The following is a 41494-nucleotide window of genomic DNA, read 5'->3' as shown; positions in this document are numbered from 1 at the left end:
AATTCTCATCGCTTTAAACATTAAAAAGGAGAGAACCAAATTGATTCTCTCCAGATGTTAGCTTTTCACCAACCCACTACAGTTGACAAAGAGCCTATTTCTTAAACTTTTCCAGCCTCTAAGTGCACATAGAGAGCCCCTAGGAGGTTGGCATCGTTGTGGAATTGACAGGAAATAACCTCTGGTTTAGCAACTGGAAAGGGATAGCTGGCTATGAGCTTATCAATTTCTTCTTGAATAAGTCGGATAAAAAGACTCTGTTCACTAACGCCTCCACCAATGGCAAAACGATCTGGATTGACAATAAAGTGCAAATTGACTAACTGGCTGGCTAGTAAATGGCAATAAGCTCGAAGACACCTTAAAGTCTCTCTATCACCTGACTTAGCCCAGTCGAAGATAAGCTCTCCTGAAACTTGATCAAGAGACAGATTTTTCTGCTCTGCCACTGCTTCTATAAATGCTGGCAGACCTCCGTTAATAGCAAAGTTTTTACGCCAATTGAGACTATCCGAACTATCTGTCAAAATATAGGAAAACTCGCCCGCTAGCAAGTCCTTTCCCTTAAGAACCTTTCGATCCACAATCACCGCACCGCCGACAGCCGTTCCGATAATCATTGCAACTGCATTTTGGCAATCAGCTAGGCTGCCCTGCCATAATTCTGCTAGCGCAGCACATTTAGCATCATTTTCGATAGTGACTGGAATGTGGCAGCGCTCTCCTAAAATATCTGCGATAGCTAGATTTTCAATAAAATCAAGAGAACCTCCTGTATACATCAAGCCCAAATTACTATCAATAATCCCAGCGCTAGACAGAGCTATCCCCTTGACATCTGAAAATGTCGAATGAAGTTGGCAAATACTGTCCAAAAAAGCAGCAGGCGAAGTTTTCACTGTTGGAAATTTAGCCTTTTCAAGAAACTTACCTCTTCTATCCATAAGAGCATATTTGGTGAAGGTGCCTCCTACATCAATAACGAGATAAGTCATGAGGTCGTCTCCTTGGCAAAAATCTTAGCCTTATTGTAAATTAAGTTCCCGTCCTTGCCATCTTTTCGATGAAAATGATCATCACAGACCTTAGCAATATAGGCTTGATGCCCCATAAAATTGAAAGGAAGATCATCCGCACGCCCATCCATAATGTCATCACAAACCTCTAGCATATTAGCCATAATGTCTGTCGCAACATCCATCTCATGATGGCTGATAAAGATACGTTTAAATTTATCTTGGAAAATAGCTTGCGCTACTTGAACAGACATACGGTAGGTCTCCACATCTGTCGCATTTTCATCAAATAGAAAAGTGGAATTATTGCAGGCATCTCCTAGAATGAGAATTCCTTCTTCTTCAATTAGAAAGGCAATCATACCTGGTGTATGCCCAGGAAAGGCGTGAGCTGATACTGTAATCCCACCCAAGTCAAAGCTTTGTCCGTCTGACAAAGTGAGAAAAGGAAAATCTGGTTCAGCTTCTAACAAGGTTTCTTTTAGCTGCTCTGCCCTTTCCAAGCCAACCGTAGCGACCAAATAACCAAACCGCTCCTCTTTACTACACATACTTTGATAGACAGGAATATCTAGGGGATTGAGATAGACCTCTTCAAACTCAGGAGCCCCCATGGCATGATCCACATGGCCATGTGTTAGGGCGACTGTTATTGGTAAATCAGTTGCCTTACTGACAAAGTCCTTAAGATTACCCACGCCAACACAAGTATCAATCAACAGAGCCTTGTTATCACCCAAAATTAGGTAAACAAATTCTCCACCAAGACTCTTAATAGCCTGAACACGCTCATTAACGGGTTCAAGATGATAATAGTTTTCCATAATCACACCTCATAAATGGCTAAAATACCTTCTGCCAAACGATTGACTTCCTCCTGTGTGAAGCCCATATAGTCTTTACTTGGTAAGGTTTCTAGGCTCTCATACAAGAAATCTGTATTTCCTGTCATCAAATAATAGTCCAAAAGTGGTGACTGCTCTTTAACCACCTCCTTGCCCCGGCTGTCTGCAATCCAATCTTTGACAATACTGTTACGGTTAAATTTGCTGCGCAATTCTCTTGTTGGGCGATAGATCCATTCATAGTGACCTGATCCAACTGTACCTATAGCTGCGCCGTCATAATCTGGGAGGTCAACTTCTGCTTCAGCATTGAAAGGCACATCAAGAGTCACTTTAACCTGACCATCCGACATAATTTCCCAACTTGAACCATAAGTTCCATAAGCAGAGGAATAACTAGCTTTGAAGGTTCTCAATTTAGCACTCAAGAGAGGAGCAAAGTGAATGGTTTTAAAGCCTGCTGCTTTTGCTTTAAAACCAGCTACATTGCGGTAAAGGAACTCGACTACAGAGCCATAAGCATAGTGGTTAAGGGAATTCATCATCTTACCGCTAAGTTTGCCATCATCAAGGACTGAGTTCCAACGTTCCCAAATGGTGGTAGCTCCAAGGTTGACACAGTGCATCCAGCCTGGAAATTCTGGTTGGGTCAAGAAATAAAAGGCTTCATCAACCAAACCATTCTCAGCAAAAACTTTACACATAAGAGGGGCACCAACAAAGCCACCCGTTAATTTGTAGCAATCCTTATAAAGTCGGTTACGCAAGTCGGTAATCAAACGCTCCTTATTGACATATATATCTGTGTGTAGGGCAACGATATAAGCTGTCTGGGTGTCAAAAACCAGACGTCCACTAGCCGCGAAATATTCTCTTAAAATAGATTGCTGAATCTTTTCAAAGAGGTCGTCATAGAAGCTTGCATCAGCTTCATTTCCTAATGTACGGGCAGCGTCGGCCGTCATTTTTACTGACGCCGCATAGTAACAGGAACCTATGAAGTAAGTATCTGTTCCACCCTCCATACTTTGTGGTGTACGACCATCCATGGCCAACCAGTCACCTAATTGATTGCCAAAATCGTAAAGATAGCGTTGACCTCGTTTCATGTCCTCACGGGTCACCTTATCAACCCAATCTTTCATCATAGGATAATATTGGGAAAGTGCACTACTATCTCCGAAATGTTCCATCAAAACACTTGGTAAAATGGTCGCTAAATCACCCCAAACACTTGAGAAAACAACACGCTCCGGTTCAAAAACTGGAATGACGCCTGGTAAGATGCCATCATACTTAACTTGCTCAGTCCTCAAATCATGCAGAAATTTGTTGTAGAAGGCAGCTGTATCCATATTGTAGCTGGCTGTCGCAGCAAATACCTGGGCATCACCTGTCCATCCTAAACGCTCATCTCTTTGCGGACAGTCTGTCGGAAAATCAATGAAGTTAGACTTCTGACCCCAGAGGGCATTTGAGAAGAGTTGATTCACACCTGCATGGCCAGTCTCAATAAAACCTGTCTGCTTCATTTCAGAATAGAGGGCAATTCCTGTAAAGTCTTCAGCTGTCAAATCACCTACCCATCCAGTCACGCGCACATAACGGAAACCAAAGTAGGTAAAACGTGGCTTAACCAAGCGCTCCTTCCCATCAGATGTGAAACTAAACTCCGAACGAGCTGAGCGATAATTGTCACGGTTAAAATTACCATCTTGCAGAATTTCACCAAATTCCAAAAGAAGACGTGTTCCGTAAGGCAGACTTGACTTGACTGCCACGTAACCTGCAAAATTTTGACCAAAATCTAGGACAGTCTCTCCAGCTGGTGTAATAATTACTTCCTTGACTGGTAAGCTTTCCATCTCTTTTACTGGTAAGCTATAGCGTGGCAGGAGTTTCCCTTCCTGACTTGTGATTTTGACTGGCTTCAATTCCCTATCTGACAAAGTGAAGTCGATGTCTTCACCGTCGTAGATGTCACTAATCTGGGTCTGACTAAGCCGGTAGCTCCAGCTCTGGTCAGTTGCAATAATAGACTTGCTACCATCCGAAAAAGTGATATGGAGCTCTGCAATGGCCTTAAATTCTGAACCAAAATTTTCCTTCTGCCCATTTAGACCAAATCGTCCCTTGTACCAACCGTTCCCCAAAGCAATCTCCAGGGTATTTTGGGAAATAGCTAGCGCTTGCGTCAAATCAAAGGTCATAAATTGAACTTCATCTGGATAGCGGCTGTAGTAAGGCGTTAGGACCTCTTCTCCAATTTTTTGACCATTAAGACGAGCCTCGAAAAGTCCCAAACCAGAAATATAAAGACGGGCTTTTGAGACTTCTTTTGTCAGATCAAAATTCTTGTGTAAGACAATATGTGTATCTTTAGATTCTTGACCTGTAATCCATTGACCAAGCCAGTTTTCATCCTTAGCTGTCTCAAAGAAAGCTGGTTTTGAAACTGCTTTTTGGCCAAGGTCATCTATCACTGTAACACGGACATAATAGCGGGTTTCTGCTTGTAAACCATAGTCCAGTCTTGTTCCAGTCTGTGAAAGATTTTCTCCCTCGACACTATAGAGAATATCTTCAAAATCTTCTGTCAATGATAGTTCTACTTTAGCAAAAGCTTGTCTGCTAGCTTGACTGTTTTCCACTGTCCATGCCACACGTAGGTCTGAAAAATCAAAACCTATTGGGTTAACCATACCATTAATTTTTAAATTGCTAATATCCATTTGTTTACTCTTTCGTTTAATCATCATATTTAAACGAGTCAAAGTGACAAGCTAACTTATCACTTTGACTAAATAATTAATCCACAATACCTTTTTCTTCCTTAAGCGCTTTGAGGTCTCTATCCAGATTAAAGAAGACTAGCATCATGATAAAGACGAGTGCTGTCATGCCCATTGGAACATAGTTATACATCAATCGAATGGCTGTGGTAACTGATTCTGGTTGAGCAATTCCTTGAGCATCCAACGCTGGGTTAAAGCCAGCACCAGACATTATCCAACCAAAGATGGCTTGCCCTAATCCTAAACCGATTTTCTGAGCAGCGGATACGCCAGCATTCCCTAGTCCAACAGCATTGATACCAGATTTTAATTGACCATAAAGAATAGCATCTGCCACAAGCCCCATAGCCATACCACCAGACATCCCTAGTCCTAAACCTTTAAGGACATTAAAGACAATCATCAGTGTTTTACTGGATTCTACAAAACCAAATCCCAAGAAACCTAAGGTTAAAAGAAGCATACCCAAGGCAAAGATTGGACGTTTACCAAATTTTTTCATGAAAAACGGTGTTGCAAACATAATGGCAAATTGCGAAATAGAGATGGCATTATTCATCCAGCTTAGTTGTCCCATATCTCCAAAGATATAGATAGCATAGTAGACACCGCCAATAGAGTAGAAAATAATAACGAAGAAGACTACTAGCATAGTAAAGAACATCATGAGCCAGTATTTATTGCTCAAGAGAGACTTGACAGCGTCTTTGACTGGAACCTTGTCTTCCACTTTCTCAGAGACTTCTGATGGATTGTCAAATACACGCTCTTTCGTTGTAAATACAGTGATAAAATTAGCAATAACCATTAAAACCATGATAGAAGCAATGGTCAATGTGAAGGATTGCTGGGTCATATAAGTCTCTGCACTGCTAGAAAATTTAATCAAAAGAATCGTAAAAACAGAATTGATAAAGACATTTCCCAAAGTTTGGAAGATTTGTTGAATATTTCCCAAGAAACCCCGTTCATAAGCATTACGGGTTAAAAGAGAAATAAGAGAATAATAAGGAACTTGGATGGTTGTTAAAAATACGGTATTGACCAAGTTATACATAATGAAGACATAAACGTACTTCAAAGCTGTTGGAAAATTAGCCGGCACATAAAATAGCAAGAGCGTTGCAATGGCAAAAGGAATGGTCATACGAAGTAACCAAGGTCTTGCCTTACCTAGCTTAGAATTGGTATTATCTACCATTCGTCCGACAATGAGGTCAGAGACACCATCAAATAATTTGGAAGCCGCTATCAGTGTAGAAATGATTGCTGCATCTAAGAAAGCCACATTAGTGAAGTAAACTGTCAAAAAGGTACCGATAATCCCATTGACCATATTCCAACCAAATGCTCCCGATGCATAACCAATACGCTCATTCCATCCCAAAGTCTTTTCAGGGTCCTCATGTTTTGTTGCAAAAGATAACATACTTTATTCCTCGCATTTTTTTAGTTTCTTTATGCTTTAATCATAACGCTTTCATTATGTTATTTATAGTCTTTTTTTGTCTTTTTTATACTTATTTTATACACTTCTTAGATTAGTCCCTTATATGGTACAAATCTCGATATTCTTTAGGTGTCATATGGTAATGCTGTTTAAAATAACGACCAAAATAGCTCTGGGAAGGAAAATTGACATATTCTGAAATCGTCGAGATACTTTCATTGGAATAGCGGAGCAGATTAGCTGCATATCCCAGACGAACTTGTGTCACATAATTTTGAAAAGTCATGCCCACTTCTTTTTTGAAAAGCTTAGAAAAATAAGTCGGGCTCAATCCAATAAAATCGGCTACATCCTCCAAGTAGATTTTTTCACGATAATGCCTATCAATATAGGTAGTACTGGCCTTGATATAGCTAGATTGCGTTTGAATTTTTTGATTCTGCCTGACATTTTCAACCAACTCACCTACTGCTCGATTGCGTATTGAAATAAGCTCTGCAATTTTCTGCTTATTGTCACATTGTTGAATATAAGTATCGCTGATTTTATAGGCCAAGGCAGGTGTCAAGCCTCCATCAATGGCAGCACGAGTTGATAAGGTTATAGCAACAATAGCTAAATTACGCCAATGGGTTATCTCTCTATTAGACAGGCGACCAATGGATTTATCCATAACATTTTGAAAGGCAAGAGTCTCTTCAACTGCACCACGCCTGACATATTCTAAAAGCTGCCGCTCTTCTTTATAAGTATGGTGGGTCTCAGCAACTTCCTCCATCAGAATTGAATAATCGTCCCATTTTCCTTCATCCGTACTATCTAAATTAAGCAAATGAGGATTAGCAGTCAACAGCTCCTTGTGGCTCCAGCTTTCTCCACAAATAAGACTTAGCAACAAGCCAACGATTTCTAAAATAGTATCCAGACTAAAAGTTCTCAGGGGCAATGGCTGAGCTTCCAAATTATAATAGTCCTTGTATGTTGGTAGACTAGATTCAGGAAAATTGACTAAGCTCATTGGCCCAAGAAAAAAGGCACTCTTTTCATGCTCAAAATGGGCATAGCAAACCCCAAAATTATCTTCAAAGATCAAGGGAAAAGATTTATTTTCATCCCTCATCTTCTGCATTTTATCTCTAAAATCCTTTATCAAAAGTGGATTGACATGAAATTCAGAATTATAATGATAAAATTCCAAACTATTCTCACTAACCATGTCCGTTCCTAGCAACCCTACCAATCTTTTCAAATCATTTCCATCAATCATCTCACACCTCTCAAGAAAGCCTTTTCCTAATATTTTAGCAAAATATAGTAAGAAATGAACAAAAAACCTAAAATCTAAGCATTTTACTTAAACTTTAGGTTTCTTTTGAACGATTTATAAATTTTAACCAGCTTCTCTAGATTTATTTCCTCAAAATCTTGATTTCTTCAGTCAATCCAAACGGTTCCACTAGCAAATACTGGTTAAGTCCTCCACGGAAAACTGTTCCAAGGGTATTTGTCACCTCAATGCGAAGCTCATTCTCACCATCATGGAAAAGACCTGCAACATCAAAGCGATAAGGTGGGGCAATCTGAATCCCAGCTGACTGTCCATTGACAAAGACTTGAGCAATTTCATAGGCTTGGCCTAAATCCAATCCAATGATATCACTGGCCTTGTCAAGGTTAACTGTCGCAGAATAAGCAACTGTTCCACTCTTGCGATCATAACCATCAAGGAGATTAATTGGTTTGAGAGCTGACATGGTCGTTACAGGCTCAAAGTTTGGATAGCTTTGCGCATCTGCCAAATCAACTTGCCAGTTTGCGCTTAATAGTAGCTCATGACTTGCTTGAACCTCCTCGTCAAGTTCGTTTTCTTCACCAAAGACCCAGACGATGGTTTGGTAGGGTTCCAAAACAAGCTGATTGTCAGTAACTGCTTTAAAATTATCCTTATAGGCATCATAAGCAACAGCTCTGCCTTGCTTATTTGCGAAGTTTACTTTATACTTAACAAAAATCAAAATCTGATAATCGTTATGAAATCCACTAAAGATTTACTTCCTAAACACCATTAGTCTAAACAATACATAAATTTTCTAGCTTATCACAGTCGCACTCAATACATTTTATATCGCAGCCTTCAAATCAATCGTCTGTCTAAAAAAACAAGATTCAGATTCAGATTCAGATTTTGATTTTATCTGAGTATAAGTATCAATAATAGTTTGACTAAAAAATGACCAAAAACAGATCACTCGTTTGAGTGACCTGCTAAACAATTTATAAAATAATTTCTCCCGTCAAACCATCTCCTGTGACAGTGGCTGTAGCTGTGGCTGCGGTTTTCTTGAGGATAGCTAGCGCCCGTCCATTGAAGACAGTGGTTTCAAGACTATGGTAATGGTCTTTTGATTTAGGATTTCCTGTGCCAAATCCTAGGACCTCCGCTCCTTCGACAGTCAGGCTAAGATACAGTTCTTCATCACCGATCACTACACCGTTTTGATCTGTAAGGGCGATTTCAAGATAGGTTAGTTCTTGACCTTGATGAGAAAGTTCAAGCGTCAAGGAAGCATTGGCTTTATCAGCTGTAGCTAGAGTGGACTCAGATACCACTTGACCTTCACGATAGAGGACGGCCTTGAGTTGCCCTGGTTGGTAGACTGTTTCAAAACGAACAAAGCATCCTAATTCTTCGCCGATAACTTTTTTCTCAAGCAAGGTGTCATCCAAGTAAAGCGCTACTTCATCGCCTTTAGCATAGACTTCAACGACGACTGGTTTTCCTTCAAGTCCTGACCAGGTCCATGAATGGGTAGCATCCGACAAGACCCATGGTGTTTTGATCAAGGTTTGGCCAAAGTGATTTGGATTTTGAACTGCAATGTATGGTTCCTCACGCAAGCCAAAGACGATTTCACGGTAATATGACTGAGGACGACGGAAGCCAGTGATATCAATGTCTCCTGCATAAGCTAGCTGACATGGGAACTGAGCTCCAAAGCCGCCTTCACCAAAGGCATAGGCTGGTACACCAACACCTGCTTCACCAATGTAATCCCATCCTGTCCAAGTAAAGTCACCAATAACGCTCGGCAATTCTTCGACAATTTTCCAGTTTTTAGCTATGGCTGGCGGATAGGTTTCGCTTCCGACCATAACACGATTCGGGTAAGTCTCAGCGTCGCCATGATAGCGCGCTGTCATGTAGTTGTAGCCTGCGATGTCTGTGCTGGCTGTCGCAAATTCAAGGGTTTTCGTAATCGCCGGGTGAACCACAATTTTGTCCATATTAGTGTCTAACAGGGTCATAAAGTCATTGACATTTCCTTCGATTTCAATGCCTTCAGCAGCGTTTTGCGCCATGACATCTCCCATGATTTGCCCCATCTTATCACCTGCAGCAAAGACACCATTAATACCAGCCAATGTTGGACGGCTATCATCAATTGCTTTAATGTGGTCGTGAATCTCTTTAGCCAAACGGCTACCATGAGCTGTTCCGATTTCAGGGATTTCATTTCCTATCGAATAAAGAATCACACTTGGATGGTTAAAATCTGTTTCAATCATGGCTGTCACATCCTTGCGCCATTGCTCCTCAAAAACGAGACTGTAATCAAAATCTCCTTTGAATCGCGTCCACATGTCAAATGTTTCATCCATAACATATAGCCCCAGCTCATCACAAGCTTTCAACAGGGCAGGTGCAGCAGGATGATGCGACATACGAATCGCATTAAAACCAGCCTCTTTGAGGCGTTTAACCTGACGGAGATGGGTATCCAGGTAAGTTGCGGCGCCTAAGAGACCACTATCATGATGGATACACGCACCACGCAACTTAATGGTCTCTCCATTAATCCGCAAGCCACGACTGCTATCCACACTGATGGTTCTGACGCCAAAACGGCTTTCTTCAGTATCGACGGCTTTGCCATCAACTAAGAGACGATTTTCAATCGTGTACAAATCAGGCGTTTGATCAGACCACGCCTGTGCATCCTTAAGAAGATAGCGTTGTTTGCAGACCATGTTATCCCCTGTTTTTAGGAAATAGGGGCGACTATCTTTCAAAATTGTTTTTCTTGAAGGGTCTGTAATAACCGTTTCTAACACCACTGACTGGGCTTTTATCGTCTCATTGTTAAGAGGGACAGCAACCTCAATAAGGGCTTCTGAACCCGTCAATTCTACCGTTTTGACCTGAGAGCCCCGGGCAGCAATGTGGAGCTGATCACTAGAGAGCAGATAAACATCCCGGTAAATCCCGCTTCCAGAATACCAACGGCTGTTGCTCATAGCGCCATTGCGGACTTGAACACGAATTTCATTGTCACCAACTTGTAGAAAATCATTGAGGGCAATGGTAAAACCAGTATAGCCAAAATGGTGTTTGCCAGCCAACTGCTCATTGACATAAACGAAGGTATTCATGTAAGATCCTTCAAAGTGTAAGAGCAAACGCTTTTGTAAATCATTCTCAGAGACGGATAATGTTTTCACATAGACATAATTTTGCCCATCACGAAAACCTGTATTCCCTCCATTTTGACTTTGCGCATGGGGTTCTAGAGCAATCATAGCATCGTGAGGGAGTGTGACGTCCTGAGCATGCTCTGGCACATCCCAAACAAGGGCGAAGGAATCACCGTCTTTCCAAAATTTCCAATTATCATTAAACAAAGTCTTTTTCATTCATCTTTTCCTCTCTTGATGTTAGGAGGTATCAAAACTCCCATTTTCTCTAGTATACAGCAAGTTAATCGCTTTGACTAGAGTGATTTTTTGGATAGCTGTGGTCATTTCGTAGAAGTTTTATTAGGCGACGTTATTTTAAACAACCAGGTAACATAGAGGTCTAACCACTGCTCTACCAAGGTCCTATCGTGGTAAAATTGAGGCATTTGCTCTTCTAGACAGCCTCCAAAACCATGGCCTCCTTCTGCAAAGACATGCACCTCAGTAGGAACCCCCTTATCACTAGCAACCTTTGCCAAGTCGAAAATATAATGAGCAGGAACCACTTCATCATCTAAGGCAGCACAAAGGAATAACGGACTATCGCCTTCTTCTACATGAGTCCGCATATCATAACTGGCAGCAAACTCATGACCTTTTTCTTTATCATTATAAGTTTCTTCTCCAGCTAAAACAACTAAAATTTTATCGTCTTCAAGCGCTATTGCTGGATAAACTAAAGCCAGCGCAGAAAGGTCTGCTGAAACATGGTCAATAGCATCTGCCTGATAATTCTCAGCTGAAATATCTTGGTTACGTAAGACCAAGCCGGTAACACCGGCTAAATTTCCGCCCGCCGAAAAACCTATCATACTAATGTTATTTGGATCGAGATTAAAATCATCCGCATGATAACGGACATAACGGATGGCTCGTTGAGCATCCCAAAAGGGAACTGGTGCTTGATAAGGATACGTCCGGTACCAGAGAACAAATGCTGAGATTCCTGCTCTATTAAGGTGTTGAGCAATATGCTCGCCTTCGTTAGTCATGGACTTGGTTAAATAAGCCCCACCAGGGCAAATAATGACTGCGCTTTTTGCGCCATCTACTAAATAAGGAATTAGAAAAGGGTTATCCTCGTAAGTCATCCCAGCAGGTCCATTCTCAATTTCTTGTCGGTAAACAAGGGTAGCATTGCCCGACATGTCTCCAATAGTATCTGTCGATTTATCCCAAATACCAGGATATTTCTCAAATAAATCTTGTTGAGTGTACTCGTTGTGAATATCCATGATATCGGTTTTTGATCCAGAATGATTGCCAGGAATCTTGTCTCCCCAAATGTAAAGCTTTTGTTCTGACATTTTTTCTCCTTTAATCTTCCGAATGGGAATTATGGTAAAGTGCCAATTTAGCGTAAAAGTCTTCTAAGGTTAAGCGAACATCCATATGGCGATAAACGCGCACGAAACGTTCTTGACCTTCGATCACTTGATAAGCCATGGTCTCTTCATCAATACGAGGGGCTGGTACCATCTGATAAAGGTCTGTCCGCTGCTGCTCATGCATTAAAGCCGCTAAAACGCCTTGATCTCCTAATCCCCAAAGCTCACCATGAGGCCAATCAAAATCAGGCATAGCCTTGCCTAAGTCAAGATTGAGCTCAACCATTTGCTTAAAGAGATAAGCACCTAGAGGGCCTTGAGGCGCCACACGATATTGCAGTTCAGCTAACGATACAGCAAAAGATTTGTAAACATCTGACGGAACTTGCCAAAGAGGCATATCAGACTCAAAGACGATATTGGCTGCTTTAATATCTTGCATAAGGTTAAATTCTTGTCCACCTTCAGGATAAGCCCCACCACCAATCCAAATCGCTGTCATTCTTTGGCAGATTCGAGGCTCAATCAAAATAGCAGAAGCAAGATCCGTCAAACATCCCTGCATGCCGATATATAACGGTCGTGGATCATCTTTCATCGCCTCATCAATGATAAATTGTACACCCTCAGAAACAATAGGGTCGCTCTTTACTTCTAAAGCTGTATCTGCTCCCATAAAAACAGGAACATCTGAAAACTCGGGCATGAAAGATAAAACCTTCAATACTTCATCGTAGCTTGCTTTGGCAGACTGTCCCGGCGCAAAGCGACCATAATTCTGATCAAAGTGTCCTGCAATAATGCCCTTAACTTGAAAACTCGGTGTTAACAAGCAATGTGCTAAAGCAAATTGATCATCTGCTTCATTTTTACAATCTGTATGAATAATATAGCGAACCTGACGGCTATCAGGAACTTGGAAATCAAAAATAGTCATATTCTTCTCCTTTATATCCAACGGCTTTTTTCTTTTAAGGGTAAAGCAAAGCGTTTTTGAAGCCATGCTTCAGCAAGATCCACCCACTGTCTTGCATCAGCATTCACTTCCGTCAAGGCTGCCGCTGTCGCCTGGGTTGCAAGTGCTAATCCGTGTTGCCCTTCTTCAAAAATATGCAATTCAAATGGAATCCCAGCTTCAGCAAGGGCTGTCCCAAGGCGTGTGGATTGACTAACTGGAACAAGCATGTCCCCAGCGGTCGCCCAGATAAAGGTCGGTGGCGTTGTATCGTCTACTAAGCGCGCTGCGCTAGCTTGGAGCAATTGCTCCTCTGAAGGGCTCTCTGTACCAAACAAGGAGATATTAGCCACTCGAAAGAGGCCTTGAGCCATCTTATCTTGCGTCTTAACATGTGCCTCATGAACAAAGTAATCTGTAATGGGATAACCTGCGATAATCGCTGCAGGCTTGATTTTGGTCACATCAAAGACATCCGTCACAATTGGTTTATTCCAATGGACACTGTAGTTAGTCACATTATTACCCCCAGCAGAAAAGCCACAAAGAGCAATCTTATCTGTGTCAACCAACCATTCACCTGCATGATCATGGATGAGGGTTAAGGCCTGAGCAATATCATGAATGGCTGCAGGAAATACGGTATCTGCTCTGCCTTTAACCTGTCTTGAAAAAAGCTGTTCGAACGCATCATCTGCTTCTAAGAGGACATGATAGCGCAAGACAAAGGCGTGGTAACCCATGCTCGCAAAGCGCAAGGCTATCGCCTCTCCTTCACGGTCCGAACAGTTAAGATAGGCGCCGCCAGGACAAATCAAGATAGCAGGTCGCTTTTTTCCATCCAGTAACTCTGGAGAGTCACTTATAATATATGTTGTTAAATCAACATTGGTTCTATTCTCGTCTAAATTAAACGTTTTAATAATCATCTCATCACCCTTTCTTTAAGCTACTGTCAGAATATAGCGTTGATAGGCTTTCAATGGCGTTTCTGCTTGATTAGCTACCTCTAGCAAGATATGGAAGGTATTTCCTGGCTGAGCATCGGCAGGAATTGTAAAGGTGACTTTCGAGCTGTCACTCCCAGTCATAGCTAGTTCAGCATTTAGTGGCATTTGTTCAGAATGCTGGGCAATTGGAATGTCCATATCTCCTAGTTTCCCCATAACCATTTGAAGTGGAACTTGACTCAAGTCCCAATAGCTAGAAGCCTCATAGTAGCAGGACCACTTGTAGGTCAAAGACAGACCATTCGGATCAATAGCTGGATCAGATAGGGTGATGGTTTGCCCAGCTTTAACAGAGATATCTCGTGATTGTTCGGTAAACTCAGGGTAGTGCACCGCCTTATCAAAATGATCTGCGACACACCAATTCGCTCTTGCTGCAAAATCTGCCTGAATATCAGGAATCCAACGAGCAATGCTGTACTCTGTTTCAAAGCGACCGGTCTCAGGATTGTAATCAGCCGTCTTATTGCCGTAAGTCTTTCCATGAAGCAAATCAAAGCGACCACCCCAGCCACCGTAGGTCGGGTGTTCAAAGCCTCTTAAACCTTGGGCTAGGAGATAGAAGTATGAAGGAGAATCGCCTTCTGAGATAAAAGAATGAGGCTCAACATCAGGATGCTTATCGAGGTAATCCTGAGTTCCAAATTGGAACTCATCAGGTTCCCCCTCAAGGTAGTGACCATCCCCGATCAAGGCATACTGGTCTAGGAGATCACCCTTGTTTTTGATATGTTTTTTGAACCAATCTGGCTGAAAAACTGTCTGAGTTTTCTCAGGAAGGTAACGCCAAACATAGGCAAAGAAACCAAAGTTGGTGTAGTCATTGATGATAGTCAAATCCCAATGCTTGGCAATGTACTGCTCATAAGTATCGTCTTGGTTGAGAATAATGTAAAGAACAACCTTATCTTCTACCTTTTTCTTGATAGTAGACCATTCGGGGGTCCCTTCATAACGCTCTTGAATCGTCTTAAGGGCACGAGCAGTTGTATTGGTCCCGCCCCAGGTCTGGATATAAACCAGTTGAGGGTTATCATCCAAAAGAACCGAAACCATATGATTAGAACCATCCGTCTCTTCAGCCATGTCGCCGACATCAGAAATATTACCGATATGGTAAAGGTTGTGCAGGGCTTCTGGCGTCGGATAATCTGGATCATGCTGGATTAAATTGGGATAGACTTTCGCATAGTGATCAATCATTTCAGGAATCCAAGTCGTCCCTGTCCAACGATAAGCCGGTTTATCTGCTGTACCACTATAGTGGAATTTTGAGGAGGTCAGGATAATACCAGCAACATCTAAATCATTCGTGTATAGTAAAAAACGAATAAAAGAATTAATGTCATCAATTTCACCATCTGTTGTCACGATGGTCCGTGGTTTTATTTTTGTCATAACAAACTCCTATTTCCCTTTTCCATAAACCTTGAGAACTTCTGCTTTTTCAATCATGATACTTCCTTTGCCAGACCGAATCCGACAAAAATCAGCTGATCTCGGATCCATTTCAATAAAACGATGGTGTAGCTTGTCCTCAATGGTAACTGTACCTTCGAAAATCCCCTCAACCAAGTTGAGATAATCTGCTAAGTATGACTTTGCAATTGGTGCCCCATTATGATTTGGCAAAAGGTAATCATAACGATCTGAATAATCGAGTAACAGTTCTGTATTTGCCTTGAAATTCAGTAGGCGTTCTTTGACATCATAATCTTTTGCAACTTCAGGATTTCGCGAGTTTTCAAACAAAAGGACTTGGGCAGACTCCATCTCATCACCACAGAACATCAGTCGCTCTTTCGCATCAAAGAAAAAGAGTGATGAATTGCAATGTGCTGGCTTGGCTTCTAACAGTTCAATGACACGACCTCCAAGGTCAATAGTGTCTCCTGGAAATAAGGTCACATTTCTGTAGTCTGGGTAGGGAAGAGTCGTGATATCAAATGGTCCTGTATTATTGGTTACAGACTTGTCATCTAAATCATGTCCTCTCGGGATTAACACCTCTTGAAACTCGCCATTACCACCTGAATGGTCTGGATGAAAATGCGTATTCGCACAAATCAAGGGTTTATCCGTCAACTGCTCCACGTAAGCTCTCAAGGTCCCAGAACCATAACCAGTATCGAGAAGTAAAGCACTACTTTCTCCCTCCAAAAGGTAAATGTTTTGACTACCTGACATGAAGTTAATTGCCCAGGTACCTTCTTTGAGTTGATAAGCTGAATACGCTGCAAAAATGTCTAATGGATTCATCTATTGCTCCTTTTTAAGTTTATGATAAAAATCCGATTGTTTTCATAGAACAACTACCTTCTCCGGAAAATTTAAAATAAAGAGAGGATTTTGGATTTGAATAATGAAAAGGAATCGTTATAAGCTCCCATTGCTCAGTATCAATCGTCACTGATTCTCTCGAAATCATTTCCTTTTGATCACAATCCAACGTCACAGATATTTCGCCACTAAATGTTCCTTTCAATTCTAATAAGATCTGTTTAGGATTTTGGAGGTTAAAGTATTTATACCCTATTACAGTATCGTCCTGAATCGTATCTATATATACTGTTCCGTGGACTGGTTCAACGATCTTAGTTTGCTTTTTCATTAACGGAGAATCGTAATCAATGCGATTCATGGTAAAAGGACTTGTTATATGACAGGCAATAGCGGCTGGAAAAGTCCCTTTTGCCACTAACGGGCCACCATTGAGACCACAACTGGTTATCTCAACTTGCTCAATCGAACCATCTTCTAAAAGAGTGACTTCTTCTGCACAGCCTTGTCTTGAAAATTCTGTACCATTTGTTTGACGATGGTAAAAAACATAAAGTTTATCATTGACTTCAATTAGACTACCATGATTATTCCCTAGGGTATTTACTGGCTTTTCTCGTCCTTGAAATCCAATGTCACCGTTAGAGATCAAAGTTCCACCAAATACAAAATCTTTATCAGGAAATTGACTGGTTGCGTAACACAATTCATGGCTTTTATAACTAGAATACACAAAATAATACGTTCCATTAATTTTGCGAATGGAAGAAGCTTCAAAAAATGCATGCCCTTCAAAACTTGTACCCGATTCAAACTTAGCACCAGGAATTAATGGCCGAGGTATTTCCTTAAGCGTTACCATATCAGGTTCTAATCTGGCTACCATACTGTTCTCACCGAATGTGATGCTTTTAATCGTCTCAATCTTTTCTCTCATTTCAGGCGTCATTTGAGAAAGCTCCTCTTCCGTAAAATCAGGAAGAGCCATTTCTTTCTCACCACCTGGACAAAATCCATAATAGAGATAAACTTGCCCATCATCATCCGTATAGATAGCAGGATCAAATGGCATGAATTCTCTTAGAGTCAATCCATTCTTTAATTCTTTCGGGTACTTAACATGCCCTAAAAATTCAAAGGGTCCAACAGGACTCTCTGATACCGCTACACCAATTTCAGGATAAAAAGAAAGGCAATAATATAGATAGTAACGACCATCTGGTCCTTTCGTGACATCAGGTGCCCAAAGTTGCTTATCGTCCATAAGGTTAGAAGGATCTTGATTACGTCGATAAATTTGACCCTCGTAACGCCAATTGGTTAAATCGTCTACAGGAGCTGACCATGTAACATAATGGTCCTGACAATAAGACGTTCCATTGGCTCTATCATGTGATCCATAAATATAAAGCCTACCATCAAACACATGAGGCTCACCATCAGGAACATATTCTGTTAACGGAAGATAGGGATTTACTATTTGGGTCATACTGCTTTTCCTTTCATACGTGTTCATTCAGTTCTTTAATGACAGCATCCAATTCGTTGCTGGTCATTCCTACAAAGGGTGTCACACCCCTAAGTGGCATATTTTTAAAGATGCTGTCGCCCATATCATCGGACACGGCATCATCTTGATCCACACCATCTGGGTGGAAGAAAGCATCTATTTTTCGTTTTAAGTCTTGAGTCCATGCTCTTGTTTTAGGGTTTTCCATTAGATCCCCAAGAGTTGTGTTGCGATGAATAATCAATGGGAGAGTCTGAGTGCTCATTACTGTAATGTTATGGCTCAAAACGATGTTACGAGAATCCTTCCCAATTTCAATAACATAATCTCCAGAAGGCACATACCAATCACGTAATAATGTATTGTATTCTGCAAAACTGCGTTTATTTAATGTAAACCTTACTTCTTTCGATTCACCAGGTTCAAGCGCAATCTTTTCAAACCCTTTTAACTCTCTAACAGGACGAAGGGATGAATCAACTTGACGGTTGACATAGAGTTGGACAACTTCTTTACCAGCACGATTCCCAGTATTGGTTACGCGAACACTCACTTCTACCTGATCTGTATCTAGACACGTTTTATGGCTGACTTTAAAATCCTGGTAACTAAAGGTTGTATAAGATAAACCATAGCCAAATGGATATTGGACAGGCATTTTTTTCTTATCATAATAGCGGTAGCCTACAAATAAACCTTCCTTGTAATGCACCTTGTCGCCATCACCTGGGAAATTAAGGTGTGATGGGTTATCTTCGAGTTGGTATGGAAAGGTTTCTGCCAAACGACCACTCGGATTAACCTTGCCGTAAAGCAGATTGACCGTCGCTTCTCCAACGGCTTGACCTGCCAGGTACATTTCTAAAATCCCAGTTACTTGATTAGCCCAGGGCATGGCTACCACTGAACCATTATGAAGTACGACCACCGTCTTAGGATTAGCTGCAGCGACCGACTCTATTAGTGCGTTCTGATTAGCTGGCAAATCGATATGATGACGATCATAACCCTCAGACTCATAGCTTTCAGGCAAACCAGCAAAGATCACAGCCACATCACTGGCCTTGGCCAAAGCAACTGCCTCAGCAATAAGCTACTCATCAATATCTTCTTCTAACCGATACCCTTGCGCGAAGCTGACATCCGCTAGTCCAGATACTGCATCTAAGGCATTGGATACCTTAAAGGCATTAATGTGGGAGCTGCCACCACCCTGGAAACGAGGGTTCTTGGCAAATTCCCCTATAAAGGCGATTTTTTGTTGAGAATCGAGGGGTAAGACACCTTCATTTTTAAGAAGAACAGCTGATTCTTCTGCAATATGCCTTGCTTCAGCATGATCTTTGTCTTTATCCCAATCAACCAATTTATAGCGAGAGGTATAGTCTAAAATAACCGTTAAAATCCGCTCAACTGCTTGATCAAGGATTGATTCTTCTAAACGGCCATCTTTGATTGCTTGGACAATTTCAGCATCATTTATCCCATTAGAGCTTGGCATCTCAAGATCAAGTCCAGCTTTCAGGGCTTCAACACGTCTGTCAACGGCTCCCCAGTCTGACATGACATATCCTTCAAACCCCCATTCGTCACGCAGGATTTCCGTTAACAACCGATGATGTTCAGAGGCGTAGACACCATTAATCCGATTATAAGAGGCCATGATGGTTTTAGGCTGTGCCTCTTTGACAACTGTTTCAAAAGCTGAAAGATAGATTTCTCGCAAGGTTTGTTCATCAACTTCTGCTGAAATACTCATCCGCCATGCTTCTTGATTATTGACAGCAAAATGCTTGGGACTCGTGCCGACACCACGCTCCTGCGCCCCTTGGACAAACGCCTTAGCTAATTCACCAGTCAAATAAGGATCTTCAGAAAAATATTCAAAATTTCGTCCACATAGTGGAGACCGTTTAATGTTCATACCGGGACCTAAGATCACAGAAACATCCTCGGCCAGGCACTCCTCAGCAATCACCTCACCCATATGGCCTAGCAAATCACGGTCAAAAGAACCAGCTGTATTGCAGGCAGCTGGGAAACAGACGGCTGGTATACTATCATTAATCCCCAGATGATCCGCTGCCATATCTTGTTTACGCAAACCATGGGGTCCGTCACTCACCATAACACTGGGAATCCCAAAACGTTCCAAACCTTTCAAGTGCCAAAAATCAGCACCAGAACAGAGTCCCGATTTTTCTTCCAATGTCATTTTTGAAACAATCTCTTTTGCATTTTTCATGGTCATTTCCTTTCTTTCTTATGTTCATTTCGTATTTTCAAACAATTTAAATAACAAACTTACAAAGAAGACCCCATATCATCGATATAGAGCCTTTTTGAAAGTCGCTACGACTTTTATTGAGATATTATGCGTCGTGGTTATCGTCTGAATGGTCACGAATCATTGACTTCATTGCTGCTATGTCTTCTTGATGTTTTTCAACTGGGTTGAAACGAAGACAGAAGAGCATAATTAAACCAGTAATGATAGGTGCTGCAAAGCGCATGAAATTAAGAACAAAGAGAGTTCCTTCATTTTGTTGACCTACGGCTCCTGCAACGTAACCAACTAATCCAAGTAAGAACAATGGAAGTGAGTTACTGAAGGTATTCCCCATTTTTTGAGCAAATCCCTTGATAGATGAAATCACACCATTAGCAGAAATACCCTCTGTAAACTGGATATAGTCAATCGCGTCATTAACCAAGACGTTTACCAAAGCATTTTGCATCGAAGCAAGTGCAGTTGCGATAAAAGTCATAACACAGAGGAAAATAAAGTTACTGCTTCCAAAGAAGAAGAGAATGATATAACACACTGAGGAACCGATGACAGATGCTGTCAAAGCACGCTGACCAGTTTTAAAGAATTTTAAGAAAATTGGGAGTAAGACGACCATTGAAACTAAAGCACCCATTGAGACAACTAGCATATAGGTTTCAATCAAGTCTGGACGAGCTAGATAGTACAATACATAATAAACTGATGTCGCAAACATAAGACCATAGCCTAATGATGCCATAACCCATACAATGATAAATGGTGTCAATTCTTTGTGTTTCAAAATACGTTTTAAATCTTCAGTCAATGGACGATCTGGAAGTGGTTCAATGTATTTTTCTTTAGATGTTGCAAATAATCCCCAGAAAGAAACGCACGATAGCGCACCAAGAATTAACATCAATGGTACCCAACCATTTTCAACACCAAATAAGTTCCCCAAGAAATTCTTAATCGAGTTAGCATAGGAAGAACCAATCGTAAACATGATAGCAGTGGCACCTGCACCATAAGTAATAACTTTGTTACGAAGGGCATCGCTTTTTACATGGGCTGGAAGAACTGACATTTGTGGCATGGTATACATCGTTACTGTCATTTGGTAACCAATATAAACAATAAGGAAGTACCACCAGTTACCATTACCAGAAAAAGTTGGATGTTGCCATAACAATACAGCAAAGATTGTTAGCAATACTGGCGCTGGCAAGAAATACGGACGATAGCGACCCCATTTAGTCTTTGTACGGTCTGCAATAACACCCATCATCGGATCATTAAAGGCATCCCAGAGAGTTGAGATAAACATCAAGCCCGATACCGCTGCAGGTGACAAGCCAACTGTATCAGTTAAGTGAACAGCAAGATAACTGGCTAAGATCGCTGCAATCATCATTGCGGTTCCGCTGACAGAAGTGGCATGGAAGAAGGCAAACTTTTTGTCTAACTTCTCCTGAGGTTGTTTGATTTCCATAGGATAAGCTCCTTTTTTGTTTTTTCTATAAGTCTATTTTACCCAATTGGTATCGGTTACACTATCGCTAAATAATCCTTATTGTGTGTTCATTTCGTAGATTTTTGAACTATCTATAGAGAATTCCATCAACTGCTGATAAATCGACAGTCACTACCACTTCATTTGGTCCCTCAATCATCCAGTTTTTACCGTTTTTGTGAATCTGGATGATTCCATTAGGGGTCTGATAGGACATTTTAAAACCCTCTACGATTTCAATGCTCGGCTTGATTTCAATTGCTTGATAACCTGGTTCAAGTGGTTTTAAACCGACTGTTTCACGAACAATCCAGTCTAGTACACAGCCAAAGGCATAGTGGTTAAACGAGAACGTACCAACTTTACCATCGGGCTGAATGCCGGCCCATGATTCCCAGATTGTTGTCGCTCCTTGATTGACTTCATAAAACCAAGATGGGCAAGCTTCTTGAAAGAAGAGCGTTTTGGCGAGTTCTCTTTCACCGTTTGCGCATAAGACATCCAAAAGGTAGGGAACTGACAAGAAGCCCGTATCTAATCGATCTCTATTGTCATGGATTAGGCTAACCAGACGAGCCAATAAGCCACTTCGATACTCTTCAGGAACCACATCAAAGGCCAACGCTAAAACATAACATCCTTGATAATCATGAGTTAGCCTGGCATCTTTAGTAACAAATCTCTCTGTGAAAGCCTGTTTAACTTTTTGAGAATAGGCACGGTACTCCTCACCATTTTTTCCTAATACTTCAGAAATATTTGCCAATAATTCTGCTGAATGAGCTAAGAATGTTGTTGCCACAAGATCTTTTGTAACTTCTGCTGTCCTCATAGGATTGGGATCTTCCATCATAAAGCTCGGAAACATCCAATCCCCATAATGAAACTTTGTATCCCAAATATAACGCGCATTGCCAGATTTATCTCCTGCTGCACTATTCTTAGAGAACTCAAACCAATGTACCATAGCATCATAGTTTTCCTCCAAAACCGCTTTATCTTCATAGCGTTCGTAAAGCGTCCAAGGAACCATAATAATCGCATCTCCCCAGCCTGCTGATGAATAGGATCCTGTAAAAGCGACACTTTTTGCTGCGTCTTTAGGTGCAGGCGAGTAATCAATCACTTCTCCGTTGTCCTTCTGGTTGATCCGAACACTCTTAAGCCATCTCTTTATTAATGCGTCTGTTTTTAAAAAGAAGGTTGATGACGGAGCAAAAACTTGCATATCGCCTGTCCAGCCTACCCGCTCTCTCTGAGGGCAATCCGTCGGAATGGAGAGCATGTTTCCTTTTTGACTCCATAAAATATTAGATAATAGCTGATTAACCTTTTCATTACTAGTCTTTAAATAGCCGGTTCTCTCCATAGCAGAGTATATCGATATGGCATTAATCGTTGAAATATTCTTTTTCTCTAAACCAACGATCTTCGTATATCGAAAGCCATGAAAAGTGAAATCAGGTTCTAAGACTTCTTTCTGGCCTCGACCGATAAAAATATCGATTGCATCCTTATTTCGACCAACAATATTTTGAAAGAACTGACCATTCTCATTCAAAGTTTCAGCATGTTCTAGCCTGATCTCTTGACCTTCTGCTAAGAATGTTTCTAACCTCACACGACCAGCAATGACTTGACCAAAATCTACGATAAGTGTGTCATCTTCTTCCCAGATTGATTGAGCAGGAAACTGTTCTTGACGATAGACCATAGGTCCTTCTTGAGGTGCCAAACGGCCATAATCTGCATCTACTTCAAAAACAGTTAAGTTTAGAGGCTCTCGAGACGTTTTCCAATCTGTATCTTCCCTCAAGTCTTGCTTTTCACCAATTTGAATATCTGCATAGCGATGTTTTCCAGATCCTGCACTAAAATGATGATCTGTCCCAATAACAACCTGAGTTCCATCCTCATAAGTTAGTTCCAAATCTGCCAATACTGCTAACTGATTACCAAACTGGGCACTTCCTCCTTGGACACTAATGCGACCTGCGTACCAACCGTCAGCAACTTCAATAGCTAATATATTGGTACCAACTTGCAACAAGGATGTTACATCATAGGTCTGATACATCAAGAAATCGTTATAATCTGTATAATCGGGCATAAAAATGGCTTCTGTGACCTTCTTACCATTCAAGAATGCCTGATAAATTCCTTGGCAGGTAATCAAAAGCTGAGCAGAATTGATTGGTTCTTGAAGCTCAAATACACGTTTAAAATAAACTGACGGATTGAGTCGATTCTCAACTGGAGCTTGTGGCCGGCTTTTCCCAGAGAACATTTCCTCCAGCGTGAACTCTGGCTCTTCAGAAACCTTGGCATTTTCACTTGAAATCCATCGTCCAGTCCATTTCTCTTTCTTATTTCTCAATCATTTTTCCTCCATTCCTTTGCTAATTGTAGTATACAATAATACCATCTCTTTTCAATGCTTGTTTAAAACAGAAAACTGTGATAATATGATATAAAAATTGTATTTTATGAAAGTGAAATCAGCTAAAATGACTTGGAACCTGCCTTCTCTTGATCCGGATTTTCAACTATTAGAAAACCTCAAAAACTATTTAATCGTTGATGAGACTGTCTTACCCTTTAATCAAATACACCAGGCATCCAGCCAAATATGTTTCAAAGATTTGCTAGAAACACTACAACTTCCCCAAGAAGCTCAATTGGCCATTGCTTCTCACCAAATGACCTACCCATCCCAGTGGCACAATCATGATTATATTGAACTCCTCTACATTCTTGAGGGCCGTCTGTTTCACCTCACATCTGAAACGACTCATGTTTTAGAACGCAATAGTCTTTGTGTTATTCCTATCGAAGAATCCCACTTAATCACACCTATTGATAATGAGCCAGCAACTGTTGTCAACGTACTTGTCCATCCTAGTTTATTTCAAAAAATAACAGAGTTAGATCCTCATTTTTCAAATAATGTTTTCCAAAAGCCATTGATTCTTGAATCTACTGTATTGAATGAAGAACTCGTTCTTAACCTTAAAACCTTTATTCTAGATTATTATAAAAACGCCTATCGTCCAACACTCATCACCATCGCTCACTTCATAATTGTTTTACATGGCATCTTAAATCAAACTCAACCACACCAAAACACCTTTGATCAACTGACTAAAGATTGTCTTCATTTAATAAAAAATGGTGCTCCGACGATTACCCAACACCAGTTGTCACAACAGATGAGTTATAGCCAGGGACACCTATCTAGGCACATTCGTCAACAGACAGGACAGACAATCTCATATCATATCGCCCAAGCTAAGTTGGACAAGGCTCGCCAACTATTACTTGAGACTCAACTGACGATACACCAAGTAGCTGAACAATCAGGATACCAAAGCGAGAGTCATTTTCACAGGCTTTTTAAAAAACAAATGTCTATGACTCCAAAGCAATACCGCAAAATTGTTCAATAGAAAACAACTAAATGAGTTAATTCCCCATAGAAAAAAGCTGGATCAGATCCAGCTTTTTTGGCTCTATAGTTTCCACATAGTTTCTATAGCAGGTAGCACTCCCCTATGGAGATTATGGAGCCCTTAAAAAAGAAAAAAGAGAGAACCATTTTGGTTCTCTCCACATATTAGCTTTTCACCAACCCACTACGGTTGACAAAAAGCCCTTATAATAATTACTGAAAATTAATTTTCTTTACGTTTTGATGAAACAACCATCATACCTGCACCAGCAATAACTGCAAGAGCAGCTACAGTGAAGAATGGATGAGTAGAATCACCAGTTGTTGGAAGAACTTTTTCTTTCTTAGTTTCAGTTGCTGCCTTAGATTCAGTAGCTTTATCAGCTACAGCTTTTTTATCATCTGCTGTAGTTGTAGAATCAGATTTTGGTGTAACATCTTTTTCAACAACTTTTTGATCTGGCTTAGCAGGAACTACAACTGGATCTTTTGAGCCTTCTTTTGGAGTTAAATCCTTTTCAATCACTTTTCCATCAAATGGATCAACCCAATCTGAGTCTGGTGTATCTGGTTTTGTTGGATCCAATTCGTCAACCCATTCAGAATCAGGTCCTTTTTCAGTCGCGATAAAGAGGTTAACTGATTCATCAAATGTCCACTCTAAATCACCCAAACCATTTTCATTTACATAGTTACGGAAGTACATTTCAGCAGTCATTGCATCAACTGCTTTAAACTCTGTATAGATAGTTGTATCAGAAGTTTTAACATTAAGTCTGAACAAGCTTAATTCTGGCTTGTCAGCTTCAGTTAAGTCTTTTTCAATTACTTCTGGATAGTTATCTTCAACAACACCAACTTCAGTTACAGTATCATCTTCGATGTACTCTTCACCAGTTCCTTCTTCGATTACTTCTGGGTCAAGGTCCGAAATAATTTCAGCATCATCTGGCGCAGTATTCAATTCTTTAACAGTGAAAGTGTTTGTTGACTCATCAAATGACCATACAGTATTGCTTGTGACTCCATTGTCGTTTGCATAATTACGGAAGTAAGCTTCAGCATCGGCAGCAGATAAAGCACGATATGTTGTTTCACCAGAAGTTGTAATTCCTTCAATAACTAAATAATAAGTATCTTTAGTTGTTGATGTTAAATCAACTGGTTCTGTAGGTTTATACTCTTCTTCATTAACTTCAGGTTTTACTACCGCAGGAGAATCAAAATCTTCCTCAGTAGCAACTTTAATCAAGTTCCTGACATAATTTACATTTGTTATAGTATCCCTAGATATGTTACGAATATATGCATCTTTACGATCTTGTGGTAAATTTGTCAATGCACTGATGGCTGATATAGCCTCTGCTTTCGCATCGCTCAACTCATCAGCTGAAACACCGTGAACACCAATAGTTGCTGACGCTAAAACAGCCATTGATGCCAAAAGAAATTTATTCTTTTTCATTTTTATTCTCCTTTAAAGAATCCCTTATTTTTTTGAAGTTTTTACAAAACTCCTTGTATATTATTATATTCTTAAAAAAAGCTAAAGTCAAGAAATGATAAGACTTTTTTTAAATTTTTGGGTATTTTTTTGTTACATTTTATTAACTTTTTTTCTAAAAAATAACATTAACTTAACACATTGTAATAAATGTTCTTAAATCAAAGATAGCAATCGCCTTCTTAGAACAACTCTTTATAAAAGGCAATGGTTTCTTCCAGCGTTGGCATGAATGGGTTGCCTGGTGCACAGGCATCAATCAAGGCATTTTTAGACAGGTATTCAAAGTCGAATTCTTCTTCTTTGATATCTAATTCAGTCAGTTTCTTAGGAATACCAACGGTTGCAGAAAGGTTTTCAATTTCAGCAATCGCATAGTCTGCACATTCTTCATCTGTTTTGCCATCTGTAACCAATCCAAGCGCTTTGGCCACATCACGGAAGGCCGCTGGAACGCGTTTAGCATTTTCACGCTCAATAATTGGAAGGAGCATGGCACAGCAAACTCCGTGAGGCAAGTGGTAAACAGCCCCAAGTTGATGGGCCATTGAGTGCACATAACCAAGACCGGCATTGTTGAAGGCCATACCACCAAGGAAGATAGCATTAACCATAGCTTCGCGCGCTTCAATGTCTTGCCCATCTTTAACAGCACGTGGTAGGAATTCTTTGATGAGTTCAATCGCACCGATGGATAATTTCTTGGTTACCCCGTAAGCTCCTGGTGTCACCAAGGCTTCAATGGCATGGGTTAAAGCATCCATACCTGTTGCTGCCGTTAAGTCAGCTGGTTTTGAGAGCATGAGCTCTGGGTCATTGACAGACATGATGGCCAAGCTATTTTTGTCCACCATCACCATCTTTACCTTCCGCTCTTCATCAGTGATGACATAGTTAATGGTAATTTCTGCTGATGTTCCTGCTGTCGTATTGATGGCCACAACTGGAAGCCCTTTTTCTTTGGATTTATGCAATCCCTCATAATCTTGAGGTGTACCACCGTTGGTCGCCATGATGGAAATACAGCTTGCCGCATCTTGAGGAGAACCGCCACCGACTGATAAGATAAAGTCGCAATCGTTTTCCTTCAAGACTGCCAAACCATCATAGACATTTTTGCAAGAGGGGTTTGGATCGACATCTTCAAAGACCACATAGCCAATTCCTGCTGTATCAAGTGGTGCTGTTACTTTAGGCAAAATGTCGCTTGAAGCGATAAAGTGGTCTGTCACCAACAAGGCTTTTTTGAAGCCCAATTCTTTGACATGGTCACCGAATTCGTTGATAACACCTTTGCCAATGAGGTTAACTGCTGGTACGTAAAATACTGACATAAGAAACTCCTTTTATATTGTTATTTTTTTCACTATATTAATTATAATCCCTTATTCCCCAAAATTCAAAGGAAAAAACAATAATTTGTTAATTAATTCACTTGATGGTTTAAAGGTCAACTTGTGCTTTCACACAAGTTACCTTTTTTATAAATCAAGGAACCCTTCATGTGGGGTCATACCGAAGAATTCTGCAATTTCTTGCAATTCTTGATCTGTGATTTCTTGCTTAATAACGCCACCTTGAGCACCAACTTGAGAGAAAATCATGGCTGCTTTTTCAATCACTTCAACCAAACCATAAGTCTCATCAAGCGTAACACCAGAAGCAAATAGGCCATGGTGTGGCCAAAGCACTGCTTGGAACTCTGCCATTTTCTCAGATGTTTTGACGCCAATGTCATTGGTTCCAGGTGTCATGTAAGGAATAACACCAAGTCCTTCTGGAAAGACAACAATGGATTCTGCCTGCATTTTCCAAAGGATGCGTGACAAATGACGCTCGTCCAAAGGTTGAGTAAAGCTCATGGCAATCAAGTTCGTTGGATGACAATGGAAGACAACACGTTGATTTGGGTTGACTTTAAGGCGTTCGATATGGCTCATCAAGTGACTTGGGAATTCAGAGGTTGGTTTGCCTCCATCTTCAAAGCCCCAAACGATGTCATAGCTTTGGCCATCTTCTGAAATTTTAACCAGACCAAGGTCAAGTGTTGGACGGCTATAAACATTACGGAAATAGCGACCGGTACCTGTCACCAAGTAATAAAAACCAGCAATCGCAGAAGCATCAAAGCCGAGCTCATAGGTGGCTTTGATGTCCTTCACATCCTCATAAACCTCTACTTCTTCTGCAAGGAGACGGTAGGACACATTTCCACCGTTGCGTTCATCCCAATACCGATTGTAAGACTCACGCGTCACTTCACGCATATTCAACACATAAGGAGAATCAACAAATTTAGACATAATTATGATGCTAAGGGTGTTAAGAAAGCGAGAGAAAAACAGGAGACCGAGACTGTGGTAAACCACAGGGAGGGCTATCTTTTTTCCGATGCTTTTAACCCGAGCTCAAATGCTCGACACACCCTTACCTTCCTTTCTTTCTAGTTATTTAAAAATGTAAGACTTAAGCACGTTCTGCCAAGACTTTTTCTTCGTAGGCACGCACGTCTTTGAGCCAATCAAGGCCGACTGGAACACCGTTTTGTTCACAGAAGTAATTCCAAACATCGCTGTAAGGGAAATCTTTGAGTTCCTCTGTGTAAGCCAACCGGCTTGTGAAATCAAAGTCATTTTCCATTTCTTTTAGTTGAGCAGTTGGTTCCAAGAGTGCTTTCAAGAGTGCTTTTTGCGTATTGCGTGTTCCGATTACCCAAGCAGCAATCCGGTTGATTGTTCCATCAAAGAAGTCCAAACCAATCACTGTTTTATCCAAGAGGTTGTTGCGGACGATTTCTTTAGCAATATCTTGCAACTCATCATCCATGATAACCACGTGGTCTGAATCCCAACGAACCGGACGAGAGACGTGTAGCATCAAGGCTTTTTCACTAAAGAGGGAAAGGGAAGATAGTTTGTTTGAAATCACTTCTGTCGGATGGAAGTGACCAGCATCTAGCAAGATAGCCTTGTTACGGGTCAAGCCGTAACCCATGTAAAACTCATGGGAGCCAACTGTATAGGCTTCTGCCCCTAGTCCAAACAGTTTGCTTTCTACCGTGTCCACATTGTAGGCTTCGTCAATCTCAACAGAGAAGATTTCATCTAGTGATTCCATCAGGCGTTTGCGTGGTGACAAACGGTCAACTGGATTATCTTTAAAACCATCTGGCACCCAGAAATTGGTGTAGCAGGTTTGGCCGATTTCTTTACCAAAGTATTCCGCAACCTTACGGCTACGTTTCCCGTGTTCAATCCAGTAATCACGAACCGCTTTATCAGGATGAGAGAGGGTCATCCCATCTTTCATCATTGGGTGTGAGAAGAAGGTTGGGTTGAAGTCAAGCCCGAGGCCTTGTTCCTTAGCCCATGCCACCCATTTTTCAAAGTGCTTTGGCTCGATTTGGTCTAAATCAACGGATTCATCTGTATCTAAGTAAATGGCGTGAAGGTTAAGTTTGTGCTTTCCTGGGATAAGTGAGTAAGCTTTTTCAAGGTCTGCTCGAAGTTGATCTGGTGTATGTGCAACCCCAGGATAGTTTCCTGTAGACATAATCCCACCAGTGGTTTCACCTGTTGGATTGAGGAACCCTTTGACATCGTCTCCTTGCCAGCAGTGCATCGAGATTTTGATGTCCTGGAGGGCTTTGAGGGCGTCATCTGTATCGACACCGAGTTCTGCGTATTTGGCTTTGGCTAAAGCGTAGCGTTCTGCAATAGTTGTCATGGTATAGTCCTTTCTACTAATGACTTAAGATAGGGTTTGTTGCCTAAAGGTTAAGAGATGATCACGCGCTGAAATATCTTTTGGCTCATAGCGCTCATAGTCAAATTGTTCCTGTAACCAGCTTCTAGCTTCTTTAAGGTCAGCAAACTGACCTTCTGCAATCAATTGAACCATGAGGTTGCCTATAGCAGTGGCTTCTCCTGGTCCCGCAATGACAGGTTTTCCGATAACATCAGCCGTCAGTTGATTGAGGAGTTTGACATTGGAGCCACCACCCACAATGTGTAGGGCTTCAAAGGTCTCACCCGTCAACTCTTGCATAACCTTCCATTCATGGGCGTATAAGAGGGCCAAGTTGGAGTAGACACACATGGTTAATTCCCCAACCGATTCCGGTACGATTTGACCAGTTTCTCGGCAAGCTGCCTGAATTTCGGTTATCATATTCTCCGGTTTGGTAAAACGGTCATCGTTGAGATTGATATACTGCAAATAAGGTTCAACTTGGTAGGCTGCCTGCGCCATCTCAGCGTAACTATATTGGTAATCCAGCATCCGAGCAATTTCTTGAACTGCCCACATCCCCGTGATGTTTTTGAGGAAACGATAAGTTTGATAAGCTCCCCGCTCATTGGTATAATTTTGTTCAAAGGCATTTGGGGTCGCAATAGGGAGACGGTTTTCCACCCCTATCAAAGACCAGGTCCCACTCGAAATATAAGCCGGTTGGTCTGCCGTTGATGGGACACCTACTACAGCAGAAGCTGTATCATGGGTCGCTACCGCTATGACTTGGCAAGCAGGCAAATCATAAGAAGTTTTCAATTCTTCTAAAAGGGATCCAATAACTTGCCCAGACTGAATCACTGGTGGGAATTTCTCTCGTGGAACACCTATGGCAGCGAGTAAGTCAGCGTCCAGATCTTCTGAGTTCACATCCATAAACTGGGTCGTTGAAGCATTGGTTACCTCAAGCGTATTGATTCCTGTCAAGCGATAGGCCAAGTAGTCCGGCACCATCAGGATTTGGTCCGTTTTCTCTAATAGAGCCTTGTCCTCACGGAACAATTGATAGAGCGTATTGAATTTAAGAAACTGAATCCCTGTTTTGGCATAAATGGTTTCAGCAGGTATTTTTTCAAAGAATTCCTCCATGGCCCCATCTGTCCGCTCATCCCGATAAGCAATCGGTTGATCCAAGAGATGACCGGACTTATCCAGCAAACAGTAATCCACTGCCCATGTGTCAATTCCTAAGGTACAGCTCTTTACACCTACCGCCCTGATCTTGGATAGTCCTGTCAGGATTTCCTCAAAAAGATAATCAATATCCCAGCGGTAATGGCCATTAACGAATTGAATTTCATTTTTGAAGCGATGCATTTCTTGTAAATCAAGCTTCTTGTAATTATCAAGCGTAGCCAGCATGACACGGCCACTTGATGCACCTATATCTACTGCAACATGAAAGCTCATCAGTCACCTCATTTTTTCTTGTCTTATGATACTTCTATTTAACTCTTTTTTGACTTGTGGTACAATATCTAATATACATCCCTTTTGTATCAAATATACAGGTTTGCCAAATAGCAATCGCTAGGGCTAGGAATTCTATGTTCTTCGTGAGAACATGGTTCCCTTGCTATTTCCCTATTAGGTATTAGCTTTCTTTACAAAACCTATTTGGGACTTTATACGAACTCAATGCACTAGATTGAGATCACACGCCTCGATAATGATTTTCTTATTTCAAAAGAAAGGTGCTATGTTTATGACATCACTTGATCAACTCCTCTTTTCCCACAGTTCTCACGAAATTACTCAACTTAAAGAAAAAGACTTTGTGGCTGACTTTCCAGAATTAAAAACCTCTAGTCAGAACCAAATTCCTGTCATTAGCCAACAAATTTTTGGTACCAATAAGGACGTCTATATCAGTAAACACAGTCGCTTTGCAGATTATCCGACTCACTCCCACCAATTTTTAGAGATCAATTATATCTACCACGGAAATTGTCAGCAAACCATAAATGGTAAAACCTACCACTTTCAAGCAGGTGACATCATTCTTATGGACAACGAAAGCACCCAATCCATTAAAGCGCTTGGTGAGGAGGATATTTTGATTAACATCCTTTTTCGCAACAAGGAAATTTCTCTAGATTGGCTGACTCAGCTTCAAAGTCACAATAGTATCATTTATGACTTGCTCTTAAACGCTTCAATCGATCAGTCTAAAGTCAGCAACTTTGCGATTTTTCCAAAAGAAAAAACCAAGGCGGTACTCCCGGTTTTGCAGCAACTCTTAACAGAATATTTCTTTCCAAGTGATTTTTCTGATAAAATGATTGATCATTATTTATCAATTCTAATGTATCATCTAGCCAGAACTTTGTCTGAAGTCAACCAAGAAGCTATCCTAGAAAAAACAAATGACCCCTATACCAAACTCCTAAATTTAATTGAGCATGAATACCAAGAATTAACGCTTCAGAGTGCTGCTGATCGCTTAAATTTCAATAAAAATTATTTAAGTAACCTTGTTAAAGAACGCAGTGGGCAAACGTTTACCCAGTTATTGCATTACAAACGCCTGAATCAAGCAAAACTTCTCATCTCATCAACTCAATTGCCAATCCAGGAAATCGCTCAGTTGACTGGTTTTTCCAATAGAACATTTTTCTATAAAAAATTTGAGGACACATTTGGTTATAAACCAAGCGATCTAAGAAAGAAATAAGAGGCGCTGGTTCTTCTTAAAGTAGCACTACTATTAGAAATATCTGCTCTGGCTTTTGCCAACATTCCCTCCGTTAGTTCAACTATATTATAACCATCAGTAATGTCACCCATTTCATTTTTACTGTCAATATTAATAATGTCCCCCATATATTTCCACTCCAGTCTATTCTTTTTAATCTTTTACCATTACCTCTTACATAGTTCATCTAATAAAAATGAAGGGTGTGATTTGAAAACTGTTTAAAAATAGTACCCTTCAAACTAGAACTAACGATTTAAGAGAACTCTTTTCCTGTCAACTTTGACACAATGATACAAAATCTTTCCCACTCATCAGGAAAATTATTTTCTCCTGATTTTACAATAGTTTTACCATCGATAACATACTGACACTTCCACCAACTGCCATCTACTATGCTCAGATAATTAGGATAGTTGATATCCCAGTCAAAAAGATGACACTTTTTGAGTTCATTCAAAAACTGGCTCATTTTCCTTTTGCTTGACTGAAGAATAATCGTATCCAGTTCCCATTCCGAAGCATTGATATAAGTCACAGTATTCCTTAGAAAGTCTACTGTCACATGGATTGGCGGTTCATGAAAACCTCCAACACTTGCTTCAAAGTAGGTAATGTTATCTTTCATAAGTCATACCTCATTTTTATCAAATGTTTTTTTAAAATCGTGGTCAGATAAACTTAGTAGTAAAGGGTGCCAAAAATTGAATGCGCTACTTATTCTTTAGTTGTATGACGCTTCCCTAAGTTAAGTGCAGCTTCTTCAGTCATTTCAATCACTCTTGAAAAATTGGTGTTCGCTGGCATGTTGTCTTTGGAATACCAATATACATCAGCATTTCCATTTCTAGCTATATAAACAACTGGTACAAGTTGGGTAGCAGGTGTATTCTCAACCGAATGTGATTCAATTATTGAAGAACTAGAAGATGATGAGTGACTCTTTTCTTCTGTTGGAACTAGTGATGGAACTGCAGTACCTTTCAAATAATCTATTATGGCATTTTTCGAGTAATTATCTAAAACAACAGTAGTAATTCCATAACTATCAACTGATTCTTTAGAACTTCCTAGATTGATACTAATCAGATTCCCAGACTCATCAAGGCCCACATATTGAAGTACAACTTGTCTAGGTATCAATTCGTCTCCGAAATATATGGGACTTACTTTGTAATCTAGCCAAAAATGAGGATGGTTAGCAAGCCAACTATCCAAACGTTTCTCATAATATAGCATACCTTCAATATTCTTATCATTCGTCCCTTTATATTGACCACTGTTTGACCAAGCAGTCAATTGGACAAGGTTTCTTCCTTCATCTGTAAGTCCACTAAACTGGTAACCAATAAGATGGGCCCTATTAAAAAGCCACGCTTTCTTCCCCTTATTGCCATAAGTCATTTTATAGTTATGCCAGCCCACTGGATTATATTTTATTTTAGGTTCTCTCTGCTTTTTCGGCTCATCCTTGTCCTGAAGTTGGATATGAGCAGAAGTTGCCCGACCTAATGTATCAAATTCACCTAGAACAGTCTGCTTTTCCCCATTAAATGTCAGCAAATTTAGAGTATTGTAGTCAATGTTATTTTGATTTGCTATAACAGTAATATTGGTTAAAATAAGTGAAAAAATAAAAAGAATAAAAAACAAGAATTTTTTCATAGTAGTTGCCATTTCCTTTGAAACTATAAATGAGTGCTTACCTTTTAACATTTAGAAGCCACTTTTTTAACCCATTATATCATTAAAACACTTTCATTTTAATGTTTATTTAGAAAAAAATAGCGAGCACAAAACTATCATTAATATAATATATGTTGCTAAAGTCTAAATTACCCAATGTTTTTAGCTACAAATGGTACTCCATCTATATACTGAAGAAAATTTAAAGTGAGTACAGTTCAATTCCCTCACTCACGTCTTTTAAGAATCAATTTGATATTTCTAAATTTTATGAAAATATATCACAACTATATCAAGTTATAACATCAAAAAATCTAGTCTTATCCCACCCCAAGCAAAAAAGCCTTGTCTCCAAGGCTTTTAATAAGGCTCTCGTTCAAAGGTTTCTAACCTTTCACCAGCAGACTAACTACCTCGACGTGTATAGTATTGCGTGAGAAATTCCTTGACTAACTCATCAGAGAGGACACTTGCCTTCTCTTTTTCTTTCTCTTTGGTCAGTAATTTTTGAGCCTCAGATTGGATTTGTTTCTGCGTGTGATTGGTGACAGACTGAGAACCAATGGTGTAACCCATCATCACCATAAAGCTGGTGACTGCTAGACCACCAAAACCAATCAAAAATCTAGCCTTCATTTTATTTAACATCACTAGTGCTATCTCCTTTTTCCATAAGATAGCACTATGATAACAAGATGAACTTGAAAAAGTTATCACAAGAAAAACTACCACTCACTAATGAGTGGTAGCTCCTCCTTAATTCTCATAATATGACAAATCAATCTCACTATCATAGATAAAGTCATCATCAATGTGATGGGCGATTTCAATAACAGTAACTGGTAAATTGAACAGTAGGTTTCGGATATTCTTAGCATTTTGAGCATCCAACGGAGCTGTCACTTCATCTGCAAGAAGCACATCTTTTTGTCTAATCAGATTTCGTGCAATTTCAAGGCGTACCTTTTGTCCCCCAGAAATATTTTCCCCATTATTAACAATTTGATAGTCTAAAATATTATCAAACTCAGCTGTCAAACCAACTTGCTCAAGCTTTTCTAATAATAGCTCATCAGAAAACTCAGCTCCCAATGTCAAATTAAAGCGAATGCTATCATTAAAGAGATAAGGTGACTGGGCAATGAGACCGATACGCTGCTGATAGTCTGTCGTCACCTGACCATTATCAAGCACCATGTCAATAGCCCCCTCATCAGGACTTAATTCCTGTAAAATCAGTTTAAAAAGCGTTGATTTTCCAGAACCACTCGGACCCTTAATGAGGTATTTCTTCCCTTTGTCAAAGCGATAAGTGAGGTTTGAAAAGAGTCTTCTGCCTGCAAAGGATTTCGTCAATTGATGGCATTCTAAAGCTTCAAAATCTTCATTTGTAAGAGACCGCTCCTGCTCTTTAGGAATAGGCTGAGCTAATATCTGGTCAAATGTGTCAGAAATGGATTTTGCTCCTTTGAGCCTAAAAATATCGTTAACAATATTCATCAATGGCTGCTCCAGACGTGTAGCTGCAATAAACATGGCAATTAAATCTGTCACTTGTACGCTAGTTCCTGCTGCTATGAGTACCAGTCCTAAAAAGATTGGGAGAAACTGAGACACAAAGAGCATCAGATTGGCTAAAAAGGCAAAGAAAGATTGATAAATTCCAAATGTTTGTCGTGAATCTTCGTAGCGTGTTGACTGGTTTTGAACATTTTGAAGACCAGAAGAAAGGGCTTGATTCTGAACTAACGTTGGCCTTCCAACAACGGCATCGCTCACTAAACTCAGTAATTTCTGTCTCTCTGATGCTTGCTCGTCCCCTTTTCGCTCTGCTATTTTACTAATCCTCAGTTGAACAACTAAGAAAATAAAGGAACAGGCAATAAACAGCAAACCAATCGGTATATTTTTTACCAAGAGATAGATGCTAAGTAATAGGAAATTACTAATGTGTGCAACAAGGAGAATACTTGGACTAATATGATTCCAGAGATAATATTCAACATCTTGTGTTAAAAGGGAAATCTTCTGTTCTTTCCCAATCTCCTGATGCCCCAATATCAAACGCTTGTAAAGATCAAGGCGAATGTTACCGCAGCCAATGGTCATAATCTGATTGATCAAGAGATTAGCGATAAACATGACAGCATATAAGAGCAAGTAGAGAGTCAATCCATAGACCAAAAACCCCCATGTTTCTTTACGACTATTTAACGCTGTAAGGTCAAAGATTTTATCTGTCATCAAGGGTTCAATGAGAAAGACAAAACTGTTTAAGATACAGGCGATAAGGGTTAAGGTCACTAAAAATTTATTAAAATACTTAAACATCTCATCACCTACAACTCTATCACAGCATCATAAACGATTGTTTCGTCCACATGATGAGCCACTTCAATAATGGTTATGGGCAGTGAAAAAATCAACTCTCTGACACGATGAGCATTCTCTTTATCAAGTGCTGCTGTCACTTCGTCAAGCAGTAAAACATCCTTCTGGCGCAGTAAAAAGCGTGCTAATTCTATGCGCACTCGCTGACCACCTGAAACATTGCTGCCGTTATTTTCAATGTTGGAGTCTAAGCCGTCTGGTAGCTCTTCAAGCAGGTGGACTTGATTTAACACCCTAATCATCTCGTCATGAGAAAAGGTCTGATTTAGACAGATATTTTCTTCCAAGGTGCCATTAAAGAGAAAGGGTGACTGACTGACCATGCCAATATTCGCTTGATAAGAGTTAAATAACTGATTGTCATCCGTCACAAGAGCGACTTGTCCTGAATCGACAGCTTCACCTTTAATGATATTTAAGAGGGTGGTTTTTCCTCGTCCACTAGCTCCCGTGATGAGATATTTCTTCCCTTTTTCAAAGGTGTAGGAGAAATCTTTCAAAATAGTCTTGTCTCCATAGGATTTTGTGATATTTTGCAAAATCAGAGCTTTAAAATCTGGAATATAGGAGACTTCCTCCTCATTAACAACCTTATCCATTAGATTATAGATTTTTGTCTTGATAGAATGAGCAGCTTGCATGTCAAAAGTGGCATACATCATATTTTGAAGAGGACTTGACAGGCTATTTGAAGCGATAAACATGGCAACCAGAGATGATACTGGAATATGACCAAAAACATTTGGGAATAAAAAATAAATTCCAATTGGTAGCACACGTCCTAAAAACTGTGTCAAACCATTACAGAAAAAGAGGAAATTAGATAGGTAATAATAATTTCGGCGGGCAGTTTCATAAGTCAGTACCTGATGTTTCAATTTTCCATAGGTCGTTGCAAATGCTTGATGATGTAACAAGGTGCTTCCACCATTGACAAAGTCCATAATGAGAGCCATTGAACGCTCTCGCTCCTCGCTCTGCTTTTGTCCAAAAGCATCTGCCACTTTACTCAAAAACACTTGGGGTAGTGGGCGTAAGAGAGACCCTAAGATAAACAGCAGCGCTAAAATGGGATTTAAGGTGATTAAATAGACCGACACAACCAAGAAAATCATGCCATTTTTGGGCAAACGCATGACCTGAGTCACGTAACTATCATAGAAAAATTCTAAATCTTGGCTGAGAAAATTCGTCGTCTCATGCTGATCTGTGAACGCGCTAGATAAAAGGAGCGTCCTCATCAACTTATCTCGTAAGACCAACATGATGCGTTTACAAGACACATCGTAAACGACATCTGCACCAAACTCCAAACCATAAAAAAGCAGATAGGTCAAAAGTCCCACGACAAAAACTTTCCCGAGTGACTCAAAATCCGTTACCGTATCAATCGCAATGACTTTTTGAATCACTAACGATTGTAAAATACTAGAGAAAGCTCCTAATATAAAGACCACGAAGGCAACATAACGGAATTTCCCAAGATAAGATAATAACTTCATAGTAAGCTCCCATTAAATAAAATAGTCAGCTAGGAAAGGATAGCTAACTATTTTATATGCTAATTAGCAGTTTCCGTTTGTTCTTGGACAGCTAGCATTCACTTCAACCTGATATGCTTTAGGATCATATTTTTTATTTTCTTTTATAATCATTGTTAGTTCCTCCAAAAAATTAATTTATATCAAGGATATCGTTATAGGACTTACTAAGGATAAAAAGTGAAAAATCTTTTTGTATGCGCTCTTTATATAGTCGACACAACCTTTCCCAAGATTTTTCTTGATTTATCCTTACCAAAGGACAATATCCTGATTTACAAAGCAATACATAAGGGCATTGGCTACATCTCTCAATCTCAATCTCTTTGAGCCAATCATTCCTTTTCTTCTCGTTAACAACACCTGTTAAAACGCTTCCAAAAATATTTTCTTTATGGTACAGAGCTACTGTGCAGCTTTGAATTACTCCTTTAACGTTGAACATATAGTGGTATTTACGATTAGCATAGCAATTTATACTGTTCGACATCATTATTTGAGGGGATTCTATATTATATCCTAAAGAAATTGCCTGTTGAGAACAATAATAACTGAAATCACCATTTGGAATATCAACACAATAATCATCAGCTCGCTCTCCTTGCCCCCAATCCCCAATGTTATGATAAGCAAGACTAAATCTGCTATCTTCCCTGAATACCAGACCATCTAATTTTAGAAAGTGCTCCATAGATTCAACATTCTCTTTTGAAATATTAAATCGAATAGTACAATGAAAATGTAACGAACTAGCCCCCATCATTTTTAAATTTGCGAAAATTCTATCATAAGAACCTACACCATTTTTAAGTAAACGTTGATTATCATGGAACTTCTTCTCACCATCAACCGTTATTTGATAACCAGTAACTTTACATTTTCCTACTAAGTTTTGAAACATACGTTTATTTAACAAATAACCGTTAGTTGTAATTACAGAAAAATATTCAATATCATATACCGAACATAGTTCTAAAAATCTCTCAGATAGCTGAACTATTGTTTTATAACCAAGCAAGGGCTCTCCACCAAACCATTGAACACTAAATATCTCAAACTTTCCCTCGGATAATAGTTTATCCGCAAACGTTACAATAGCATCTTCTACTTCTGGAGACATTGAAATATTTTCAAATTTTTCATAACAATATTTACATCTAAAGTTGCAATCTCCATGAGTTAGAATTGTAAATTCTAGCAACTTATCATCTTCGTTTTTAATTCTCGCTAGCGTATCTTGTAGCTCATTTTCTTCTTGATGATAATGCCAAGACTCTAGATAATCATTATACTGACTTCTTGTAGTATCATCACAATCAATTTTCCTTAATAATTCGTTGGTTATAAAAAAGGAGTGATTATTTTTTGTGTTGTAATAAACATTTCCATCTGATAGGGATTTACTTAAAACATAAGGCGACATTTCCATTATGGAACCTCCTTCATCACGCTTTAAGTATATCACTCTGAAAAAACTTTAAATTTCTTTCCCATATCTGCTGACTAGTTATTTTCAGATAAAACTTTTTCTAAATGTCCTTCATAAGTCTTTGCTAAGTGGTTACTTCCAGCCAATTTCATTGCTCCAATACACTTTCTCATTTCAATAATTGCTTTACAATCCTTCTCTTTTTTATAGTGATACAGATGTTGTGCATACTGAAACACCAATCGCTCATAAATTTCAGTCTCAGTGAAGAAGCATTGATTTAGTTGTTTTTCAAAATACAGAGCATCCAGAAATTTTTCTCTCTCAACACATGTGATATATCCATTTAATAACATTGATGAGATTAATCGTCTATTATTTGGAATTTCTTTATAGAAATCAGAACTCCTAGACATTTCTCTAGCCAAAACCATGAAAACATCATGTTTTAGGACATCTAAAGTATTTGAAAAAATCAACAATTCATAATATCCCCAATATTCCACACTAAACAAATAGTCGGTTAAATCGTCCAAATCCTTTTGAGTATAATAAGCTTCTCCTGATAAATCTTGCAAACGAATTTTCAATAAAATCATATTGAGTTGATAAAATTTACCCCTTTTATTCTCCGATTCCATCTGTGAATATAGAAGCTTTTTCATGCCTTCAACATCACGATTAGATACAAACTGTCGAACCTTTGATAGAAGTTCATTTAGTTCATCTCTATGAAAATCATGAGCCGCATACATAAATTCATCAATTGGCATGTTGATTTCATCTAAGATAAGCATGAACTTAGAAATGGTTAAATCTGTCTCCCCTTTCTCAAAGCGAGAGAGTTGAGACGTTGATATACCAGCCTTAGCGACATCTTTTAATCGTAATCCTCTAGATTCTCGAAACTTTTTAAAAATTTCTCCAAATTTTTTCATCATACACCTCCAATAAGCATATATGGGAATATTTTTTTATTTTTAACATTTTAGCATAAAATAAAAAAAAATAAAAGTGAGGTATTTCACATGAAAAATCAAAAACTACTACCTTTATTGTTCCTACTCTTTGAGGGAATTATTATTATCGTTGTTGGCTAACACTAAAAACTTTGTCACTATAATGCTTATACATTCATGAAAATAGGGCTACCTGAACTCAGGTAACCCTATTTTTATCATGTCATCCTACTTCTAATAACTTTTCTAACAATTCCAAAGACAAGGAAAAGATTAAAAATAATATAGAAAGTGGTAAAGCTGAAAATTCCATTGGTTGCTAAATCTTCGACATAGAGGTATCTTTCTGTAAAAAAGAGGTAAATCCCATAGACTTCTGTAAAGGCTAAAAATCCGATTAATCCAATGACAAATAAGCTTCCAAGCATCTTCGCAATCTGGTAAAGGACAAGCAAAATCAGTCCTATCGCTGCGATAATCAAAAGACTTTGAATGATTTGTTCTAACATCTCTACACCTCTTTCTACCCTAATTGCTTACGATAATAATCTGCCTTCCCCTTG

The 41494-nt window shown here is 39.7% G+C and carries 31 protein-coding genes and 2 pseudogenes; 2 read left to right on the top strand and 31 right to left on the bottom strand.

Features of this window, described 5'->3' with window-relative positions:
• Positions 1 to 101 precede the first annotated feature (101 nt).
• The 17 genes and pseudogenes from J2S23_RS08820 to J2S23_RS08740 form a co-directional block, all read right to left on the bottom strand.
• On the bottom strand, positions 102 to 995 hold the full coding sequence (locus J2S23_RS08820) for an ROK family protein (RefSeq protein ID WP_307122355.1): 894 nt from the start codon (positions 993 to 995) through the stop codon (positions 102 to 104).
• Positions 992 to 1840 (bottom strand): MBL fold metallo-hydrolase, encoded by an 849-nt coding sequence (locus tag J2S23_RS08815; protein ID WP_307122354.1) that lies wholly within the window; start codon positions 1838 to 1840, stop codon positions 992 to 994. The genes J2S23_RS08820 and J2S23_RS08815 overlap by 4 nt, the downstream gene beginning before the upstream one ends.
• Positions 1841 to 1842: 2 nt before the next feature.
• Positions 1843 to 4593 (bottom strand): alpha-L-rhamnosidase, encoded by a 2751-nt coding sequence (locus tag J2S23_RS08810; RefSeq protein ID WP_307122353.1) that lies wholly within the window; start codon positions 4591 to 4593, stop codon positions 1843 to 1845.
• Positions 4594 to 4669: 76 nt separating this feature from the next.
• Positions 4670 to 6085 (bottom strand): MFS transporter, encoded by a 1416-nt coding sequence (locus J2S23_RS08805; protein WP_307122352.1) that lies wholly within the window; start codon positions 6083 to 6085, stop codon positions 4670 to 4672.
• A gap of 112 nt (positions 6086 to 6197) precedes the next feature.
• Positions 6198 to 7373 carry a helix-turn-helix transcriptional regulator gene (locus J2S23_RS08800; protein ID WP_307122351.1) on the bottom strand — a complete coding sequence of 392 codons (1176 nt, stop codon included), beginning with the start codon at positions 7371 to 7373 and terminating at the stop codon, positions 6198 to 6200.
• Positions 7374 to 7515: 142 nt separating this feature from the next.
• Entirely contained in the window at positions 7516 to 8121 is a 606-nt protein-coding gene (locus J2S23_RS08795) for a glycosylhydrolase-like jelly roll fold domain-containing protein (protein WP_307122350.1), read from the bottom strand.
• 259 nt (positions 8122 to 8380) lie between these two features.
• A complete protein-coding gene (locus tag J2S23_RS08790) occupies positions 8381 to 10798 on the bottom strand; it encodes a glycoside hydrolase family 2 TIM barrel-domain containing protein (RefSeq protein ID WP_307122349.1) in 2418 nt (805 codons plus the stop codon).
• 104 nt (positions 10799 to 10902) lie between these two features.
• Entirely contained in the window at positions 10903 to 11928 is a 1026-nt protein-coding gene (locus J2S23_RS08785) for an alpha/beta hydrolase (RefSeq protein ID WP_307122348.1), read from the bottom strand.
• 10 nt (positions 11929 to 11938) lie between these two features.
• Positions 11939 to 12886 (bottom strand): nucleoside hydrolase, encoded by a 948-nt coding sequence (locus tag J2S23_RS08780; protein ID WP_307122347.1) that lies wholly within the window; start codon positions 12884 to 12886, stop codon positions 11939 to 11941.
• An 11-nt stretch (positions 12887 to 12897) separates the two neighbouring features.
• A complete protein-coding gene (locus tag J2S23_RS08775; RefSeq protein WP_307122346.1) occupies positions 12898 to 13833 on the bottom strand; it encodes an alpha/beta hydrolase in 936 nt (311 codons plus the stop codon).
• Between the two features lie 15 nt (positions 13834 to 13848).
• On the bottom strand, positions 13849 to 15312 hold the full coding sequence (locus tag J2S23_RS08770) for a DUF1593 domain-containing protein (protein WP_307122345.1): 1464 nt from the start codon (positions 15310 to 15312) through the stop codon (positions 13849 to 13851).
• A 9-nt stretch (positions 15313 to 15321) separates the two neighbouring features.
• On the bottom strand, positions 15322 to 16173 hold the full coding sequence (locus J2S23_RS08765) for an MBL fold metallo-hydrolase (RefSeq protein WP_307122344.1): 852 nt from the start codon (positions 16171 to 16173) through the stop codon (positions 15322 to 15324).
• A gap of 19 nt (positions 16174 to 16192) precedes the next feature.
• On the bottom strand, positions 16193 to 17683 hold the full coding sequence (locus J2S23_RS08760) for a family 43 glycosylhydrolase (RefSeq protein ID WP_307122343.1): 1491 nt from the start codon (positions 17681 to 17683) through the stop codon (positions 16193 to 16195).
• Between the two features lie 13 nt (positions 17684 to 17696).
• Complete coding sequence (locus J2S23_RS08755) at positions 17697 to 18362, bottom strand: fibronectin type III-like domain-contianing protein (RefSeq protein WP_307122356.1); 666 nt, start codon at positions 18360 to 18362, stop codon at positions 17697 to 17699.
• Positions 18336 to 19793, bottom strand: a pseudogene (locus tag J2S23_RS08750) (glycoside hydrolase family 3 C-terminal domain-containing protein); the annotation flags it as partial. The gene J2S23_RS08755 and the pseudogene J2S23_RS08750, both read right to left, overlap by 27 nt.
• A 283-nt stretch (positions 19794 to 20076) precedes the next feature.
• Positions 20077 to 21465: an MFS transporter gene (locus tag J2S23_RS08745; protein WP_307122342.1), complete on the bottom strand. Its 1389-nt coding sequence runs from the start codon at positions 21463 to 21465 to the stop codon at positions 20077 to 20079.
• Between the two features lie 109 nt (positions 21466 to 21574).
• Positions 21575 to 23863: a family 78 glycoside hydrolase catalytic domain gene (locus J2S23_RS08740; protein ID WP_307122341.1), complete on the bottom strand. Its 2289-nt coding sequence runs from the start codon at positions 23861 to 23863 to the stop codon at positions 21575 to 21577.
• A 109-nt stretch (positions 23864 to 23972) separates the two neighbouring features.
• On the opposite strand from J2S23_RS08740, the gene J2S23_RS08735 reads away from it, so the two are divergent.
• A complete protein-coding gene (locus J2S23_RS08735) occupies positions 23973 to 24932 on the top strand; it encodes a helix-turn-helix transcriptional regulator (RefSeq protein WP_307122340.1) in 960 nt (319 codons plus the stop codon).
• Positions 24933 to 25157: 225 nt separating this feature from the next.
• On the opposite strand, the gene J2S23_RS08730 is transcribed toward J2S23_RS08735, so the two are convergent.
• From J2S23_RS08730 to rhaB, 5 genes are all read right to left on the bottom strand, one after another.
• Positions 25158 to 26399 (bottom strand): LPXTG cell wall anchor domain-containing protein, encoded by a 1242-nt coding sequence (locus J2S23_RS08730; protein ID WP_307122339.1) that lies wholly within the window; start codon positions 26397 to 26399, stop codon positions 25158 to 25160.
• A 221-nt stretch (positions 26400 to 26620) separates the two neighbouring features.
• Positions 26621 to 27772, bottom strand: a complete 1152-nt coding sequence (locus J2S23_RS08725) for an iron-containing alcohol dehydrogenase (RefSeq protein WP_307122338.1) — start codon at positions 27770 to 27772, stop codon at positions 26621 to 26623.
• Positions 27773 to 27919: 147 nt separating this feature from the next.
• Positions 27920 to 28741 (bottom strand): rhamnulose-1-phosphate aldolase, encoded by an 822-nt coding sequence (gene rhaD / locus J2S23_RS08720; RefSeq protein WP_307122337.1) that lies wholly within the window; start codon positions 28739 to 28741, stop codon positions 27920 to 27922.
• Positions 28742 to 28904: 163 nt separating this feature from the next.
• Entirely contained in the window at positions 28905 to 30164 is a 1260-nt protein-coding gene (gene rhaA, locus J2S23_RS08715; RefSeq protein ID WP_307122336.1) for an L-rhamnose isomerase, read from the bottom strand.
• A 24-nt stretch (positions 30165 to 30188) separates the two neighbouring features.
• Entirely contained in the window at positions 30189 to 31640 is a 1452-nt protein-coding gene (gene rhaB / locus J2S23_RS08710) for a rhamnulokinase (RefSeq protein WP_307122335.1), read from the bottom strand.
• Positions 31641 to 31935: 295 nt separating this feature from the next.
• Here rhaB and J2S23_RS08705 point away from each other — a divergent pair, with 295 nt between their 5' ends.
• On the top strand, positions 31936 to 32904 hold the full coding sequence (locus J2S23_RS08705) for an AraC family transcriptional regulator (protein ID WP_307122334.1): 969 nt from the start codon (positions 31936 to 31938) through the stop codon (positions 32902 to 32904).
• On the opposite strand, the gene J2S23_RS08700 is transcribed toward J2S23_RS08705, so the two are convergent.
• The 9 genes and pseudogenes from J2S23_RS08700 to J2S23_RS08660 form a co-directional block, all read right to left on the bottom strand.
• A complete protein-coding gene (locus tag J2S23_RS08700) occupies positions 32874 to 33053 on the bottom strand; it encodes a hypothetical protein (protein WP_307122333.1) in 180 nt (59 codons plus the stop codon). The two genes, J2S23_RS08705 and J2S23_RS08700, sit on opposite strands and share 31 nt — an antisense overlap.
• Positions 33054 to 33181: 128 nt before the next feature.
• Positions 33182 to 33553 (bottom strand): hypothetical protein, encoded by a 372-nt coding sequence (locus J2S23_RS08695; RefSeq protein ID WP_307122332.1) that lies wholly within the window; start codon positions 33551 to 33553, stop codon positions 33182 to 33184.
• Positions 33554 to 33642: 89 nt separating this feature from the next.
• Entirely contained in the window at positions 33643 to 34590 is a 948-nt protein-coding gene (locus J2S23_RS08690; protein WP_370868708.1) for a DNA/RNA non-specific endonuclease, read from the bottom strand.
• 438 nt (positions 34591 to 35028) lie between these two features.
• Positions 35029 to 35259: pseudogene (locus J2S23_RS08685) on the bottom strand (peptidylprolyl isomerase); the annotation flags it as partial.
• 108 nt (positions 35260 to 35367) lie between these two features.
• On the bottom strand, positions 35368 to 36942 hold the full coding sequence (locus tag J2S23_RS08680; protein ID WP_307122330.1) for an ATP-binding cassette domain-containing protein: 1575 nt from the start codon (positions 36940 to 36942) through the stop codon (positions 35368 to 35370).
• 8 nt (positions 36943 to 36950) lie between these two features.
• Positions 36951 to 38504: an ATP-binding cassette domain-containing protein gene (locus J2S23_RS08675; RefSeq protein ID WP_307122329.1), complete on the bottom strand. Its 1554-nt coding sequence runs from the start codon at positions 38502 to 38504 to the stop codon at positions 36951 to 36953.
• 172 nt (positions 38505 to 38676) lie between these two features.
• Positions 38677 to 39972 carry a radical SAM/SPASM domain-containing protein gene (locus J2S23_RS08670; protein WP_307122328.1) on the bottom strand — a complete coding sequence of 432 codons (1296 nt, stop codon included), beginning with the start codon at positions 39970 to 39972 and terminating at the stop codon, positions 38677 to 38679.
• A gap of 74 nt (positions 39973 to 40046) precedes the next feature.
• A complete protein-coding gene (locus tag J2S23_RS08665) occupies positions 40047 to 40910 on the bottom strand; it encodes a helix-turn-helix domain-containing protein (protein ID WP_307122327.1) in 864 nt (287 codons plus the stop codon).
• A gap of 239 nt (positions 40911 to 41149) precedes the next feature.
• A complete protein-coding gene (locus tag J2S23_RS08660) occupies positions 41150 to 41440 on the bottom strand; it encodes a DUF5966 family protein (RefSeq protein ID WP_307122326.1) in 291 nt (96 codons plus the stop codon).
• Between the last annotated feature and the right edge of the window lie 54 nt (positions 41441 to 41494).

It is taken from the genome of Streptococcus moroccensis (genome assembly GCF_030812835.1).
In the GTDB taxonomy this organism is placed as follows: Bacteria; Bacillota; Bacilli; order Lactobacillales; family Streptococcaceae; genus Streptococcus; species Streptococcus moroccensis.
The sequence above is the reverse complement of the archived record's forward strand: the minus strand, read 5'-3'. Positions and strand labels throughout refer to the sequence as shown.

Bases quoted from the DNA above. Each gene is read 5' to 3' on its own strand.
- J2S23_RS08820 (WP_307122355.1), bottom strand. From the start codon at position 995: ATGACTTATCTCGTTATTGATGTAGGAGGCACCTTCACCAAATATGCT.
- J2S23_RS08815 (WP_307122354.1), bottom strand. From the start codon at position 1,840: ATGGAAAACTATTATCATCTTGAACCCGTTAATGAGCGTGTTCAGGCT.
- J2S23_RS08810 (WP_307122353.1), bottom strand. From the start codon at position 4,593: ATGGATATTAGCAATTTAAAAATTAATGGTATGGTTAACCCAATAGGT.
- J2S23_RS08805 (WP_307122352.1), bottom strand. From the start codon at position 6,085: ATGTTATCTTTTGCAACAAAACATGAGGACCCTGAAAAGACTTTGGGA.
- J2S23_RS08800 (WP_307122351.1), bottom strand. From the start codon at position 7,373: ATGATTGATGGAAATGATTTGAAAAGATTGGTAGGGTTGCTAGGAACG.
- J2S23_RS08790 (WP_307122349.1), bottom strand. From the start codon at position 10,798: ATGAAAAAGACTTTGTTTAATGATAATTGGAAATTTTGGAAAGACGGT.
- J2S23_RS08785 (WP_307122348.1), bottom strand. From the start codon at position 11,928: ATGTCAGAACAAAAGCTTTACATTTGGGGAGACAAGATTCCTGGCAAT.
- J2S23_RS08780 (WP_307122347.1), bottom strand. From the start codon at position 12,886: ATGACTATTTTTGATTTCCAAGTTCCTGATAGCCGTCAGGTTCGCTAT.
- J2S23_RS08775 (WP_307122346.1), bottom strand. From the start codon at position 13,833: ATGATTATTAAAACGTTTAATTTAGACGAGAATAGAACCAATGTTGAT.
- J2S23_RS08770 (WP_307122345.1), bottom strand. From the start codon at position 15,312: ATGACAAAAATAAAACCACGGACCATCGTGACAACAGATGGTGAAATT.
- J2S23_RS08765 (WP_307122344.1), bottom strand. From the start codon at position 16,173: ATGAATCCATTAGACATTTTTGCAGCGTATTCAGCTTATCAACTCAAA.
- J2S23_RS08760 (WP_307122343.1), bottom strand. From the start codon at position 17,683: ATGACCCAAATAGTAAATCCCTATCTTCCGTTAACAGAATATGTTCCT.
- J2S23_RS08755 (WP_307122356.1), bottom strand. From the start codon at position 18,362: ATGCCTGTCCAATATCCATTTGGCTATGGTTTATCTTATACAACCTTT.
- J2S23_RS08745 (WP_307122342.1), bottom strand. From the start codon at position 21,465: ATGGAAATCAAACAACCTCAGGAGAAGTTAGACAAAAAGTTTGCCTTC.
- J2S23_RS08735 (WP_307122340.1), top strand. From the start codon at position 23,973: ATGAAAGTGAAATCAGCTAAAATGACTTGGAACCTGCCTTCTCTTGAT.
- J2S23_RS08730 (WP_307122339.1), bottom strand. From the start codon at position 26,399: ATGAAAAAGAATAAATTTCTTTTGGCATCAATGGCTGTTTTAGCGTCA.
- J2S23_RS08725 (WP_307122338.1), bottom strand. From the start codon at position 27,772: ATGTCAGTATTTTACGTACCAGCAGTTAACCTCATTGGCAAAGGTGTT.
- rhaD (WP_307122337.1), bottom strand. From the start codon at position 28,741: ATGTCTAAATTTGTTGATTCTCCTTATGTGTTGAATATGCGTGAAGTG.
- rhaA (WP_307122336.1), bottom strand. From the start codon at position 30,164: ATGACAACTATTGCAGAACGCTACGCTTTAGCCAAAGCCAAATACGCA.
- rhaB (WP_307122335.1), bottom strand. From the start codon at position 31,640: ATGAGCTTTCATGTTGCAGTAGATATAGGTGCATCAAGTGGCCGTGTC.
- J2S23_RS08705 (WP_307122334.1), top strand. From the start codon at position 31,936: ATGACATCACTTGATCAACTCCTCTTTTCCCACAGTTCTCACGAAATT.
- J2S23_RS08700 (WP_307122333.1), bottom strand. From the start codon at position 33,053: ATGGGGGACATTATTAATATTGACAGTAAAAATGAAATGGGTGACATT.
- J2S23_RS08695 (WP_307122332.1), bottom strand. From the start codon at position 33,553: ATGAAAGATAACATTACCTACTTTGAAGCAAGTGTTGGAGGTTTTCAT.
- J2S23_RS08690 (WP_370868708.1), bottom strand. From the start codon at position 34,590: ATGAAAAAATTCTTGTTTTTTATTCTTTTTATTTTTTCACTTATTTTA.
- J2S23_RS08680 (WP_307122330.1), bottom strand. From the start codon at position 36,942: ATGTTTAAGTATTTTAATAAATTTTTAGTGACCTTAACCCTTATCGCC.
- J2S23_RS08675 (WP_307122329.1), bottom strand. From the start codon at position 38,504: ATGAAGTTATTATCTTATCTTGGGAAATTCCGTTATGTTGCCTTCGTG.
- J2S23_RS08670 (WP_307122328.1), bottom strand. From the start codon at position 39,972: ATGGAAATGTCGCCTTATGTTTTAAGTAAATCCCTATCAGATGGAAAT.
- J2S23_RS08665 (WP_307122327.1), bottom strand. From the start codon at position 40,910: ATGAAAAAATTTGGAGAAATTTTTAAAAAGTTTCGAGAATCTAGAGGA.
- J2S23_RS08660 (WP_307122326.1), bottom strand. From the start codon at position 41,440: ATGTTAGAACAAATCATTCAAAGTCTTTTGATTATCGCAGCGATAGGA.